Source organism: uncultured Vagococcus sp., assembly GCF_963518325.1.
Lineage (GTDB): Bacteria > Bacillota > Bacilli > Lactobacillales > Vagococcaceae > Vagococcus_D.
Map to the genome: position 1 here is coordinate 57,672 of NZ_CAUQJB010000009.1, position 57,671 is coordinate 115,342.

The 57,671-nt window shown below is 38.9% G+C and carries 52 protein-coding genes and 1 other annotated feature (2 of these 53 cut by a window edge); of the genes, 45 read left to right on the top strand and 7 right to left on the bottom strand.

Annotated elements, in window-relative coordinates; translation table 11 throughout:
- The 5 genes from RWN13_RS09625 to RWN13_RS09645 form a co-directional block, all read left to right on the top strand.
- Window positions 1–43 carry the final stretch of an NUDIX hydrolase gene (locus RWN13_RS09625; protein ID WP_314062712.1) on the top strand. 518 nt of this gene lie to the left of the window's left edge, so only the last 43 of its 561 coding nucleotides appear in the window; its start codon lies off the left edge, out of view; the stop codon is at window positions 41–43.
- A 44-nt stretch (window positions 44–87) separates the two neighbouring features.
- Window positions 88–375: a cell wall synthase accessory phosphoprotein MacP gene (gene macP, locus RWN13_RS09630; RefSeq protein WP_314062716.1), complete on the top strand. Its 288-nt coding sequence runs from the start codon at window positions 88–90 to the stop codon at window positions 373–375.
- A gap of 15 nt (window positions 376–390) precedes the next feature.
- Window positions 391–1,080: a 5'-methylthioadenosine/adenosylhomocysteine nucleosidase gene (locus RWN13_RS09635; RefSeq protein ID WP_314062718.1), complete on the top strand. Its 690-nt coding sequence runs from the start codon at window positions 391–393 to the stop codon at window positions 1,078–1,080.
- An 18-nt stretch (window positions 1,081–1,098) separates the two neighbouring features.
- Window positions 1,099–1,644, top strand: coding sequence for an isochorismatase family cysteine hydrolase (locus RWN13_RS09640; RefSeq protein ID WP_314062721.1), 546 nt, complete (start codon window positions 1,099–1,101; stop codon window positions 1,642–1,644).
- A gap of 235 nt (window positions 1,645–1,879) precedes the next feature.
- Window positions 1,880–2,638, top strand: a complete 759-nt coding sequence (locus RWN13_RS09645) for a hypothetical protein (protein ID WP_314062723.1) — start codon at window positions 1,880–1,882, stop codon at window positions 2,636–2,638.
- A gap of 29 nt (window positions 2,639–2,667) precedes the next feature.
- Here RWN13_RS09645 and RWN13_RS09650 read toward each other — a convergent pair whose 3' ends face one another.
- Window positions 2,668–3,417, bottom strand: coding sequence for a MurR/RpiR family transcriptional regulator (locus tag RWN13_RS09650; protein ID WP_314062725.1), 750 nt, complete (start codon window positions 3,415–3,417; stop codon window positions 2,668–2,670).
- 202 nt (window positions 3,418–3,619) lie between these two features.
- On the opposite strand from RWN13_RS09650, the gene RWN13_RS09655 reads away from it, so the two are divergent.
- On the top strand, window positions 3,620–4,993 hold the full coding sequence (locus RWN13_RS09655) for a PTS sugar transporter subunit IIC (RefSeq protein ID WP_314062727.1): 1,374 nt from the start codon (window positions 3,620–3,622) through the stop codon (window positions 4,991–4,993).
- A gap of 109 nt (window positions 4,994–5,102) precedes the next feature.
- Window positions 5,103–5,345 (top strand) — a binding site (T-box leader).
- A gap of 113 nt (window positions 5,346–5,458) precedes the next feature.
- Complete coding sequence (locus RWN13_RS09660) at window positions 5,459–6,487, top strand: 3-deoxy-7-phosphoheptulonate synthase (protein ID WP_314062729.1); 1,029 nt, start codon at window positions 5,459–5,461, stop codon at window positions 6,485–6,487.
- Between the two features lie 50 nt (window positions 6,488–6,537).
- Here RWN13_RS09660 and RWN13_RS09665 read toward each other — a convergent pair whose 3' ends face one another.
- Together RWN13_RS09665 and RWN13_RS09670 are read right to left on the bottom strand one after the other, a co-directional pair.
- The gene (locus RWN13_RS09665) at window positions 6,538–8,061 is read right to left on the bottom strand and encodes a helix-turn-helix domain-containing protein (protein ID WP_314062730.1); all 1,524 of its coding nucleotides are present in this window, start codon (window positions 8,059–8,061) and stop codon (window positions 6,538–6,540) included.
- 507 nt (window positions 8,062–8,568) lie between these two features.
- A complete protein-coding gene (locus tag RWN13_RS09670) occupies window positions 8,569–10,098 on the bottom strand; it encodes a helix-turn-helix domain-containing protein (protein ID WP_314062733.1) in 1,530 nt (509 codons plus the stop codon).
- 309 nt (window positions 10,099–10,407) lie between these two features.
- Between RWN13_RS09670 and RWN13_RS09675 the strand changes: the two genes are divergently transcribed.
- The 11 genes from RWN13_RS09675 (at window position 10,408) to RWN13_RS09725 (ending at window position 22,348) form a co-directional block, all read left to right on the top strand.
- Window positions 10,408–10,977, top strand: a complete 570-nt coding sequence (locus RWN13_RS09675; RefSeq protein WP_314062736.1) for a recombinase family protein — start codon at window positions 10,408–10,410, stop codon at window positions 10,975–10,977.
- A gap of 131 nt (window positions 10,978–11,108) precedes the next feature.
- Window positions 11,109–11,408, top strand: coding sequence for an LPXTG cell wall anchor domain-containing protein (locus RWN13_RS09680; protein WP_314062739.1), 300 nt, complete (start codon window positions 11,109–11,111; stop codon window positions 11,406–11,408).
- Window positions 11,405–12,100 carry a WxL domain-containing protein gene (locus RWN13_RS09685; RefSeq protein ID WP_314062742.1) on the top strand — a complete coding sequence of 232 codons (696 nt, stop codon included), beginning with the start codon at window positions 11,405–11,407 and terminating at the stop codon, window positions 12,098–12,100. The genes RWN13_RS09680 and RWN13_RS09685 overlap by 4 nt, the downstream gene beginning before the upstream one ends.
- Window positions 12,101–12,119: 19 nt before the next feature.
- On the top strand, window positions 12,120–12,893 hold the full coding sequence (locus RWN13_RS09690) for a WxL domain-containing protein (RefSeq protein ID WP_314062745.1): 774 nt from the start codon (window positions 12,120–12,122) through the stop codon (window positions 12,891–12,893).
- A gap of 46 nt (window positions 12,894–12,939) precedes the next feature.
- Complete coding sequence (locus RWN13_RS09695) at window positions 12,940–13,740, top strand: WxL domain-containing protein (RefSeq protein WP_314062748.1); 801 nt, start codon at window positions 12,940–12,942, stop codon at window positions 13,738–13,740.
- Window positions 13,741–13,750: 10 nt separating this feature from the next.
- The gene (locus RWN13_RS09700; protein WP_314062751.1) at window positions 13,751–14,563 is read left to right on the top strand and encodes a WxL domain-containing protein; all 813 of its coding nucleotides are present in this window, start codon (window positions 13,751–13,753) and stop codon (window positions 14,561–14,563) included.
- Window positions 14,564–14,591: 28 nt separating this feature from the next.
- Complete coding sequence (locus RWN13_RS09705) at window positions 14,592–15,401, top strand: WxL domain-containing protein (protein WP_314062753.1); 810 nt, start codon at window positions 14,592–14,594, stop codon at window positions 15,399–15,401.
- Between the two features lie 29 nt (window positions 15,402–15,430).
- Complete coding sequence (locus tag RWN13_RS09710; RefSeq protein WP_314062756.1) at window positions 15,431–16,222, top strand: WxL domain-containing protein; 792 nt, start codon at window positions 15,431–15,433, stop codon at window positions 16,220–16,222.
- Window positions 16,223–16,423: 201 nt separating this feature from the next.
- On the top strand, window positions 16,424–17,518 hold the full coding sequence (locus RWN13_RS09715) for a DUF916 and DUF3324 domain-containing protein (RefSeq protein ID WP_314062759.1): 1,095 nt from the start codon (window positions 16,424–16,426) through the stop codon (window positions 17,516–17,518).
- Between the two features lie 101 nt (window positions 17,519–17,619).
- Window positions 17,620–20,589, top strand: coding sequence for a MucBP domain-containing protein (locus RWN13_RS09720; RefSeq protein WP_314062762.1), 2,970 nt, complete (start codon window positions 17,620–17,622; stop codon window positions 20,587–20,589).
- Window positions 20,590–20,866: 277 nt separating this feature from the next.
- Window positions 20,867–22,348: a helix-turn-helix domain-containing protein gene (locus RWN13_RS09725; RefSeq protein WP_314062765.1), complete on the top strand. Its 1,482-nt coding sequence runs from the start codon at window positions 20,867–20,869 to the stop codon at window positions 22,346–22,348.
- A gap of 73 nt (window positions 22,349–22,421) precedes the next feature.
- Here the strand turns inward: RWN13_RS09725 and RWN13_RS09730 are convergent, their stop codons facing one another.
- Together RWN13_RS09730 and RWN13_RS09735 are read right to left on the bottom strand one after the other, a co-directional pair.
- On the bottom strand, window positions 22,422–22,988 hold the full coding sequence (locus tag RWN13_RS09730; protein WP_314062769.1) for a recombinase family protein: 567 nt from the start codon (window positions 22,986–22,988) through the stop codon (window positions 22,422–22,424).
- Window positions 22,989–23,110: 122 nt separating this feature from the next.
- Window positions 23,111–23,689 (bottom strand): recombinase family protein, encoded by a 579-nt coding sequence (locus RWN13_RS09735; RefSeq protein ID WP_314062772.1) that lies wholly within the window; start codon window positions 23,687–23,689, stop codon window positions 23,111–23,113.
- A gap of 570 nt (window positions 23,690–24,259) precedes the next feature.
- Here RWN13_RS09735 and RWN13_RS09740 point away from each other — a divergent pair.
- The 10 genes from RWN13_RS09740 (at window position 24,260) to RWN13_RS09785 (ending at window position 34,810) form a co-directional block, all read left to right on the top strand.
- Window positions 24,260–24,823: a recombinase family protein gene (locus RWN13_RS09740; RefSeq protein ID WP_314062774.1), complete on the top strand. Its 564-nt coding sequence runs from the start codon at window positions 24,260–24,262 to the stop codon at window positions 24,821–24,823.
- 170 nt (window positions 24,824–24,993) lie between these two features.
- Window positions 24,994–28,944, top strand: coding sequence for a pectate lyase-like adhesive domain-containing protein (locus RWN13_RS09745; protein WP_314062781.1), 3,951 nt, complete (start codon window positions 24,994–24,996; stop codon window positions 28,942–28,944).
- 21 nt (window positions 28,945–28,965) lie between these two features.
- Window positions 28,966–29,277 carry an LPXTG cell wall anchor domain-containing protein gene (locus RWN13_RS09750; RefSeq protein ID WP_314062783.1) on the top strand — a complete coding sequence of 104 codons (312 nt, stop codon included), beginning with the start codon at window positions 28,966–28,968 and terminating at the stop codon, window positions 29,275–29,277.
- Complete coding sequence (locus RWN13_RS09755) at window positions 29,267–30,046, top strand: WxL domain-containing protein (RefSeq protein WP_314062784.1); 780 nt, start codon at window positions 29,267–29,269, stop codon at window positions 30,044–30,046. Before RWN13_RS09750 ends, RWN13_RS09755 begins: the two co-directional genes overlap by 11 nt.
- Window positions 30,047–30,129: 83 nt before the next feature.
- Window positions 30,130–30,888 (top strand): WxL domain-containing protein, encoded by a 759-nt coding sequence (locus RWN13_RS09760; protein WP_314062787.1) that lies wholly within the window; start codon window positions 30,130–30,132, stop codon window positions 30,886–30,888.
- A gap of 129 nt (window positions 30,889–31,017) precedes the next feature.
- Window positions 31,018–32,115: a DUF916 and DUF3324 domain-containing protein gene (locus tag RWN13_RS09765; RefSeq protein ID WP_314062790.1), complete on the top strand. Its 1,098-nt coding sequence runs from the start codon at window positions 31,018–31,020 to the stop codon at window positions 32,113–32,115.
- Window positions 32,116–32,131: 16 nt separating this feature from the next.
- On the top strand, window positions 32,132–32,800 hold the full coding sequence (locus tag RWN13_RS09770; RefSeq protein WP_314062794.1) for a hypothetical protein: 669 nt from the start codon (window positions 32,132–32,134) through the stop codon (window positions 32,798–32,800).
- A 165-nt stretch (window positions 32,801–32,965) separates the two neighbouring features.
- Complete coding sequence (gene lepB, locus RWN13_RS09775; RefSeq protein ID WP_314062796.1) at window positions 32,966–33,502, top strand: signal peptidase I; 537 nt, start codon at window positions 32,966–32,968, stop codon at window positions 33,500–33,502.
- A 31-nt stretch (window positions 33,503–33,533) separates the two neighbouring features.
- Window positions 33,534–34,049 (top strand): hypothetical protein, encoded by a 516-nt coding sequence (locus RWN13_RS09780; RefSeq protein ID WP_314062799.1) that lies wholly within the window; start codon window positions 33,534–33,536, stop codon window positions 34,047–34,049.
- A gap of 98 nt (window positions 34,050–34,147) precedes the next feature.
- Window positions 34,148–34,810, top strand: coding sequence for a hypothetical protein (locus RWN13_RS09785; protein WP_314062802.1), 663 nt, complete (start codon window positions 34,148–34,150; stop codon window positions 34,808–34,810).
- A 174-nt stretch (window positions 34,811–34,984) separates the two neighbouring features.
- Here the strand turns inward: RWN13_RS09785 and fabI are convergent, their stop codons facing one another.
- Both fabI and RWN13_RS09795 read right to left on the bottom strand, forming a co-directional pair.
- Complete coding sequence (gene fabI / locus RWN13_RS09790) at window positions 34,985–35,743, bottom strand: enoyl-ACP reductase FabI (protein WP_314062804.1); 759 nt, start codon at window positions 35,741–35,743, stop codon at window positions 34,985–34,987.
- Between the two features lie 129 nt (window positions 35,744–35,872).
- Entirely contained in the window at window positions 35,873–36,649 is a 777-nt protein-coding gene (locus RWN13_RS09795) for an ABC transporter ATP-binding protein (RefSeq protein ID WP_314062809.1), read from the bottom strand.
- 1,783 nt (window positions 36,650–38,432) lie between these two features.
- Between RWN13_RS09795 and RWN13_RS09800 the strand changes: the two genes are divergently transcribed.
- The 17 genes from RWN13_RS09800 to RWN13_RS09880 form a co-directional block, all read left to right on the top strand.
- Window positions 38,433–41,078, top strand: a complete 2,646-nt coding sequence (locus tag RWN13_RS09800) for a pectate lyase-like adhesive domain-containing protein (RefSeq protein ID WP_314062812.1) — start codon at window positions 38,433–38,435, stop codon at window positions 41,076–41,078.
- A 16-nt stretch (window positions 41,079–41,094) separates the two neighbouring features.
- Window positions 41,095–41,409 carry an LPXTG cell wall anchor domain-containing protein gene (locus RWN13_RS09805; RefSeq protein ID WP_314062814.1) on the top strand — a complete coding sequence of 105 codons (315 nt, stop codon included), beginning with the start codon at window positions 41,095–41,097 and terminating at the stop codon, window positions 41,407–41,409.
- Complete coding sequence (locus RWN13_RS09810) at window positions 41,399–42,187, top strand: WxL domain-containing protein (protein WP_314062817.1); 789 nt, start codon at window positions 41,399–41,401, stop codon at window positions 42,185–42,187. The genes RWN13_RS09805 and RWN13_RS09810 overlap by 11 nt, the downstream gene beginning before the upstream one ends.
- 59 nt (window positions 42,188–42,246) lie before the next feature.
- On the top strand, window positions 42,247–42,987 hold the full coding sequence (locus tag RWN13_RS09815; protein WP_314062820.1) for a WxL domain-containing protein: 741 nt from the start codon (window positions 42,247–42,249) through the stop codon (window positions 42,985–42,987).
- 288 nt (window positions 42,988–43,275) lie between these two features.
- Window positions 43,276–44,334 (top strand): DUF916 and DUF3324 domain-containing protein, encoded by a 1,059-nt coding sequence (locus tag RWN13_RS09820; protein ID WP_314062821.1) that lies wholly within the window; start codon window positions 43,276–43,278, stop codon window positions 44,332–44,334.
- 15 nt (window positions 44,335–44,349) lie between these two features.
- Entirely contained in the window at window positions 44,350–45,015 is a 666-nt protein-coding gene (locus tag RWN13_RS09825) for a hypothetical protein (RefSeq protein WP_314062823.1), read from the top strand.
- Window positions 45,016–45,038: 23 nt separating this feature from the next.
- Complete coding sequence (gene lepB / locus RWN13_RS09830) at window positions 45,039–45,638, top strand: signal peptidase I (protein ID WP_314062824.1); 600 nt, start codon at window positions 45,039–45,041, stop codon at window positions 45,636–45,638.
- Between the two features lie 15 nt (window positions 45,639–45,653).
- Window positions 45,654–46,661, top strand: coding sequence for a WxL protein peptidoglycan domain-containing protein (locus RWN13_RS09835; protein ID WP_314062826.1), 1,008 nt, complete (start codon window positions 45,654–45,656; stop codon window positions 46,659–46,661).
- A gap of 19 nt (window positions 46,662–46,680) precedes the next feature.
- Window positions 46,681–47,196, top strand: coding sequence for a recombinase family protein (locus tag RWN13_RS09840; protein ID WP_314062829.1), 516 nt, complete (start codon window positions 46,681–46,683; stop codon window positions 47,194–47,196).
- Window positions 47,197–47,557: 361 nt separating this feature from the next.
- Entirely contained in the window at window positions 47,558–49,156 is a 1,599-nt protein-coding gene (locus tag RWN13_RS09845; RefSeq protein ID WP_314062830.1) for an immunoglobulin-like domain-containing protein, read from the top strand.
- A 1,697-nt stretch (window positions 49,157–50,853) separates the two neighbouring features.
- A complete protein-coding gene (locus RWN13_RS09850) occupies window positions 50,854–53,406 on the top strand; it encodes a MucBP domain-containing protein (protein WP_314062832.1) in 2,553 nt (850 codons plus the stop codon).
- Between the two features lie 148 nt (window positions 53,407–53,554).
- Complete coding sequence (locus RWN13_RS09855) at window positions 53,555–54,655, top strand: DUF916 and DUF3324 domain-containing protein (protein WP_314062834.1); 1,101 nt, start codon at window positions 53,555–53,557, stop codon at window positions 54,653–54,655.
- 152 nt (window positions 54,656–54,807) lie between these two features.
- Window positions 54,808–55,125 carry an LPXTG cell wall anchor domain-containing protein gene (locus RWN13_RS09860; protein ID WP_314062836.1) on the top strand — a complete coding sequence of 106 codons (318 nt, stop codon included), beginning with the start codon at window positions 54,808–54,810 and terminating at the stop codon, window positions 55,123–55,125.
- Window position 55,126: 1 nt separating this feature from the next.
- A complete protein-coding gene (locus tag RWN13_RS09865; RefSeq protein ID WP_314062838.1) occupies window positions 55,127–55,864 on the top strand; it encodes a WxL domain-containing protein in 738 nt (245 codons plus the stop codon).
- 33 nt (window positions 55,865–55,897) lie between these two features.
- A complete protein-coding gene (locus tag RWN13_RS09870; RefSeq protein ID WP_314062839.1) occupies window positions 55,898–56,677 on the top strand; it encodes a WxL domain-containing protein in 780 nt (259 codons plus the stop codon).
- 28 nt (window positions 56,678–56,705) lie between these two features.
- On the top strand, window positions 56,706–57,383 hold the full coding sequence (locus tag RWN13_RS09875) for a WxL domain-containing protein (RefSeq protein ID WP_314062841.1): 678 nt from the start codon (window positions 56,706–56,708) through the stop codon (window positions 57,381–57,383).
- 21 nt (window positions 57,384–57,404) lie between these two features.
- Window positions 57,405–57,671: the 5' portion of a WxL domain-containing protein gene (locus RWN13_RS09880; RefSeq protein WP_314062843.1), read on the top strand. Its footprint extends 450 nt past the window's final position; only the first 267 of its 717 coding nucleotides appear in the window; its start codon is at window positions 57,405–57,407; its stop codon lies off the right edge, out of view.

The window sequence follows — 57,671 nt, forward strand, 5'->3', positions numbered from 1 at the left end:
AGCTATTCAGTATTGGGAATTAATGCAATTACGCGGCAAGTAAGTTCAAGAGGGGTCATCTGGAAGTTTATATTGGGAGGTGCAGTCATGTCTAAGAAGGAACCGTTATTAACCCGTGCCAAGATTCGGGAACTGAAAGAGCAAGAAAGTAAGCTAAACAAACTCAAAGAGCTGGAATTACAAAAGCAATTCGAAGCTCAAGAGAAGAAGATTGGCAAACTCTTTTCTAAAGAAAAGAAAAAGGTCAAATCGGTTAAAGGCAGCCGTGCCGTTCAAACTGAAAAAATCCATGAACGCAGTAGTTTTTTAACCAAAGCAATTATTATTGTGGTGTTATTATTGGTAATGATGTTTTTAGCGGTCAAGTATTTATAGAGAGGAATTAAATCAGTGAAAATTGGAATTATTGGGGCAATGTCAGAAGAAATTCGTTTGTTGCGAGCAGTGATGAGTCAGCAAACGGAGTGGAGCGAAGCAGGAGCCACGTTTATTTCGGGAGAGATTGGTGAGCGTCAAGTAGTGGTAGTTGAGTCTGGGATCGGCAAAGTGCTAGCCGCCGTGACGACGACTTTGCTAATCAGCCATTATCAAGTAGATGTGGTGATTAACACAGGTTCAGCAGGCGGGATTGGGGAAGGCTTGGCAATTGGTGATGTGGTGATCTCCAATAAGCTAGCTTATTTCGATGCAGATGTGACGGCTTTTGGTTATGCCATGGGGCAGATGGCTGGTATGCCTCTTTATTACGAGGCAGATTCTAAATTAATTGCTCAAACGGAGCAAGCGGCTCAGGCAAATGGCTTAAAAACTCGCACCGGTTTAATTGTCACTGGGGATACCTTTGTTGATAAACAGGATAAAATTGATCTAATTAAAGGCTACTTCCCTGATGTACTGGCCAACGAAATGGAAGGGGCGGCGATTGCCCATGTTGCTCATCAATTCAAGGTGCCTTTTGTGGTGATTCGTGCCATGAGTGATGTAGGGGATGAATCAGCAAGTGTTAATTTTGATGAATTTATTGTGGAAGCAGGACGGAAATCGGCTGAGATGGTGATTGCTTTAGTGAAATCACTTTAGAAGAGAGAGGGGATTGTGATGAAAGCATTACTGTCAATTGATTATACAGAAGACTTTGTGGCGACTGATGGGGCTCTGACTACAGGAGAAGCAGGGCAGGGGATTGAAGAAGCCTTAGTTGAGATAACTCGAAACTTTATCGAGAACGGTGAGTTTGTGGCTTTTGCGATTGATGCTCATGATCCAAATGATCAGTATCATCCAGAAAATAAGCTCTTTCCACCTCATAACGTCATCGGAACGGATGGCCGCCATTTATATGGAAAATTGGCCCCATTATACGACGCTAATCGAGACAAAGAGACCGTTTATTGGTTTGATAAACGACACTATTCCGCCTTTAGTGGGACAGATTTGGATATTCGTCTTCGTGAGCGTGGGATAACAGAGGTGCATATAACAGGTGTTTGTACAGATATCTGTGTCTTGCATACTGCCGTTGACGCTTATAATTTAGGGTATCAGATTGTCATTCACGAAAAGGCTGTTCAAAGCTTTGATGCTCAGGGACATGAATGGGCGTTAAGACATTTTAAGAATACCTTAGGTGCGGTGATTGTTTAATGGCCATCCAGTAAATGAATAAACAACATGTATTTAGTCATAGAATAAGCTTTAGGGTAGCAAAAACGCCAAGAGAGTAGTCGCTCTCTTGGCGTTTTTTTCTGCCTGTGAACCGTGAAGCAGATCGCTGATCTTAAAGTTTCTGGTCATGCTCAATCATCTAATTCGTTCTGTTATCCTTATCAAACAAAAGGGTGCTATACTAAGCGTAACAAAGGAGAAATGAGGGGTTGAAATGGGTGAAAAAGGTGTGAGTTTAACAGGCGCGTATCCCTCCATTAATGGCTCATATGGTGGAAATCAGGAATGGTTTCGTGATGACGTCTTCAGTAACGGTGACTTGATTCGTTTTGGTGGCTGTGGGTTGATTAGCATGGCAGATACTCTGTTATATCTAGCCAGTCAGCACCAACTCTTGCAACCTTTGCCTGATTTGGTTCATGCTGATAAGTTGACAGCGTCAACTTATCAGTTGTTTGTAGAGTCCCTATTTTATCGATACTTACAGCCCTGGCGCAATCCTTTATTTAACCCAAAGCGTTATCGGCATGATGGCAATTTTGTTCTGGGCATTCAAGGCTGGCAATTGCGTCGTGGCTTTAATCGTTTTTTTCAGCAACAGCAGAGTAAGTTTTATTCGACTAAAGGCAAGGCGGACTTTCAGCAATTAATTCAGCAGCAGGTGATGAATAATCGTCCAGTTCCCTTAATGATTGGACCAACGTTGGAGATGTTGCCCAAAGGACTTCGTTTTTTGGGTCGCCATGACTCCTCCGTGACGTATCATATTTCTCATTTGAGTTCTAATTTACCACTGAAAGATGTGGCAGCTATCCCAACTATGATGAATGCTCACTGGGTGACAATCACTGGTTATTATGAAGAGGCAGGGAAAGCTTACGTGGTTATCTCTTCCTGGAGTGAGCCTTACTTAATGGATTTAACGGCCTATCTATCGGATCGTGACTGGATTGGTGGAATTATGATTATCTAAAAAAGCAAGTTGCCGAGGCAACTTGCTTTTTAATCTTTTAAATTTAGTTGTTTTCGCATCTCTTTGCCAATCAGCTCAAGGGTATAAAGAGCTGGTAGTTGAGAGGTAATATTGGCATCCTGGTATTGTTCTTTATTAATGTAATAAGGAATATTAGCGTCCGACAACTTGGCAATCGTTGACTTGGCACTGTTCGTAATGGAAACAATTTTCGCATTGTGAAGCTTTAGTTGATGAATGTTTTTAATGATTTCCTTGTTCTCACCGTCAACCGAGACGATGAAGAGGCAGAGTTTTTTTGAGACCTGATCGGACATGTAATACAGAGGATGATTAGCCAAATCGTCAATGTGAATAGACATTAAGAAGAGTGATGAAAAGTACAAAGAACCATACTGTGCCATTATTTTTGAGGCACCAACACCGACGAAGACCGTCAGTTCCGACTCTTCCAAAATATCACATACTTTCTGAATGGCTGCTTGAAACTCAGGCTGAGCCGTTCGGGTTAGAAAATCGATATAGGTGGTTTCATCTGTTCGATCGATATGAATCAATTGCTGGTCTTTGCGGAACATCCGTAGTTTAATCCGAAACTCTGAAAAACCATGACAGTCAAACTTACGACAAAAACGCAAAATGGTTGTGGTGCTGTAGTGAACCTCATCTGCCAGATCTCGTATTCGCATGTAAATCACCTTGTCAATATTACTAGTAATATAATTATAAATATCCATTTCAGTATCGTTCAACTCAACCATTTCATCTAAAAATAACATTTCTTTGCCTCCACTATCAAGGTGCCAAACACCATTTGTATTCTTATAAATTTTAACATGTAACAACTGGTTACGCAAAGGTAACAGCTACCTTTCAATAGTAACTCATTTCTTACGTGTCGTCATCACTAGGTTATTGCGGGGATAAACATTATAATGATTTAAGTGAAGCGCTTTACACTAAAAATATTGGAGGACGATTATGCAAGGGTTAATGAATTGGTTGGAGCGGCATATTATTCCAATCGCATCAAAAATAGGAAATGAGAAACATTTAGTTGCCTTAAGAGATGGCTTTATTGGGACCATGCCGGCCACGATGGCAGGTTCGATTGCTGTGTTATTGAATGCGTTTTTAAGAGATTTCCCGACTAACTGGGGATGGACTGGTTTTGTTGAAACGATGCAACCGGTCATTAGTGTGAATGGTTACATTTGGGCAGGTAGTCTGGCAATTGTGGCCGTGATTTTTTCCATTAGTTTAGGATATAATTTGGCAAAAGCTTACAATGTTGATCCACTTTCTGGAGCGGTTGTATCGATTGCTGCCTTTATTATGGGCTTAACTCAAAGCGCCACCACAAATCTAACGCTGTCAGAAAAACTACCCGGTAATGTGATTCAGTTAATTGAAGAGGCGGGAGGTAGTGTTACTGACGGTAATACGATTGTGGCAAAAGCATGGGGCTTCTTTAATTTTGATGCCCATATGGGAGGATCAGGCCTATTTACAGCGATTATTTTTGGCTTTGTTTCGGTTATTATATTCTCTAAGTTAATGCAAGCTAATTTAATCATTAAAATGCCTGATTCAGTGCCACCAGCTGTTTCAAAAGCCTTTGCGGCTATTATTCCAGCGTGTGTGGCCTTGTATACTTGTGGCATCATCAACTTTGCTTTTTCAAAGGTGACAGGCTTACCGATGATTGATTGGATTACGACGACAATTCAACAGCCTTTACTTCATTTGTCACAGGGATTTGGTTCTGTTTTATTGATTGTCTTTTTGATTCACTTACTGTGGTTCTTTGGTATCCATGGTGATAATGTAATGGCGCCAGTTTTGTCCACCATTTGGGGGAATGCCATGAACCAAAACATGAACGCTTTCCAAAAAGGGTTGGACATTCCTTATAAATGGGTATCTGGTACCTTTCAAGCCTTTGTGTGGCCAGGTGGCTCTGGGGCTACACTGATGTTAGTCTGTGCGATTTTAGTTTTTTCTAAACGGGCTGATTCCTTAACGGTTGCCAAGTTGAGCTTAGCGCCAGGCTTGTTTAATATCAATGAGCCTGTGATGTTTGGCATGCCAATCGTGCTAAACCCACTGTACATGATACCAGTTATTTTAGTTCCTTGTGTCACGGCAGGAATTACCTATTTTGCGACTATGACGGATTTAGTAAGACCAGTTGTCGTCAGTGTTATCTGGGTAATGCCACCTATTATTAATGGCTTTTTGGCAACAGGTGGCGATTGGCATTCTATTATTTTATCAGTGGTTAACTTATTGGTTGGTTTCCTGATTTGGACACCTTTTGTTTTTGCCGCTAATAAGGTTGAATTAGAGGGCTAGTTAGTCATTATTTCTATTTTAATCAAAGAAATTAACATTTATCACTCTTTTATTGATTTTTGTCATTGACAAGTTGTTAATTATTGCATACAATTACATCTAATAAACAATAAAAGTCTTGATAAGAACTAGTAAGATAATTCTGTTAAACAGAAAGTAGCCGGTAGCTGAGAGGCGCGCATACAGACCTATCTGAATTCCTCTTTGAACTTCGCACCGAATTAAGTAGGCTGCGACGGGTACAGCGCTGCCGTTATCATGCCAAGGTATCAACAGGTACCTATTAAGGTAGTTAATGAAAGTTAACTATAAACTAAGGTGGTAACACGGATTATATGGTCCCGTCCTTTTCAGCAATGGAAAGGGCGGGGCTTTTTTTATTGTTAACTACGGCAGACAAACTAAATTCGAATGTTGCGGTCAAGCTATTGTTTACAGATGAAAAAATGAAGGGAAGTTAGACACATGAGTTTTAAACAATTAAGTAAACCAATCGATTTTGAAGGGATCAATTCACTCTCCAAGTTAACTCCGGAGCAAGTTGCTAAAAAAGCAGCTCGCGACGAAGAGTTAAAACAAATTATTGAAGGCAAAGATGACCGTATTTTATTAGTCATTGGACCGTGTTCTGCTCATGAAGAAGAAGCGGTGATGGAGTATGTTCACCGTTTGGCTAAACTACAAGAAAAAGTGGCAGATAAAGTTTTTATGGTTCCTCGTGTTTACACCAATAAACCACGGACAAATGGGGATGGCTACAAAGGGTTATTGCATCAGCAAAACCCTGAAGGCGAAAGTAATTTAATCAAAGGCATAGCAGCTGTTCGTAGCTTACACAATCGGGTAATTAGCGAAACTGGCTTAACTACTGCTGATGAAATGTTGTATCCGGAAAATCTTGAGTTTGTTAATGACTTAGTTAGCTACATCGCAGTAGGGGCTCGTTCAGTTGAAGATCAGCAGCATCGTTTTGTAGCAAGTGGGATCGACCAGCCTACTGGGATGAAAAATCCCACTAGTGGTAACTTGAAAGTGTTGTTCAATTCTCTGTATGCAGCTCAGCAGAAACAGGAATTTATCTTTAATGGAGCTGAAGTTGAATCCAGCTCAAACCCATTAGCTCATGTGGTGTTACGTGGCGGATTAAATGAATGCGGTGAAATTATTCCTAACTATCATTATGAAGATCTGTTAAAAGTGGTGAATTTTTACAAGGAAGGCAACTTCCAAAATCCATTTATTATGGTGGATACGAATCATGATAATTCTGGTAAACAGCATCAGGAGCAAGTTAGAATTGTTAAAGAAACCTTAGAAAACCGTCATTGGAATGCCGACATGAAGACATGGGTTCGTGGCTTTATGATTGAAAGCTTTCTTGAAGGTGGCCGTCAGGAAGCGGATGGTCAAGTATTTGGTCAATCGATTACTGACCCTTGCCTAAGCTGGGACGACACTGAAGCACTGGTGATGTATATTGCTGAAAATGCCTAAGGAATAGATAGAGTAAGCCCGTCATTGTTCAACAATTGACGGGCTATTTTTTATTGCGCTAAACGACCCTCTAAGTTAACTTGGCGGACTAATTTTCTGTGGGTTTGTTGGACAATCGTCGTTAATAATTTCTCCCAGGAGGGGATGGAATGAATATCTGAGAAAAAAAAGACGGGAGTTTGTTCGCCATAAGAGATAAAACGGTCGGTGATTAATAGGTCGACTTTACTGTAGTCATCAACGAAATTAATGTGACTGTTGGAGAAATAATTAAGAATTTGTTTCTGAATGGAATATTCGCCAATCAAGTAGCCAAAGGTATCAATCATAATGTTATAGGTGGGCTGTTGATAAGAATAAACTAGGCTGTAGAGGATTTTTGTCACTAACTGCTCATAATCCTGCTTTGTTTCCTCTTTCCAACTGGGATAAACTTGACTCGAAGCAGAGACGAGTTCGTTAATTTTTTGTTCTAAAGAGGCCGGTTGATGGGGACCAAATCCCAGTAATTCCATATGAATGGATTGTTTAATATGTGTTTTAAAGTCAATTCCAAAGATATCCATATAAGCACCATAGAGGCTGATCAAATAAATTAATTCAAAGTATTGCTCATCATAACGAGCCAAAACATCAGCAAAAACTTGTTTGATAATGTCATTCGTCAACTGAACGGCATGATCGACAATGACATTTCCTTTTAAACGATACAGTGTTTCCCCAATCTTTACTCGTTGTTCGTAAGTATCAATATTGGGGATTAAAGAGCGGATAAAAAGATTGTAAAACTGGATAGCATCATCTTTGGTTGTTTCAAGAACGCCGCTTTGTCCGAAGATGTTGTTCTCGTTAAGTACGACCTGATAGATGTCTTTAATGTCTTTCCGCTTGATGATAATTGTCTCGAGATAATTTTTTCGTTGCTCATAGGTGTCAATGAACGAATGAAAGACATCTAAGTGTACCAGTGGAATCCGGTCAATTTGATCCAGATGAAAACGATCATTGAGGATAGCCAGTTGTTTTTGAGGGTTATGCTTTGGTTTATGTTCCAGATTGCGTACCATGTCACGTATTTGACAGATAAAAAAAATTCGGTGAGTTTCTGGTCCAGTAATGGAGATAAGAAAATTTTCGCTGATAATCTTAAGTTTAAAGGGAGTCAAATAATCATTGATCTTTTTTATTTTTGAGTAACAGTAACTTTGAGAAATATTGATTTGAGCGCAAAGGCTTAAGATGTTTAACTGGTTTTCAAAAATAATTCCTCTGAAGATTTGGTATTCAATAGAATTAACCAAGTAGCTGTAATAGAGTTTGTTGGTGGTCATTGCTTGAGAAACACCTTCTTTAGTTTTTAAAAAGAAAAATTGATTTTTTTCTTCAATCGAAACTTGATGATCGAAAAGTTGTTTAAGATCATCTTTCAGCGTCGAAATCATGCGACTCGTCGTTGTGGGTGGGGTTTCTAACAAAGTTTCTAACTCTTTTGCTATTACTTTATCATTAGCAAAAAAGATCGAGAGTAGTTTTAATTTAGTGATTTCGTTTTTCTTTAAAAAACTTAGCAACATCGCTAATTCCTTCTTTCTCAATAAAAGTGTTATTTAACGATCCCCGTAATTATGGAAAACAAGTATTCGTTTCTGTTTTAGTGGATCGGTATCAGTGGACTTTGGAGTTATTGTATCAGGTAATTATCCTGTTCGTTATTCCTTTTTGGTTAAATAACCCCAATAGTGATATTGTTCATTCGGGGTGGGGTTTCCGAATAAAAGGGAATACCAATGTTCAATTACGTCAGAAAAACCTAACGAATTTAATACTGATTTAGAATGAAATTCTTTTCAGAAAAGGAAAATAAGTTTGCTTCAGACGTTAATCAGGGCATTATTCGATGATGCTTAATGAACGTTATTTTTTGAATTTTAAGACATAAATAAGATGAGTTATGAAGGGAATGGGAATACAGTAAATTTTTAGTATGAGCCTTTTTTTTCCTGTTTTAAATTGAATAGTAGGTAAAAAAAAAACCTTGAAAGAAATAAGTTGTCAGTAGTCTGATTTCTTTCAAGGGGTTATTAAGTTAAGTTAAAGAGTGTATCGCTGCGACTTAGTTCGCTAACGGTTTTTCGATGTGTGTGTCGGATAATAGTCGTCAAGAGGTTTTCCCAAGAGGCTGTGCAGTGGATATCGTAAAGGAAAAAGACGGGCGTTTGATTCCCATAAGAGACAGAACGATCAGTAATCAATAAATCAACTTGACTATAGTCTTCAACAAAATTAATGTGATTGGTTGAAAAGTAAGACATAATTTGTTTTTGAATGGAGTATTCTCCTAGTAAGAAACAAAAAGTGTCGATCATGATATTGTAAGTTGGCTGTTGATAAGAATAAACCATACTATAAAGAACTTTTGAAATGATGGTGATGTAATCATGTTGAGTCTCTTTTTTCCAGTTAGGATAGACTTGACTGGATTGTGTCACAAGTTCTGTAATCTGAATCTCTAAGGGTGTAGCTTGATGTTGAACAAAATCAAGAATATGATCTTTAATGGGTTGCTTGACTCGTGATTTGAAGTCAATGCCTAAGATGTCAATATAAGAGGTATAAAGTGAGACTAAATAGATCATTTCATAATAACGTTCATCATGATGGGAAATCACATTGGAAAAAACCGTATCGACAATTTTATTGACGGTGGTTATAGCATTATCAACGATAGGATTATCTTTAAGACCAATAAAGTGTTGGCCTATGGCAACTCGCTGCTCACACGAATCAATATTGGGAATTATTGAGCGCATAAATAAATTGTAAAATAAAACAGCGTCATCATTTGTCGTGGCAGAATCATAATTACTGGCAAAAAAATCATTTTCAGTAATTACCAGATGATAGATAGCTCGAATATCTTCACGATTGATTTGGATAGTCTCCAGATATTTTTTTCGTTGTTCGTAGGTTTCTATAAATGAGCTGAAAGTGTCCAAGTGGGTAACCGGGATGCTGTTCACTTGTTCATAGGTGATGTTGTCTTTAGTTAAGGCAATTTTTTTTTCGTGATTATCCCAAGGTTGATTCTCCATATTGTGAATCATGTCATGAATTAGGAAGATGAAAAAGATAATATGTGTTTCTGGACCTTTTATAGAAATATTAAAGGCGTCGCTGACAATTCTTAGTTGAAAAGTTTTTAAATAAGAGTTGATTTTTTTTATTTTTGAATAACAATAACTTTGAGATATATTGACTTCGGCACACAGTTTTAAAATATGAATATTGTTCTCAAAGATGATGTGTTTAAATAGTTGATAATCTAGAGAGTCTTCCAGATAGTAATAATAGAGCTTGTTAGCCGCTTCGGTTCGTGAAATATCAGATGTTTTAGCTAAAGAAAAAAATTGATTTTTCTCTTTAATTTGAATGTGATCATCAAAGACAGCAACCAAATCTTCTTTTAATGTCGCAACCGTTCGGCTGGTTGTGGTAGAAGGAGCCTGAAGTAATTCTTCTAATTCTCTGCTGACCATCTTATCATTAACGAACAAAATGGAAAGTAGTTTTAGTTTGGTGATTTCATTTTTCTTTAAAAAGCTTAATAGCATGGGATATCCCCTTTCATCTTATATAAGGGTGAGTAAGTAAGTGAAAATCACTCTTTGTGGAAAGCTTATATTTTTTTTGGGTGTTTGGCAAGTAAAATGAGTTGAGGATGAAAAGAAGTTGAGGTAGCAGTAAGTCATTCTTCTTTTTTGGGGGAAATGCGCCATTTTGAATGTTGTTCATTTGGGAGAGAGATTCCGAAATAAAGTAAGCATGTGCGTTCAGATAACCTATACTTGTTTATGGGAAGAGCGCTAGAAGAATCTAGTTATAAGCCTTTCTACAACAAGTTAAATAGAGGGAGTGAGGAGATGGCAAGTTACGGTTACATTAAAAAAACCAGCGAAATGGCGAAAATTATTGAACAGGTTAACACCATTTCTCAATATGAAGTAGCCAATATCTTTATTGATGATGAGACTAGTTCAGTTGAGTTTCAAGTTCTATATGAGAGTTTGACGAAAGGTGATTCACTCGTTATTACAAGCTTGTCTGTCTTTGAGCAAACACTACGGCAACTTGAAGAATTTTTTCTCAAATTACAAGAGCTAAACATTCGGTTAATTATTGTTAATGAAGGGATTGATACGAATGAGAGTTGCTTTAGTCATTATTGCCGTATTATGTTAAGTCTGGTTCAGATGGAGAAAGAAGTCGCTAAGCAGCTAACGTTTAAACGGATGGCTAAGGCCAGAGAAAATGGCATTGTGGGGGGGCGGCCTAGTTTGGATCAAAAAGTGATTGACGAAATTATCTATTTGCGGAAGCAACATAAAAAGTCGATTCGCCAAATTGCTAATGAGTGTGATGTGTCTGTGGGGTCGGTTTATAAATATGTGACACAGAATGAAGAACTAAATGCTGTCATAGCAAAAAAGTAAGCCGTTGTGTTCGGTAAGTCGGGGCTTATTTAATAGGGAACAAATCGTTAGATTACGATGGCGCTACCATCGATTCTATAATGCAATAAAATTAGAGAATGGAGTGTGTGACCATTTAAAGGAGGGAAATAATGAGAATAAAAAAGAAGTTTGTCATGATTCAGCTAATCTTAGGTTGTTGGCTTCTTTTGGCTCCTGCAACTCTGGCAAGTGAGATGACCGTTGATGTGGGAGTTGAATTTGGAGATATACTAGTTGACAACCCACCCGCAAACGAACCAATTAAGACGGTCGTTGAAACACCGAAAAAAGTGATGACTTTACCACAAACAGGAGAGTCAATAAATCGTAGTATTCTTGGCCTGGGTGGGCTGATGTTAGCAGGTGTTACCTATGTGGTTGGGGTTCGCATGAAGGGGGGAAAAGAATGAAGTCTTCTACACTCTTTATTACAAGCGTAGCGACACTAATCTTAGCCTATGTGCCGCAAAGTGTCTTAGCGCAAGATGTCACAGGTGATGCATCTACTCGCTTTAAAGCAAACGAAGCAATACAAACACCAAAAGATCCTGAGGACGATGAAGAAATCGTTCCAATTTATCCACCAACAGCAGGCCCACTAAGTATTAACTATGCGTCAAGTGTTAACTTTGGTAAACAAGAAGTCAGCGGTTCAGAGCGAACGTTCTACGCTGCCTCAGATACAGTAATCAAAACCCAGACTGGTGAAACTCGTCAAACTCCTAATTTTGTTCAAGTGACTGATTTAAGAGGGACAGGAGCAGGCTGGACCTTAAGCGTTCGCCAAAATGGACCACTGACGAACGACAATAATGTGACTATTTCTGGAGCAAGGTTATCTATATCAGCTATCAGTGTCAAGCCCCAACATGGGGAAGCTGAAATGGTGACCGAAATGAACGAACAAACACTAGATGAAAATGGTAGCAAGCAGGCTATCTTGACATCGCCAGAAGGAAGCGGTATGGGGACTTGGAACGTCTATTTGGGCTCTGAAAATGATGCCACGAAGGCCATCAAGCTTGTTGTTCCAAAGAATCAACCAAAAGAGAAGGGAAACTATACAACTAGCTTGACCTGGTTGTTAGAAGATGTCCTCTAAAGAAAAGGGAGAAATAAAAATGAAAAAATTCAACACAGTTACAATTTTAAGTGCTTTGGCACTAAGTGCAGTAGTAGCGCCAATCACAGGTTCTGCAAATAATACAATCGGTAGCGATGCTAAAACAGAATTTAAAGCCAATGATACAACTGAAGTTAACCCGACAGATCCAGAAAAAGAAATTCCAACGCCTGTTAAACCTGGTGAACCTGGTGTCGACAAACCAATCGTTTACCCTGGTGGCGCATTACGCTTGAACCACATTCCAACCATTTCATTTGGTGTCAATAATTTAGCAAGTGGTCAAGCTGATTATTACGCTCAATTTGAAGAAGTGGAAGAAGTAGATGGCGGATTAATTTCTGATCGTGCAAGCTTCGTTGAAGTTGCTGATGAGCGAGGAACCTTTGCTGGCTGGACGTTGAATGTTGCTAGCGATGGTGTCTTCAAATCAGCAAAAGGTGATATTAATGGCACGATTACGTTAAACAGTGCTGTTCTACGTGGCTCTTTTGGGATGGACCCTCAATCAGATAAAGCACCTTCAATGACTAGCAGCGTAGTCGTAGGGAAAGATGCACCGACAGCTGAAGTGATGAATGCGGCAGAAGGGAAAGGGTATAACACTTGGCAAGTAGTTTACGGAAATTCAGCGACAACAGGCACTATTACAGGTGACGATGGTACGGTAAGAAATTCAGCGGTTAAGTTGACAGTCCCAGCTAATCAACAAGTGTATGCTGGTGAAGCATACACAGCAAAATTAGTTTGGACATTGCAATCAGCTAAATAAACTCGTCATTAGACACAGTGATGATTGCATTATAGGAGGAAATAGGATGAAGAAAATTATAGGTGGATTAGTAATCTGTGGTGCAGTCTTGGTTGTGAGTACCACTACTGTTTTAGCAGAAGAATTTAAGGCTACTACAGAAGGGTCAGTATCATTTACAACGGATAAGGATAAAACAGGAGTTATCACAAAACCGGAAGAACCAGGGGTTGTGATTGTACCGGAAGTAGATGAAGGAAATAAAACCGTTGGGGATTTACGTCTGCAGTTTGTTCCGAGTTTCAAATTTGGTATCAATGAATTGAAAGTTGGGGAGCAATTACTTAACCCAACCCTTATTAAGTATGAGCAAACTGTACCAGCAGAAACTGGTGACAAGTATATTCCTCATTTTATTCAAGTGACGGATGTTCGTGGAAAAAAACAAGGTTGGAACTTAAAAGTAAGTAGCACCACCTTTAAAACAAGTGCTGGCGACGAGTTACCGTATGCGAAAATCACTTTTAAACAAGCTAAATTATCAAATGATGTCTACAATGCAACAGAATTAGCTGATAAAGTTAAGACTTTTGCTGACGGTGGCAACACATTAGATATTCCAACAGAAGCATCACAAGCGGCTTTGGTAATGAGCACAAAAACAGCAGATGCAACCACAGATGGAACTGGAACAACAATTGTTTTAGACGATTCTTATGATAAAGATAAAGTGTATGCAGCTACAGAAAAAAATGCGCAAGTTGTCTTAACGAAAACAAATAAAGATATCCCAGTAATAGCAGAAACTGGACAACCAGAAAAAGTTTACAAAGCAACGATTACATGGACGTTAACAGACGCTTTTTAGGAGGAATGAAATGATGAAAAAAACAATTGCAATCACAAGCATAGTGACATTAGCAGCAGTTGCCGTACTAAGTCCAACAGCAAGTGCCGCACCAGTTGGAACACCCTTAACGACGGACGGAACAATCAAATTCGTTGACGGTCCCGTAGATGAGTCAGGTAAAATTGTTAAACCAAATGAAAATGATATCAATGGTGATAAAGAAGAAATTATCGATTTAGAAGATAAAGGTGCCTTTGGTACTGGGCCACTACGTATTCAATTTGTACCTAACTTCGTTTTTGGAACAAAAGCAGGTTTTACCTCAGATGCTCAAGAACAAAATGCGAAATTAATTGATTACAAAAAGGCTGATGGGACTGCAAGTGGCAAGAAAATTCCAGCATTTGTTCAAGTGACTAATAATACAGGAGATGCCAATTTGACTTGGAAACTTAGCGCAAAGTCATCTAAGTTCGAACAAGTGGATGCAAGTGGCAATAAGATTGCTGGGGGTCAAGTATTAGATGGTGCTTATATCTCTTTAGATGGTAGCACCTTAACCATGACTAAAGGTACGTCTGCCTCAGCAGCAACAGCAGCGTCGAAACAAGCTACTTCAAAAATTCCAACAGATGGCACATCATTAGTTGTCTTAAGTTCTAAAGCAGACACGAATGGTAAACAAATTTCAAACGTCTTCCATGACAATTACACAGAAGCTGGAACATACGCAACAGATGATTCTGCAGGTGTTAAATTTGTTAAACCTGCGGGACAAGCGGCATTGAAAGATGCAAACTATAAAGCAACGATTACTTGGACATTAGAGAACGGTTATTAAAAATCAGACAAAAAAGGGGAAATTAACAATGAAAAAATTAACAGGATTATGTAGTGTATGTGCTTTAGCATTATTAGTGGCACCAACGGCTTTAGCGGAAAATGTAGCAGACAATACGGAGATCAAAACCAATGGATCTATTAACTTTACCAAAGAAACAGACCCTGAGAAACAAGGTGTCATCAACCAACCAGATGAAACAGGTGGCGAAAACACAAAAGAAATCGAATTACCTGGACAAGGAAATAGTGGTAAAGGGTTATTACGTATTCAATTCGTTCCTAACTTTGAATTTGGTACACAAACGGGAATTACGGCGGCAAAAGTGGAAGCCAATGTTAACTTGTTAGACTACAATTTTAAAGGTGAAACATCGAAAAGCAAAATTGCACCATTTGTTCAAGTATCAGATGAGCGTGGGCTATCTGGTGCTGAGTCTGCTTGGCAACTACAAGTAAAAGCTTCTCCATTTAAAGGCACTAAAGATGGCGTTGAACACACACTATCAGGTGTTAAATTTGTTTTAGCAGAAAGCACCTTAACAATGGATTACAAAACTAGTGCTCAAGCAAGTAACTTTATTGCAGGACAAGCAACAGATGCCGTTATCGGAACAGACGCAGCGTCACCAAGTGTGAAAGTTTTAGAAACAAAAGCTGGTCAAAGTACTAGTGGTTTCCAAGCTTCAAACGTCTTTTATAATAACTATCAAAAGGATGTAGCACCATCTGGAACCAAAACAACTGGTGTTAAATTTGTTAAAGATGCTGGATCAGCACCAGTAGAGGGTGTTAACTATGTCTCTACACTTAGCTGGACATTAACTGACGCTAAATAAAAAATCACACAATGAACGGAGAAAATAGGATGAAAAAAACAAAATTAATCACAACATTAGCATTAGGTGGTTTCTTACTTTCAGTAGGTGCCTTGAATGCCGCAGCTGCAGATAACGAAGCATCAACTAACGGGACAGTTGAATTTAAAACACAAGATGAAACAAGTACAGGGGTGGTAACAAAGCCTGACACTGAAGGTGAAATAATTGAACCTGAAACAGGTGGCAAGACAAAAGGGCCTCTACGTTTAACTCACGTGCCAGCTTTTGACTTTGGTCAAGTAGACATCTCGTCTGATACAGTTTTTGCCAATGCCATCTTGGAAAAATATAACAATGTAGGTGAAACTGCCAAACATGATATCTCACACTTCATTCAAGTGGAAGACGTTCGTGGGACTAAATCTGGTTGGAAAGTTAGCGTGACGTCTTCTCAATTTTTACCGAGTGATACCACTAATAACAAACCGCTAGCTAATACACACATCGTATTGCAAGAAGGCCAATTATTTAACTCACGTATGGATGCGGCTGAATTGGCTACAACAGTTGAAGGCTTTACGAAAAAGACCGCTATTAAAAATGACGGCAGCGCCATTGATTTGTTAAATACAGTTGCAACTAAAAACACAGACAGCTCAAAAACATCATTGATCTTTAATGATGCCTATACAAGTGATGTGGCAAATGCTGGTAGCATTATTAAAGACGGTAAAGCAACTAACCCAGGGGTTCAATTGAAAGCTGTTGGGACGGATGAAAAAGCTAAAGATGAAACATATACTGCGACATTAACTTGGTCGATTGTCGACGCTAAGTAATAGGCGTACACAGAGTTAATTAGCCGAGGCTAATTAACTCGCATTAAAAGATTTTATGTCGCACATGCAGTAAGATTGTGGAAATAGATTGAAAGTATTAGGGTGACTTTTCCTTTTTCCAGAGGTTTACGACAAACATAAAGATCTGAATGTTTCATTCATTTGTTTTGTTGGCATTATAATAAATAAGGACGTGGAAAAATGAACAAAAAAACAATCAAACTAATTATGAGTATTCTCTTATTTCTAAGTATCGTAGGTGGTGTGTCGCAAACGGCCTTTGCAGATAGTACGCCCATCTCAGTCAAAGCAATCTTACCTGACAATCAACATGATAAAAATGTGTCTTATTACAACTTGATGATGAAAGCTGGAGCAACTCAAGAGATTGAACTACAATTGTTCAATTCATCCGATGAAGATGCTGTGGCAGAAGTTAGTTTAACTGCGGCCACAACTAATGATAATGGGTTAATCGATTATAATTTACCAGATAAAGAAATTGACAAAAGTTTGCTCTATCCGTTTAACAAGATCGCATCAACACCTAAAGAAGTCACGATTCCAGCTAAAAAAGATGTGATGACGAAAGTGACAATCGAGATGCCTGTTATGGAATTCGATGGCATGATCTTAGGTGGAATTAACGTCAAAGCTAAAAAAGTGGAAGCGGAAGAAAAAAGTGAATCTGGCGGTATGAAGATTGAAAACGAAATGAGCTACGCCATCGGAGTGGTCTTGCAAGAGAACGAAAATCCAGTTAAAACCGATATGTCTCTAGAGCGTGTTTTTGCCAGTGCGGTGATGGGGGCGAATACGACTAAAGCAACATTACAAAACCCAACCTCTGCCGTGATGGAAGATGTCTCGATTGAAGCGAAGGTTTATAAAAAAGGAAATGATACCGTTTTGTTTGAAACAAAAAAAGACGGTTACCGAATGGCTCCTAACTCAAGTTTTGACTTCGGCGTGGGCTTAGGAAATAAACCCTATGTCACAGGGGATTATGTTATGAAGGTTACGGCCACGAGTGATCCTAAAGATCCAAAAAATGGTGAGGAGCAGACCTGGAATTTAGAAAAAGAATTCAGTGTGACGGCGGCAGAAGCCAAAAAGCTTAACGATGCATCGGCAGTTGAACTAGAAAAAGATTACCTAATGTATATCATCATCGGAAGCGTCTCAGCGATTGTTCTAATTGGAGGGCTGACCACATTAGTGGTTCTTCGCAATAAGAAAAAACAAGCTGCCATTCAAGCCGCTAAAAAACGTAAGCGTAAATCAAGTAAAAAATAAGAACGACTCAGTTGCGGGTGCAATTAGCAGGCTGAGAGCCCATTTTGGATAAAAATGGGCTTTCAGTACATGATTGGCTACCATTGGAAGGAGTGAAATGAGTGAAGAAACAAACGAATATGCGCAAAATTGTTCTAGGGTTGTTAACAGTGACTATTTTGTTAGGTGGCTATATAGCCATGGATGAACCTATGACGAATCTCGTCGCACAAGAAGTAAGCAGTGAATCAACAGAAAAATTGTCTAGCTCAAGTCAAACTGAAACGACTGAAGAAAACACCGTGGAATCGGATATAGCAGAGGAAACAGCAATTACTGAGGGGCTGTCACCGTTAAAGGATCCAAGGTCTTTGCTTATGGCCAATAGCCGAGCGAGTGCGACGACCTTAGATGCACGAGAAGCAGAATTATTTGCCGACGGTTGGACAACGAGAGTAGGGTCTCAGAATACAGCACTTGAAATCCCGATCCCAGGTGATGACTTAGGTGGGAGGTTACGCTATTTCTTTGGTTCTACAGCTATGAGCGGCGCTAAATTACCATTAAGCACCATCAGCAATTGGGCAACTATTCGGATACCCAATGTACAATATATTTACAAAGGGACTAACGGCAATGATATCGTTGAAGACCATCTTTTTAGTATTCGCGCTAGCGATAGCTCTACAGATACGGAAGCAAAGGTAGCGCTTCAATTTGCGACACAGCAAGGGTTAATTGTGGCTAACGGTTCTGGAAGTTCTAGTGTTTTAACGTTAAAACCAGAGACAGCACGTATGTATGAGAAGACAGCTGGAGGTTTAACCTCGATCAAATTGATCTATGATGCGCGGTATTTTACAGCAAACTACAATCCGGAATTACTAGTTGAAACAACCATGACTCCCTTGCCAACAGGAAAAATCAAAATCAGCCAACAAGTCACAAATAAATCGGTAACCCCACAAGAGGGCTTTATGTTGGGTTATTCAGAGGATACTCAACTTGTTGGAGAGGATGATGTACCGATTTATTATGTAGGAGATAATCGAGGTGTGTATATTAAATCCGTAGGGAAAAGTAGTTCAGTAGACGCGAAATCTCTAAAATTAACGTATTTAATGTCACCGCTGGATATAGGAAATCAAGCACCTCAAAACTGGGTAGGCTATCAGTGGAACAGATTCCATACAGTCACCGGTACAATTAAAGGAGACAATTTCTTCAATTCTACATATACGACGTTTTCAAATGCTTATTCCACAGGTCAAGAAATAAAAAATGGTCTTAAAGATCAGCAAATTATGTCAAGTATAGATTCTGGCGTTCACATGAAGAACCAACCGATAACTTTCAAAACTGGTGAATCCACAGGGTTTAGCTGGACGTTGGGGATAGATGGAATGTCAGCAGGTCCTACGGTTAAGCTTGATAAAGAGCGTGAGGACCTTGAACCTAACTTTGGAACTTATAATGTTAAAGGGACTTGGAATGATAGCGAAGATAATCAAACAGAATTATTCTATCGTGTGAATGACGGCAGTTTTGTATCATTAGGGATAAAAAGCAACACCAATCTAGGATCATCTGTTGAGTTTCAAATTCCTTTGACTAGTAGTCAATTAAATACAGGTCAGAATACGGTAGAGGTGAAACTGAGAAACTCCGCTGGTAAAGAATCGACTGTTAAATCGATGACCATTAATGTCAAAACAAAAGTGGACATTAAGTATGTCAATAGCTCTAATGTAGCGATTACCCCACCAGCAGGATCACCAACAAGTTTAACCGGTCTAGTAGGTGAAGAGTTCACAATCGCCATCCCGACCATTGATAAGTACACATTCTCAATTAACAGTAGTAATGTGACTAAAAGTGGTAATAATTTGATTGGTAAGTATACAACTGCGACTCAAACAGTGACAGTCACTTATAAATTAACCCAAACACATGGTGTAGCAAATATTACCTATAAAGATTCAGAAGGCAATGTTATCACACCCCCTGCAGGTGTTAATGCACCAACAAGCGTTACCGGTTTAATCGGAGACACACTCAAGGTTGATACGCCTGATATGACACCAAAATATGAGATTTCTACAATTACTGGAACGTCGATTGTTTCAAGTGACAAGAAAAACTTTTCGGTGACATTTACAGAAGCGGCTATCAATATTGTGCTTACTTATAATATTAATGGTAAAGCCAACATCAACTATGTTGACGAAGGGCGTAATCCAATTACCCCACCAGCGGGTTCACCAACAGAACTTTGGGGGCAAGTGGACACCGCTAAACGGGAGGCAGTTCCAAACCTCTTACCGTTGTATGAAATCTCATCTGTTGAAGGTGCAACTCTTTCAGGTGATAAAAGTAGTTATCTATTGGTTGGTTTTACCAAAGCAGATCAAACAATAACTCTAGTTTACAAAGCTATTCCACAAACAGTTACCATGAGCGTGAAATACTTAATGACGGGCACGACGAATGGCGTGATTGATTTGGTTTCAAAGGATGCAGTGAAAGAAGTCAAGCGAACAGTGGTAATTGGTCAATCGATTGCTGGGTATTCTGATGGATATAAAAAGGACATTGATGGTTACAACTATAAATCTGTTACAGGGAATACGGGGAATGTCCCAGATAAAGATTTTGAGGTTGTTTACTATTATGAAGGTGTATTGAGTTTAGAAAATGTCCCAGATAAAGTTGATTTCCAAAATACTAATAGCTTGATTTCATTTGGTACGAAGGATATCTACCCTAGGACACCGATTCAAGTCGGTATTTTAGATACACGCGATATCAGTAACCAATCTTGGGAATTACAATTAAGTGTTGCAACGCCAATGCAGACGGCTTCTAGTCAGTTGCTAAAAGGCAACTTGAAAATTAATCAAGGCGGTAACGATTTGACATTATCCTCCACAAAACAAGTTGTGAGAAAACAAGGGACTAAAAGCCTTGGACGCGAAAACTTAACTTGGGGTGCCGCAAGTGATAAAGGGTTATACTTAGAGCAACAACCAGGTAATTTGAAAGACGTGACGTATGAAGGGAAACTTTCATGGCAGTTAACGGATGGTTTGTAAGAGTGATGCTTAAAACATAAAAATTAATGGGATGAACTAGAAAAAAAGCAGTCAGCAAGAGAGAGAATTTGCTAGCTGCTTTTTTTGTCACTAACTGCACATAATATCAAAGATAGCTACTCATTGGGAGAGTAGAGTTAGCCGCAGAGGTATTGTTACCTTTTTTGTTGCTTAAAATAAGTTCAGATCAAGGTGATTTTATCAAGCGATTATCTTGACGAACTAACGTAAATAAGTTAACAATAAAGCAATAGAACAACAAAAGGAGCGAGAGCTAATGGTGACATTTTTATCAAAAACAGAAGCGTCAAAGGTTCAATTGTTAAGGTATCTGGCCTTAAATAACTTAAGTGCTCCTGTCGATGATATTGCTGAACATTTTCATGTCTCAAATAGAACGATCTCACGACGCTTTAATGATCTGAAGAAAGACTGTCAGCAAGTATTTTTGGAAGAGGACTTACAATTCACAAAGAAAAACGGTAATTTTTCGATACAGTTAGAAGGAGACGTTCCGCTGAATTATGTGGTTGATTATTTACGTTTAACCTATATTCGCCAGTCAGTTGAGTTCGACATTCTTAACCGATTATTGACGCACAAGTATGAAAGTATCCAAGAATTAGCAGATGAACTGTTCTTAAGTCCTCCTAATTTATATCGGTATCTGTATACGTTAGAACCGCTGATTAAAAAATTTGATATGTCTTTTTTATTTATTGATAATCCATCTGATTTAAATTTGATTTACACAGAGCGACGGTTACGGTTATTTACTTATTATTTTTATTGGAATTTTTATAAAGGCTTGGAAATACCTGAAGCATTGAGGCAGCAAGAAGGTCAAAAACAGTTAATAAGACCGGTCATTGGTCACCATCTTTTGCCGACTAAACAAGCTCAAATTAGCTATATGGCGGGAATCAGTCGAACAAGAATTAAGCAAGGTCGGATTATCGATATGGAATCAGAGATCTTTCAAATTCTGACTATTTTCACCCAAACTAATGACGTGTCTCAGAGTTTTGCTTTTTTTAATGAACTGGGATGGAATGATTCAACTAAGGAGCGTCATTTTTTTAATTATTTAATGCGCTTAAAAATTGCGGAAGTCGATGATGATCAGCAAAAGCATGAGACGGTTACGAATTTATTGAAGCTGAACACGCCAATCATCAATGAGAGTCGAGCGCTAGTCGAAAAAAGCCTAGCTCATCTTGCTATTAGGCTTTCAGATAAAAATTTGATTCAATTTTATTATCACAGTGCGATTTTTTTTGTTTACGCTAATTATTTTAATATAGATTTGCCAGAAGAGTTTGGAGTTCTTCGCAAGGTCAATCTGTATGATCAAGAGGAGAGAAACACCGGGTTGATTAAACGAGTTTCTGATTTTTATCAGGAATTTAATGCTGACCACCGAATCCCAGAGGAATACGATGAAATGGTAAAAGGTGTTATTAGTTTTTCACTTCATGCTGAAGAGCAGAAAAAGCTGGTTATTGCCATCCAATTATCCAAAAATATTATGGCAGAACCTTTAGTGAAAGCCAAGTTAGGCAATATCTTTAATCCTAATGTCCTCAAATTCACTCAAAATGTATCGGAAGCAGATATCATTGTGTCGGATAGTTATGAAGGCTCTTTTCCCAACAAAGCTTATTTTTATATGACGAATTTAGAAGATAATTCACAGTATAAGCAGTTATTTCATTTTATTGAAAATGCCTTATTTGTAAAAGAATTTACCCCCGTCTAAAGAAAGTGGCCGAACTGCTAACCTCCGTAATCACTTATTGATTACAAAGGCAGCTTTGTGCCTAGGGTATGGACTATCTTCGCAAAGCCATACTGCGTTTAGCCAAATGACGATACAACGTTGGCGGGGTGATATCGCATTCTGTGACGATTTGACTGATTTCCTGATTCGTGTGTTCGTAAAGATAAAGTGCTCGTTCAATATTATGTGTTTTTGAAGGTCGACCTAGCTTAACCCCCTTTTGTTTTGCCACCTCAAGGCCGGCCATTACTCGCTCTCGAATAAGACAGGCCTCCATTTCTGCGAAGGCGCCCATGATGGTGAAAATTAACTTTCCCATGGGAGTTGAGGTGTCGATATGGTTGTCGATACTGACAAAGTTAATGTTATGAGTTTCAAAGAAATCTAAGAGCCTTAGTAAATGTTGAGTCCCCCTTGCTAGTCGATCTAATTTTAGAATTACTAGCGTATCGCCTGGGGCTAATTCTTTTAACAGTTGTTCTAAGACGGGGCGGTTCTTTTTACGGCCACTTTCATATTCCTTATAAATTGTATCAACGCCATATTCTTCAAAAGCCACCAGTTGTGTATCAAGTTTTTGATGTGTAGTACTAACCCGTGCATAACCAATTATCGCCATGTAAGAACCTCCTTTATTTGATACTTAATCATACATCAACTTTGTGAAGAAAAATTCTTGAGAGTTGTCATAAAATAGGACAAAAGTTTTAAATTGAACGTTTTTAAGAAAAGGGAATTCCTTTATTCTTTTTGTCTTCGCCGAAGAGGGAGATTTCCTTGTTTTAAATGATAGTACAAAGTTGGGACGGAAATAGCTGATAGTCTAGCGATTTCCGCAATAGGTAAGTCGGTTGTTAAATATAAATCAATGGCTTTCCCCACTTTGTTTTTTTCAGGAGGGCGTCCTAATTGTACGCCATTTTCTTTTGCTGCTTCAAGGCCAGCCATGACTCGTTCTCGAATGAGCTCGGCCTCCATTTCGGCAAAAGCACCCATAACGGTAAAAAAGAAGCGTCCCATGGCAGTGGAAGTGTCAATATTATTTTGGATACTCACAAATTGAATATCTTGATTATCAAACTGCTCTAATAGTAGCAAGAGTTGTTTAGTTGTTCGTGCTAAACGATCGAGTTTAAAGATAACGAAAGTATCACCAGGTTTCAAGGCGCTTAATGCTTTGTTCAATTCGGTGCGAGTGGTATTGCGACCACTTTCGTATTCCATAAATAGCTGATCCACACCATAACTCTCTAAGGCGGAAAGTTGAGAATCAAATTTTTGTTGATGGGTGCTAACACGCATATAACCTACTGTTGTCATAAGTTAGGGCTCCTTTTAGTTCATTTAATTTTCGTTTAATGTTTTTCGGTTGTTTGGTTAGTTATTGGTAGGAAAAAAATTATTCTGGTTTATCTTGTATAACTTGGGGTGTTTATAAAAGAAAGAGTAAAAAATAGTATGGAGGATCGGATTATGTCGAAAGCTGCTTTCCCTATGGAAAATAGCTTTTTCATCCTAACCTATGGAAATAAATTGAGAGTTCAATAAATAACTGTTATTTTTTTGTTGACATCCCTTTTGAATTATAATAAACTATAGTTTTTATTAATTCAGAATAACATACGTTTCTCCTGTCTTTTTATGTTTTAAAATGCCGATATATCGGTATTTTAAAAATGAAGCCAGGGGCTTTTTGGCGTTAAATTTGCTTTTATTAATATCTATAGTTTTTATTAATTCATGGAGGAGGCTTTTGTTCAGTATTTTTTATATAGAGGGGTTTAATGGACAGGTGACTTTTCCTGTTAAATAAAGTTTAGTTTTATAAACAGGTCAATCAGCATCGTAAAAGCGAGAAGCGACTAATAAATGGAGAAAGGAATGTAGCCGATGGTTTTATATGCCTATGTTAGAAAAGAGTACCCTGCCTCAACTCTGGAGCAGTTGAGGATGTTAAGTGATTATAAATGTGAAGAAGTATTTATAGAAGAAAATGATATTTCCAATGGTCATGAACTTGAGCGTTTAGTTGACTGTCTTCAAGAGGACGATCAGTTATTGGTGTATGACTTGCGAGCATTTGCAAAAGGGGCGAAGGACTTTAAACAACTATTGGAGCAGTTAACACGCCAAAATATTCGTTTGATCAGTTTACAAGATAAATTGGATACTGAAGTCTCACAACAATTTTACTCTGATGCCTTGTTAGTTCTAAATATGGAAGAGAAGTATCGGAAATACATGATACGAACTAGTTTGGAGCAAGCGAAGTTAGCAGGACGTGTAACGGGACGTCCTCGTGTTGAAGACGACGTGATCAGTAAAATCGTCTTTCTTTTTGAGAAAAAAGGGAAGTCCATGAGAGAAATCGCTGAAATATGTCAAGTTTCTTTAGGAACCGTTCATAAGTATATAAAAAAGAATATGGGAACAAAGGGCCCAGAGGTCTGTTAAGCACATTAAGTGCTAATTAAAGTGGTTTCGTTTAGTTGAATTAAGAAACAACTAATTGAAATAGATACTGTCACACAGACAGGGTATTTTGAGGCTGTTAATCAAAATATTGTGAACAGTGGTCAGACAAGGATGATGGCCACAGGATTTTTGAGGAAAGGAGGAAAAAGATGAAATTAAATAAAGATGGGGGAGTTAAATGCCTGATAATTGGTTTGGCCGTAGTGACCTTACTTGGGTTTTCCTTACAAGATGTCTCTGGCAGAACCAAACTGGTTGCAAAAGAAGCTATTAGCAGTGAGAGAATTATCGACACTTCTAGTAGTATCCTTGAAGAAACTAGTACTAGCACTGCTCTCAAATTAGACAATTCCAGTAAGTCTGAAAGAACGGAGGAATTGGTAACCGCAGATTCAACGACCTCAACGATGGAAGTGAGTCCGACACGGGTTAATTTACTTGATGTTGGAGTAGCTGAAGTGGGAACGTGGGAAGAATTTGCAGCTGCTTTGGGAGACGCGAGTATTACTACGATTTCGCTGAAAAATGATATTACGTTATCAGGCACTTTAAACAATGTCAATGGCATCTTTGATAAAGGGTCGGTGGATACAGATGGGAATTTAGTTTACTTTTTTGTTGAAAAAGCGGCCATTTCTAGAACTTTAGTCATTGATGGAGGTGGTTTTACCTTTGACTTTGGCAATTTAGCTATCGGTTTTTCCAACGGTAGTGTTAACGCAGCCAGTTATTGGAATATTACCCTACAAAATATGGACGTGAAAACAACTAACTTATATGCGCCTTTCTTTTATCCAAATGTTTACTTAGCTAATTCAAGTATTCCGAGTGAAAATAAGGGATTGACAGGTGCCAACGCGACGAATTCAAAATTGAAAGTAGCTGACAATGCCAGAACCATTTATTTGATTGATACTTTTGAAGAACTGGTGGGCGGTATTGGGATGATTAATATCACCGATATTCAGTTTGTTGATGATATTATTGCTGGCAGTTCGGTTAATCTAAGATTCCGCGTACCAACGTACAATAATGGGGTGGATTATGTCACCAATGCCCGAACCTACAATAATTCGTCAGGTGGTACCATTTGGATTTATATGAACGCTCAAGGGGTAGCACGTCATGTGGTAATTGAAGGGGATGGTTACACACTTGATGTTGGCGCAATCACTTTCTGTTTCTACGATGCGACGGTGCAAGCACCAACAAGTGGGGCTGTCAACTGGGATATTACTTGGCAAAACATGAATACTTACCATGGGAACTATTGGGGAATGGCTGAGTATTATGATATTGGTAATGCTGCTGAACCAAAACAAATGATGAGATACAATAACTTCACTAATAGAGGGGCTCAGTTAATAGAGTCACCTTTATCAAAAATGGAGTTTGCGGGGAATGTGGATGTTCGTCAGGAAGATTCCTATACGTCTAAACGCAAGGATGGCACCATGATTAGAACTTGGAATGTTAACAACAATAACAACCAAACGATTTCTGGCTCATCTGCGGTTTTTAAAAAAGGCGCTAAGGTTTATATTTCCTCTACAAGAGGGCCTGTTGTGCACCTTCAAAACGGCTTAGGTGCTAATAGCAACTTTGAAATTGAAGAAGGGGCGAATGTAGAACTTGTCCGATCAGGAATTGGAACCGCAGGACAAGGGGCAAACTCGGTGATTCAAATTGAAGAGGGGAGTTTACTTGTGGATGAGAGTGCTTATTTGAAGGCAACTTCTCTCGATACGACTAACCCCAATGTGCTGTACTTGCAAAATAACACCTCTAAACTAGTGGTTGATAAGGACGCTGTTGTTGATTTAGAAACGATTGGTCACACAGGCACCGACAACGGGACATTATCACGAAGAAATCCGATTTACATGGTTGGTGGTACGATTCAAGTCAACGGATCACTAAACTTAATAGGCACTCAGATGGGGAATTCTGGTACCCACTTGTTTTATGCCCAAAATAAAGTTGAGTTTATCGTGGGAAGACTAGGCTCATTGGACATTCAATCTGATAGTACCAATGGAGCACAAAGTTTGATGTATCTCAATAATGCGACGTCATCCTTTAAGTTTTCCGATGCAAAACGAGTTAACTTGCAGAAGACAACGGCAATGACGGGAACTGGTGGCTTAATTTACATGGCTAACGGTGGAATTCTGGATGTTTCTGTTCAGAACGTTTATCAATGGTTGGCTGGTAATATGGCTGGAGGCGAATCTTCGGCAGAAGCTGGTTTTACCTATGGCTATGAGCCGATGAGTAGTATGAAATTGACCTATAATGGCAGTGCCTTAAGAAGTAAAACCGGTAATTCCATGTTTACAGATACCAAAGATCGCTTTTTAGCGAACTTTACCACCCAAGGTCAACAACGAGTTTTATTTGAATATGTCCCAGCTCCGAGTGTTGAAATTCAAAGCATTTCTAATGATAACCCACAAGATCCAGGTGCTATTACGATTTTGGGTTATGCGCGACCTGGCACGTTTGTGCGACTTTGGGAAGATCCTAAAAATGGGACAACAGCGGCGTTAGTTAAAGGCACGGAAGACACGGTTAAAACACCGATTACATATCCGAGTTTTGATGTGACAGCACTTGATGGTGAAGGCAATAAGATGTACACCGATGATCCAACGAAAGACTTTACGGTTAAAGCTGATGGCGCTGGGGATTGGAGTTATACTATTGCTTCAAAAGATGTCAAGCACTTTACTGCCAATAATGTCATCAATGCCTTTGGGTTTAATAACTTGAAGTCGGAGCATGCAACCCAAATTGTTTTGGATAAAACGGCTCCAACGGGTACGCCTGTTAAGTATTATGCAGTAAAAGGCGATGCCATACCGCTTGCTGATGTTTTTGTTAAAGACGCTTCAGATACAAACCCGATTGCGGCTCAGGCAAAGGTTAACTATGCCTATAATTCAGCAATGGATATGACAAGCTTAATGGAGATTCCTTCGACAGACGAAGCTCCCCATAAAGTTCAAATCGATCTCTCTGACAGTGCACTGGATCCTGTAACCGGCAATGAGGCGGTGAATACCCGAACCATTGAAGCAGAGCTGGTAGTCCTTGACAAACCAGTGACTATCGATATGAATGCGTCTGAAGTGACGGTTGAGTATAAGGCTATTCGTGAGATGACAGATGCAGAATTAAAAGCTTGGATCATCAAAGAATCAGGCGCATCCGGTTATAAAATAGACCGTGGTGGTGTGGTTGATTTGAGCGATAAAATTATGGTTAGTGATTTAGGTGGTTTAAATAAGATCGATGCCATAGTGGCAGCCGATGGGAATATGCTTGTGTCCTTAACAATACCTGAATCAGCATCAGGCTTTGCCGATTATACAACTACGGTTAAAGTCAAGGTAATCAATTTATTGTCTACCTTAACGGTTCAGTTTGTTAATGAGAATGATGAACCGATGGCAGGTTATACACTGACCATTACTGAAAGAAATGGTGATAAGCTAGTGGTTAGCGATGAAGTTGATTTGACCGATTCCCAATACGGTGTGGCTGGGCAGTTAGCAGCTTTGGAGTTAGCTGGATTTGAAATAGTCAAACGTCCAGAGAAGGAAACCACTTTCTATTTGAATAATACAGAAGTTACAGCGACTTATAAAGTCACCGGCTTGGTTTATCTGTCCTCGGCACCAACCACGATTAATTTTGGGAACATCAGCTATGATGCCAAAGTGAAACGAGTTGACGATGGGACATACGAAGGTGATTTGGTCGTAAACGATACACGGGCAACTAAGTCGAAATGGTTGCTAGGTGCGAAGCTTCAATCGCAAATGACTAATACCGCTGACCAAGCGATAAAACTAGTGGATTCACTGCAATATATCAATGGTGATGACACAGTTATTCTAAATGATGGGATTCAAGGTATTTATCAGGAAAATGATAGTACGGAAAAAAGTCTGAAAGTCACGAACATTTCAGACACTTGGGGGAAAACCAAAGAATCAAACGGCATTAAACTAGTCGTTGATCCAACAAAAGCCAACGTATTAAAAGGAACATACACCGGTGTCATTGAATGGCAATTCATGGAGGCGACACCTTAAGGATGAACGGAGGTAACCGCGTTGAAAATCATTAACAAGAGTCTCACCTTCTGTTTAGTCGTCCTCATTTGTGGTATTTTGCCCCATAGCAGTGTGCTAGCTGCGGAGTCTGGTGGCGGGCAAGTTTCATCTAACAGTAAAATCACTTTTTATAGTGACGAGCCTAAAAAAGAAGAGCCTAAGCCGACACCAACACCTAAGCCAACACCTAAACCGGGAATCCTTCCGCAAACAGGTGAGGCGGTCAAAAACTTCTCCTTGGCAGGAATAACACTATTGAGCATCACTGTTATTCTATTCCTTAGGAAAAGGAGGAAAGAGTATGAAAAGTAATTTACTGTTGACTACCTTTCTAGCTCTCGTTCTTGCTTCACTTTGTCCATTGGTCGTCTCTGCCGAAGCAGGTTTTAGTACAAACGGTCATGCGACAGTCGAAGCAAGTAACAAGACGGATCCTCTTGATCCAGAAAATCCGTTACAACCAGTTGATCCAGGTGAGAGCCCATCAACGGTAGGCGATTTGAGAATTGATTTTGTCTCAGCAATCAATTTTGCTGAAACAAAAATCACAGAAACAAACCGTCGTTACTCCAGCTTGGCTCAGTTGTTTTTTGATGGGACACCCGCCAGAGGTTCTTACGTGCAAGTGACTGACTTGCGATCAGGAGCCCCAGGTTGGACGTTACAATTAAAACAAACAACCCAATTTAAGAATGGTGATAGTATCGAATTGAATGGTGCTAGATTATCATTTGATAAAGGATGGGCCAATTCTGGTGGAACTGGTACAGCACCTGCTGTTTTTCGTGACACGATTTCAATTGATGAAATTGGCAGTTCCTACCAAGTGGCTTCGGCTGCAACTGGGGCTGGCAATGGTACATGGTTGCTATCGTTTGGCGCTTCTGCTACCAATAAAGGGAGTCAGGAAACTAGTTTAACGGCATTAACAGGGAAAGATGGCAAGCCGATGATCGATAGCTTGTATCAAAAACAAGCCTATAGTAACTCAGCCATTACCTTATCAGTACCGGATAAAACCACGATTTTACCTGGGGACTACCAAACAGAATTAACATGGATTTTGCAGGCGACGCCATAAAAAACCTGCACAAAGATTTGATTGTTTCAGTCAATGTGACTGTTAATAATAAACTAATACAACTACCATAGGAGGAATATTTAATGAAAGCAAAATCATTATGCGCAGCAGCATTAGCAACACTATTTTTAGGAGGAACTGCCGTATCGGCAGCACCAATGGATCCAATGAGTACTAACGGCAAGGTAACCGTCGAAAACGGTAAAATTGATACAGAAGACGGCGTTACTGACCCTGAAAATCCAGATAAAAAATTACCAGAATTACCAGGGATCGTTCCAAATCCAAATCCAGACATGGGGCCTTTAGAAATCTCTGATGCACCAGCTTTAGAATTTGGTACCGTTAAAACAGCGACAAAAGAAGTGACAGCTACAGCAGCAGCAAATGAGTGGACTGACCCAGTGGATGGCGCTCAAAAACGTGGAGCTGTTTTACAATTTGGTGACTTACGTACAGACGCCAATGGCTACACAGTCTCTGCCAAATTAGCAACACAATTCACTCAAGGGACTAATGTATTGACTGGTTCAACGATTACATTTGCTAATCCGTGGACGAATACATCGACTGGTTCTACTGGTACGGCTCCAACATTTAAGGATACTTTTACATTATCTTTAGGTGATATCGAAACGGTTGCTTCTGCCAAAGATCTTGACAAAGCTGGTAAAGGTATGTGGACAGTTGAGTATGGTTCTTCTGATAAAGTTGGGGATCTAGCTGACACTACTGATAAATCAGTAACTTTAGCAATACCTGCTAATACAGCTTCTTCAATGGCTGGTGGCGATTATACAGCTGTTATTGAATGGTCTGTTTCAAGTACACCAGGCGTATAAACTCAATTAACAATTAAGGCTTAAGCTGATGAGGCATCTCATCAGCTTAGCTTTTCATAAAATTTTTTTAGTAGGCGTTCGAATTAAACGGGATATCCGAATGACTAACGATAGAGTGAGGAAGATAAGATGATAGTAAAAGGAATAAAAGGCTTACTAAAGATTTCCTGTGTCAGTATGGGCTTGCTTTTTTGTTTAATTGGGACAGAGGTCTTGGCAGCTGATGAGTCAGTTGGAAATGTGGTGGGCTTTAATTATAAAGTGGACTATCCAGACAATCAATTAGGGATGAATAAAGGTTATTTTGATCTGTTAATGGTTCCCGGCAAAGAGCAAACTGTGACGATTGCCTTAAGTAATCCGGGAAAAGAAAACATAACAGTGAATGTCTCACTTAATGGCACGAAAACCAATCCCAATGGTGTAGTTGAGTATGGGGTGACGGAAATTGAAAATGATCCTTCTTTAAAATTTCCCTTTGAAGAAGTCGTCAGTGGACCAGAGTCAGTTGAGTTGGCAGGAGGAGAAGTTAAAAACCTTGAACTAAAGGTTAAGATGCCTGAAACCAGCTTTGATGGTGAGATATTAGGTGGTATTCAAATGAAAAAAGCCAATCAAGAGACAGGTGAAGTGACAAAAGGAGCAACAGTCCGGAACGAGTATACCTATGTGGTAGCGATGGTATTAAAAAACAATGAAGCTCCAGTACTGCCAGAGGTTCAATTAAATAAGGCGACTGGCTCCCAACGGAATTACCGTAACTCAGTGGCGATTAATTTATCCAATGTGGCTGCCACTTTAGTGACTGGTAAGCTAGATGTTGAAGCACAAATCATGAAAAAAGGGTCTCAGGAAGTTCTTTATGAAAGAAAGCAGTCGGGCATGTCAATCGCACCAAATTCTTATATGGATCTATATGTTTCAATGAATGGGGAACAAATGATTCCAGGCGATTACAGCGCGAAAGTGTTAGCCACGATTGAGGATCAGAAATGGGAGAAGACACTTGATTTTACCATTACAAAAGAAGAAGCAGATAAATACAATAAACGGGATGTCGGACTGGTTCAGGATCGTGGTTTAGATTGGAAAATAGTCGGTCTAATCGTAGGCGGTATACTAGTCATTGTTATTATATTATTTGTGAGTGTCAGACTGATTCAAAAGAAAGGCAGCAAAAAATCTGGCGTGAAGTCTAGTAAACGTTCATCCAGTAAGAAGCGATAAGTAGGAGTAGATAGCAATGGATTTATTACAGTGGGCATTTATAGTTGGGGTATCCTTGGGGATTCTTTCACTGATTTTTACACTTTATTTCGTCTTCTCCCATACCTCACAAAGAAAAAAAATCAAACAGACGGCAACAACCCGCACAAAGAATAAGCGGAAAAAGAAAAAAATGCTGAATCAGTTAAGTGTCATGAAGAAAAATAGCCAAAAGACCTTTCGTTGTGTCCTGCTTTTTAGCTTATTAAGCGTGGCTTTCAGTGGTATGTCCTATTACGTGACCTATTATCAGGCAACGAATTTATCGGCAGAAGATACACAAAACATAACTGATGGTTTCTATTATTTGAGAGATCTTAAAGGAGAGCTAGAAGAGATTCAGGACGGTTCTGCTAACGAAGAAAGTAGCAAGCAGACCCTCGCATTTATTGTGACGTCTTTGGCAGGTTACAGTGTTAAAAAGGCAAATACATTAAACACAACAGAAGGACAGTCAGTGTTGAATCGTTATTATAACGCTATGTCTGAATTGGGAATAAATGTCAGCCGACGGGGTCCTCAGCTTGCTAATACTCCTGAAATTCTTAAAGAATCGTTAGACGATATTGATAAAGTTATGGGGTATCAGACCAAGGCTTTTACTTTTTTTAAAGTAGATGAGTCAGTGTTACAAGCAGAAAAATAACAAAGAGATGAATCGGGATTTGATGAGGTGAAAAAAAGTAAGAATCAAAAAAGATTAAAGATGACTGAGACAGTGTCAATGAAAAAAAGAAGGCGAAAGAGCCCAAAGAAACGACGGAAAAAAACAAAGAGCAGACAAAAACGGGGAGGAGGAAAGCCTGGGCGGGTGAGATTAGTCGGCGAAGTTAAATTGCTGTTAATGGTGCTGATATTGACATTGCTGATTTTTATCGGAATAGTTTCAGTCTTTTATTCCATTAAGTCCGTCAGCGGTTATGGCATGATGCCATCGTTGCGAGATCAGGATGTCTTGTTAATCAAGCGGAAAAGTGAGTTGAAACGATTTGACATAGTGCTGATTAATAATGGGATAGAGGGGGAATTTCGGCGAATTATTGGTCTTCCGGGAGAGCGAATCAGCTATCAAGAGGATACCCTATATGTGGATGGACAGCCGTTAGATGAGAAATTTATCGTTGGAAAAGTCAATGAGAGTCAGGCGAAAGGGAAAAATTTTACAGGAGATATGAGCTTGTTTAGTATAGGGCAAGCCAGTGAAATTCCTCAGGACTGTTATCTGGTTTTAGGTGATAACCGACCTTATACGACAGATAGTCGTGATTATGGTTTAGTAAGAAAACAAGCCATTGGCGGGAAAATAAAGGCGCGACTATGGCCATTAGAGATGGCTGAAACATTTTAATAAGTAAACTATCAGAAAGGATATGACCGTAATGAGAATTGGGATTATTAGTGAAGGGTATGGCGATGAAAGCATGGAATTGTTGTCAGATTGTGATGAAGTAGAGGTGTTAAAAGCGGGGGATGTGACAACAGATCAATTTCATCGGATCGTTACCAGTCATCTGGACGATGATTTGGTGATACCATCTGTAGCTGCTATTGGGTTACAACTTGTTCAACTGCTGCCTAGTTTTAAAGTGTTGGCTAACGAAAATAAAATCATTTATTTCATTCAAAAAGATAGATCAGCCTTATTATCTGATGAAATTTTTTTTGAGGAACTGTATCATTTAGCTCTTGTAGAAGAAATGATTATCAAAAGGCGAACAGTGGCTTCAATTCGTAAAGCCCAGGAAAAAGGAATCGTACTTGGTCGACCAAAGATTGATCGCCACTTGATTAAAAAAATTCAAAAGTTGCATTCCTTGGAAAAGAAAACCATTAGAGAAATCGCCACCATTTGTAATGTCTCCATTGGAACGGCATTTAAGTACGCCAAGGAATAAGCAACGGTCCTTTAGTTAGATAGCTGGTTGTTGCTGACTAGAAAAATAAAAGGGAGTGAAAAGCTATCAAAAATCAGAAAAATAGTCAAAGCGAGACAGTGGGACGGTTAATTCCTGATAAATCAAAGTCCGTAGAAAATGAACTGCGAGATAATTATCAGAGCTTAATGGAAGTGACTCGTTTGTTGTTAAAACAAGTTGATCAGTTAAGCCAGGCTTTTAAAGGGATGAGTATATCGTATCAAAGTGATGCGACTAAACAATCGTTGCAGAAAAAAATATCAGAAGCATTGGAAATATGTGATATTCTAAGGTCAGCCGCTGATTTAGGAAAATCCCCTGACGAAATGATTGGTTACTATCTTTTAGGGGCTAAACAACAGGCAGATAAATTGGTAAAAGCTAATGAGTATTTAGAAACTGATTCTACTGAGGAATTATCTTTCATAGAGATGGAGGGTAATCCTGAAAAACAAAAGGGGCTCGAGTTAAGTGCTGCGGCTCGCCAGTATGCTGGAAGCCAGCGAGAAGAAATGTCAAATCAACGTCGCTTAGTTGAAGGTACTTTGAAAAATGGAAGAAAAGAACTAATCCCCCTTGTGGTGACGAAAAGAACTGAATTGCAGGCGCTTGAAGAAACCATAAATAATCAAATGGATGCGTTACGTCATCAGTTCGATTTACAAGAAGAGAGCTTGGAAGAAGTCTTAAGTCCAGTTGAAACTGAAGTCGTGATTGAGTTATCTACGGATACTCAGTGACAAACCATACTAGTGAGAAGGCAGTCTCTTGTAGACGGTCTTTTTTGTCTGGTTATGGCAGTCTTTTATTTTAAACAAAAAAATTGTAGAACTAGCCTTAAAAGGCCGGTCCTACAACGTTTTATTTGTGAAAAATACTTTGATTATCAAAGTATTAGATTAAAAAAACAAAAATTATGATAAATGAGTGCCCTTGTCAACGTAAATCAAATCACCTGTTAAACCAGTGGATAAATCACTCATTAAGAAGGCAACGGTGTTACCAACTTCTTCAGTCGTGACTTGCTTGTTGGCAGGTGTACGTTCGGCTGCTTCGTCCAATAAATCTCTAAAGCCTTTAATTCCTGATGAAGCCAATGTTTTAATAGCACCAGATGAAACGGCATTGACACGGATATCTTGTTTAGCTAAGTCAACAGCTAAATAACGAACGGCTGCTTCTAGTGAAGCTTTGGCTAATCCCATGATGTTGTAATTGTTAACCGCACGGCTTGAACCGATATAAGTTAAAGTAGTGATGCTACCGCCTTCGTTCATATATTTACGTGCTTCACGAGCAACAGCGATTAATGAGAATGAACTCACATCGTGAGCGATTTTAAAGCTGTCTCTTGGTGCTTCTGTAATTTCACCTTCTAAAGCTTCTTTTGGTGCAAAAGCGATTGAATGAACAACACCATCAATACTGCCAACCTTTTCGTGAATTTCAGCAAATGTTGTGGCAACTTCTTCATCATTTGAGACATCACACTGAACAGTTAATTCAGTTGGATCGATTAATTTATCCAATTGTTTTTTGACACGATCATTTTGATAGGTGTAGATAATTTCAGCGCCACATTTTTTCATTGCAGTCGCACAACCCCAAGCAATGCTGGATTTGTTGACAACGCCCATCAAGACGATTTTCTTACCTTTTAATAATGTTTCCACGTATATCACGCTCCTTAAATGTAAAGCTATCTTCTATTATACCTTGTGAAAGCCAATTTTAGAAGAAAAAGCGACTAAGACAAGGAAAAAAGATTGCAAAAGGTTACTTTCACAATCTTGATATGAAGGTTAATTAGGGACAACTGTCACTCGATTATCTGCCATCGGGACTAGTTTGACAGGTTTGTCGTAAAAATTTTCCAACTTGTCCTTAGTTAATAAATCAACTGTTTGACCTTGTTCAAAAATCTTTCCTTCCATTAGTAACATCAGCTGATCGAAGCAAGGCAAAAGTTCTTCCGTATAATGGGTGACAAACAGTAAATTAGGGGCATCTGGCGTATTGGCAATGGCTTCAATTCGCTCCAGAAGTTGTTCCCGAGCAAAGAGGTCCAAGCCGTTACAAGGTTCGTCAAGAATCAAAAGAGGGGGCTTAGCCATGAGTGCCCGTGCAATAAGGGTAATCTGGCGTTGACCTTGAGACATAACGTCAAAGCGTTTGCCGATTAAATGCTGACCGCCGCAGGTTGCCAAAAGTTCTCTTGCGGCCTGTTGTTCCTCGGCCGTTACAATTTGATGAATGCCAATCGTGGCGAATTTTCCGCTTAAGACAATGTCTTCAGCTAAAAAATGACCTTTCATTTGATAACTAAGAGCAGAACTAACCCACCCGATTTGCTTACGCAAATCAGGAATTGAGGTTTGACCGAAACGCTGACCTAAGACAGTTAAGCCACCTTTTGTGGGCCAAAGATAGCCAGTGATAAGTTGCAGTAAGGTGGTTTTACCAGAGCCATTTAGGCCTAAAATCGCCCAGTTTTCCTTTGGCTTTACCTGCCAGTTGATAGTGTCTAAAATGACGTTATTACCTTCTCTAATAAATGAAACCTCTTCAAAATTTATCAAACACTATTCCTCCTTATCCAATGCTAGAACTCACTCAATTCGAGGGGCGTGAGTGCTTTAATATTATGCTACCATTAGTGGCTGAAGTTGTAAATAAAGGCGTGGTTATCATCGGTTAAAACTATTCTTTTAAGACCAAGAGATAGTGAACAACACACAGCTATCTGAGTTGTTCACTATCAGTGGTTTACCTTCTGACTCAACGCCGATAAAGTCATTTTCATTTTCATTAAAAGACGCTCCCTTTATTTAGTTATCAATTGAAAAATGAATGGAAGCTTCCGATTTAACAGGTGGCATCCTTTGGCAATAGTCATTCGTTGCCAGGTGCCATTTCGTTTTTAGTTTCGTTAGCGACAGAATAATAACAAGGTTTATTATCGAAATAAATTTCTTCAACATAATTAATTTGTTCTTTAGGCAAGTTCTCGATAATCATAGTTGGTACAAAGTAAGTTTCCATTGGTCGATAATAAGCAACTAAGCTCGTGGCACATTGGTGACAAAAGCCTCGCTGTGTCAGGGGGATAAATCAAAGGTTGAAAAAGCAACTGTTGAGGTAAAGTTGATGTCTTTATCAAAAGCTAAACTACCGAACCCCATAGATTCCGTTGACCTCCGACACATGGGACCGTGGCAGACGGTTAGCTCTAAATTTTTTATGGTTCCTTCAAATTGTACGGTGACGCAAAAACAAGAATAGGGGTCGGTTGACAAATAAATCACTCTCTTTATTATCAGTATAAAACAGGCGGTTCTTCGTGAATAGAGGAACGTAAGGTTAAAGGTGAGTAAGGAGGATAAGTTTAGATGGGAGCTTTTGTTGATTTTACTTACTATAGAAGAAAGTCGATTATTTTAGAAAGAACATCAGGGAATAATTTGTTTAGGATGATATTTTCAACTTTTTTTCATGAATTTAGATAAAAAAAGATTTTAAAATATGCTCAAAAAAAATTAAATAACAAAAAAGAGTGAAAAAAACTATTCTTATCCATCGTTAAGTGAAAGTTTGCTATTTTTACATGAGGCTGTTCGTTTAATATGTTTGCCTACAAAAATAATATTAATGTCATTAAAATATATTTACACTTAATTTCAAGTTGTATTATGTTTGATATTGATTGATAAATTGCTGATATCCTTCCTTAATACCAGAATTAACGAACGGAGTGTCTTGTAAAAACTGTTATTTAAAATATAAGGGAGGTATAAAACGATAATGTGAGTGAAAAACTTGTCAACTAAAATAAGCTAATAAACCCTCAATAATAATATATTAATAACCATTGACCAATGAGGTTATAACCGTGTATACTAGGTTTTGTGCTCAGGTAGAACGGTCGCTATTTTTTGAAACGTGTTATTTTAAAAGGCTGGTAATCAAAACTAAAAAAAACAATTAATGAAACTAGCTAACTGAAAGTGATGTGTCAATATAAGGCAGAATCACTTCAATCTTTAGTGTTTATGTTCGTAAATGATTGTTTAAAACAGTTGAGGTAACCAGTTGGAAAAGGGGCGATAAGCACAGGCTAGTTTAGAGGCTAGTCATTATTTTTACAAAACAGTTCGTAAATTGATTTTATACGAACGAAAGGTCGGAGGAACTTTGATTCTAACCTAAGAGTGCCACGCTAGTTTGTGGGTGGTTCTGGTTGTTACACTCTTAGGTTAGAAGGGTTAGTCATTCTTCTAGGACCGAGTAACTGTTAGTTTATGTTCATTAAAACGAATATAAGCTAACAGTTACAAAAATCAAACTAGAGGAAGGAGGAAAAAAATGAAAAATAAACCTATCCGTTTCATGATGAAGACATTGGTTTTAACAAGTCTGGTGGCAAGTGTCGTATTGCCTACTGTGATGGAAGTCAAGGCAGAAGGTCTTGAGAGTACTGAAAGCAGCCAAGTTGATCAAAGTACCGAATCAACTAGTCAATCCAGTCAGGAAGTAAGCCGATCGACGGAACTGGAGGAATCTTCTCAATCTGTTGAAAAAATCATAGATGAGCTTAATCCATTACCCAGACTGACAAAATCCACCGAAAAAGGTTATGTCCCCGCCGCTCCAGAAGAAATCAAAGCGGCTAATGAGGCCGCTAACGCCAAAATGGGCTTTAACCCTGAGGTGAAAGTGGTGGAAGTTGATAACTGGCTTGATTTTAGAGGGGCGTATAACGATGGCACGGTGACGAAGATTATCATCACAGGAAACATTAGTAATGCCAGTAATCAGGCTTTAAGTTTAAGACGGACATCAATTGAAATCGACGGTGGCGGTCATACGTTACATCTTAATCGACGAAGTTTGGAAATAAATAGTCCGACAGATGGGATTGGCTTTTTCCATATCCATGATATGGTCGCACAACAGCGGATTGATAATGGGTTAACGGGAGCTGGTTATTATGCCTTCGTTAATGGGACAAACTTTACGTCCAATGTGGCGGGCTGGACTTTTAGAAATGGAAATATCACAACGGTGCCAGAGAACGGCAATCGTGTTGGCCGCTTTATTAGGGCTTATCAGTCTCAAGTTCAAGTGTACGGTAAGATGAGTCTTCATACGACCGAAGAAAATTATTATGCCGGCAGTGTGATTATTGATGATAAGACGGATTGGAATGGTGAAGTCACCTACGCTAACTATTCAGCCGTTTGGTTCGTGGAAAATTCAAGCAACTCAGCATCAACAAGTAAGTCGCAAGAATTTACCATTGGAAAAAACAGCCGAGTAGTGTTGAAAAATTCATCATCTGGTACCTCATATCCGGCGGTTTATCATCATTATGCCAGTTTAACGGTAGGTGAGAACTCTATTTATAATGCTAATATGCAGGGGAATTCAGTTCGCTTTGATCAAAATGATGCGAAGATGACCATAAAAAATGGGGCAGTTGTCAATTTGTTAAGTCGAGGCAGTGGTGAAGTAGTCCAATACAGTGCTAATAATTCAGATTTAACCGTGGAACCAGGTGGAAGTCTCTACATAGTAGGGAATACGTCGGGCGGCGTGGTTAACCTCCAAGGCGCAGGTGGTCACACTATGACCCTTGATAATCCTGCAGGCTTTGATATTAGAAATAATCACAACAGTGGTAGAGCCTTGGCCATGAATAATGCAACGAATGTCTTTACGATTAAATCGTCAGATATTGATTTATGGAATGTCGGCAGTGCTATTTTAGGACCGTCACAGGAAACCTACGCCTTAGTTGATAATTTTAGTGTTAAAAATAGTGGTGGCACAGCGAATGTGACCACGTCTGAACCGAGTCTGAGTAATTTTACGGTTAATAAGTATCGACGGATTGCGGGAATGAATTCTAAGCCAGAAGTTCTGTGGGAGCCAGTGACAGATGCTGATAAGAGTTATAAGGCAAAGGTCTTAATAGGTTATACACCTGGAGACACTTACGATGAGTTTGGTAATGTTATTTTACAGCCCGTTTATGCCTCAGCTAATCAGGCAAAAGTTACATATACTGATACGTTTGGTGAGACACATGACGCCTTTTCAGGTAATGATGGATATGCTGTTTTTACTGATACTCGCTTTAATGAAGCGAATAAGGAAATTTCGGCTATGGCAGTTCGTGGGCCATGGGTCAGTGAAGAAGCGGTGAAAACAACTGTTATCGATATTACCCCACCAGAACCAGCTAAAGTAGCTAATGAAGATCGAGTTAGTCCAATTTCTAAAGAATTGGCAGGGACAGGTGAAGTCAATGCCACCGTTAGTTTTACTTTAAATGGTGTCGCTCAACCTAGCTTGACAACGGTAGTTGATAATGAAGGTAAATGGAAAATATCATTGCCAGATGGGTTGTTGAAACAAGACGATAAACTGCAAATCTTTTTACAAGATAAGGCTGGTAAAGCTGAGATAGCCAATCCACCAATAACTAACAGCGATGTTGGGAATATTAACCCAGCGACAGATCTTAAATACAGTGATGCCACTTTTAAAGCAGCAAAAATTGTTGCTGTGAATGGCATTTTGACGATGACGTCTGCCCCTGCGAACGTATCCTTTGGTTCTGTGAATATCCTGGACTTTACACAGTTAATCGGTGCTGATAAAGGAAATATCGATACGGAACTGATTGTCGAAGATACTCGAGGTGCTCGGGATAAGTGGGATTTAACTGCCCAAGTCATAGAGGAAATGACCAATGAGGGTGACGAATTAATTGGCGCGATGAAGTATTATTTTAACAATGACCTATTAACTCTAACCAAAAGTCCTCAAACCATCTATACAAATGGCGCTAATGATCCTAAGTTAACCTACAATATTACTGACGGTTGGGGGAAAGCGGACAACCAAAATGGCTTGAAATTTCAAGCGAAAGGCGATATTGTTCCAAAAACCAACGGTAGTTATACAGGGACGGTGAAATGGACGTTGCGTGATACGATTGAGTAAGGAAAGGATGAATATAGTGAGCAGAAACAGAATTATCATAATTGTACTGAGTCTTGTCTTTGTTTTATTCATGACTTTTCCATCAAACGTCCGCGCTAGTAGTGCTGGTAATCAAGGTGAAGTGGAGTTCTATTATGAAGACAGCAGTCTTGAACCTGAACCAGAAAAACCAAAACCAACAACACCAAGTCCCCCTTCAAAAGTGTTGAGTTTACCACAAACAGGGGAAAAGATGACGCCTTATTATCTAATTGGATTAGGCATGATAGTAATAGCGACAGTATGGTTTTGGAGACGACAACGGAGTAAGGAGGGGTTAGGTGAACATTAAACGTACCTCTTTCGTGTTAGTTGCATTTCTCGCTTTTGTCCCATTGATGAGAGTGACTGCTGAAACCCAAACAACGGGTAAAGGCACAGTCACATTTCACTCAAGCGACAGTGAGACACCACCGATTGATCCTGAAAAGCCGGGTGAAGTGGTAGAACCGAGCGGCCCGATTGTTAAAACAGAAGGACCGCTACGCTTGGATTTAGTTCCAAAATTTACTTTTGGTCCTCAAGCCATTTCAACCAAGGATCAAATGTACTACGCTGACGCCCAGCTTTTTAAAAGCGACACTCCAGCTCGAGCGAATTATGCGCAAGTGACGGATAATCGAGGCACAGTAGCTGGTTGGGAGTTAACGGTCAAGCAAGAAACTCAGTTTTCAAACAGTGCAGCTAAAAACAACGAATTAAAGGGGGCAGTTTTGTCCCTAGATAAACAGTGGGCAAATTCAACTATTGGCCAGCAATTTCAACCGACCATTATGAAAGACGCCATTGAAATTAATCAAATTGGTGCGTCTTATCCCATTGCAACAGCCGAACGCGGCAAAGGCAATGGTACCTGGGCCATTCAGTTTGGGTCATCAGGTGAAACAGATGGCAATGACAATACGTTAACCCCCATCTTAAATGCCGATGGTTCGGCTTTAACTGATCCTTTAACCAAGAAACCCATGTTTAAAAATCAAGCAATCTCATTGTTCGTGCCGGGAAAAACACTAAAAGATCCGGTCAAATACACAACGGTGTTAACTTGGACGATAGCCGAGTTGTCATAGCATTACCAAGCAGTACAAAAAAATAAAATATAGGTAAAATCCTAGGAGGAACTATTATTATGAAATTACAAAAATTAGCAGGTTCAGTATTATTAGCATCATTAGCATTAGGAATGGTAGCACCACAAGCTCTTGCAGCAGGTGAAGAATTAGTTGGTAAAGGAACTGTGACATTCTTAGAAGATAAGACTATTACAACACCAACTGACCCAGAAGAGCCAGGTAAAGAAGTAGTTGTCGATCCAGGTGAAGGTACAACGCAAACAGAGCAAGGACCTTTATCAGTTGATTTTGTTTCAGTTCTTAAATTTGGCGAACGTACGTTGACACCTTCAGCAAATGCTGGCGTTTATGAAGCAAAACCAACAACGGTTAAAAAAGATGGCGTTGACACAGAACGTGGTAACTTTGTGCAAGTAACCGACAAGCGTACAGGAGCAGCTAAACTAGGTTGGAAATTATCAGCAGCTATGACGAAGAAATTTACAAGTGCGACAACTCAAGATGAAATTGCAGCAGCAACGATTTCATTTGCGAACCCATTCTTAAATTCAACACAAGCGGATAAAGGTGATATCCATGCAGATGCTACCGTCTTATTAGAATCAGATGGATCATCAGCGCCAGTAGCCAATGCAGCAGCAGGCAAAGGCTGGGGAACGTATACTGTTGAATACGGAACATCTACAGATGCCAATATGGATAAATCAGTAGTTCTAACAGTACCAGCATCAACACCACTTTCAGTTGACGAAGAGTACACAGCAGATATCACTTGGACTATTGCTAATTTAGACTAAACAGATTATAATGAATGCAAACTGTTCGTTAAAACCTGTTATATCGTTCGAGAATAACTATTGTTGAACTATCCAGATGCCATTTTATTTATAAGGCAATGGCCTTAGTTAATTCGGGATGTTCGAAAAAAACAACTATGTCGAAAAATAGCTCAGTGGAGGAAACTCTGCTGAGACTATTGATTAGACGTTCTGCTTTGAGCAATGACGGACAACGGTGAGTTGTCGAAGTTGCTGAGAGCCTGGACGATATCAAACAATAAAAACGTATGTAAGGGAGACAGTTTTATGACTAAATTAAAAAACGTATTGACTGCATTAGCAGTTTTCACCGCTATTTTATTACCGACATGGGTACAAGCCGATGAGGTCGAGAATGCCGTTGAATCAACTGGCTATAGCTATAAAATTAATTATCCAGAAAACCAAATTACACCAGGTGGGGCATTAAAATTAAAGATGAATCCTAAACAAGAACAAGAAGTGACTGTTGAACTTGAGAATTACAGTGACGAAGAAATGACCATTGATTTATCCTTAAATGGCGCTCGTACTAATGGTAACGGCGTGTTAGAATATGGCCCAAGTAATTTTCAAAAAGATAAATCTATGCAGTATGACTTATCTGATCTAGTGACGATTCCAGACTCTGTAAAGGTTCCCGCGAAGGGCAAAACTGAGTTGGTTCTGGCGATAAAAATGCCAGAAGTTGCTTATGATGGCATTGTCACAGGTGGGATTGAAATGCAAAAAGCCGGTCAAGTGGAAGCATCAGGTGACAATAAAGGTGGGCAAACCATCGTTAATAAGGTGGCTTATCTTTTTGGCGTGACTCTTTCAATGACAGATAAGGACGTTAGTCCAGAGTTAGAGCTTCAAAAAGTTTACCCAGAGTTAGCAAACTATAAAAATGCGATTTTCCTTGATATTGCAAATACAACTGCGGTAAAAGTTGAAAACCTAACGTTGGATGCGGTGGTGACAAAAAAAGGCAGTGAAGAAGTTCTGTATGAAAGTAAAAAAGCCAATATGGCGATGGCACCTAATACCTTGATGTCTTATCCGATTAGTTTAGCAGGTGAAGAGATGGTTGCTGGTAAATACACAGCCAATGTCAAAGTCTCTAATGGTGAGAAGGAATGGACATGGACAGAAGAGTTTGACATTACAGATGAAGAGGCTGATAAATTTAACCAAGGTGATGTCAATATTGTGCAAGAGCGCGGTTTGAATTGGAAGATGATTGGGGCCATTGTTTTTGCTGGATTGTTCGTAATTGTGGGGATATTCTTCCTTCTACGTGTGATGAATAAGAAAAAAAACACATCTAAGAAACGTCAAAAATAAGCAGGAGGTTTGGTAATGATCAATTTAGACTGGGTAATAATCGGCGCCATCTCCTTAGGGATTATCTGCTTAATACTGATGATAGCGACGTTTGTGGCAGCTTTTCAGGCAGGTTCACAGCTTAAAGAGCTAGGAACAAAACCGAAGGCGAAGTCCTCAAAGAAAAGATGGCGCCGCCAAAGAAGCCGTTATGAAAAAGCTAAGCAACGGCATCTGAAAACTGGTTTGGCATTATTGGTGGTAACGCTCGTTGTTAGTGGGATTGGTGGGTACGCTAAATACTACCAAATGACCAACATGACGGCAGCAGATACGGAAAATATTGTGACGGGTTATTATTTAATTGATCAAATGACCGAGCAACTGACGACGATAGAGGGTAATGATAACGAAGAAAAAGTTAACGCTAATATTCATGCACTAGCGGTAAGGATGGCGAGTTTTGCGTCGAAAAAAGGCAGTGACCGTGGAACCAAAGAATCCCAGCTGTTGCTGAATCGGTATTATGCACGGATGGGCCAAGTTGGCATTAACTTAGCTTCCCAAAAAGCCAGTATTTTAATAGAAGACAAAGCGCTTTTGGAAAGCTATTTGCAAGACTTGAAGCGGGTTGAAGAAAGTCAAAACAAGGTGCTTTCCTTCTATAAAATAGATGAAAAATCCTTGTCGCAGAAACAATAAGCTGAAGGTGAGGTGCTTAGCTAATGGCAAAGAGAAGAAAAAAGAAAAGCACCTCATCGAAAAGGCATGGAAAAAGAAAGTCTCAAGTCAAAAGAGGCCGTCAATTAAAAGCATTAGTACTAGCTTTTTCAATGATGTTGGCTATTTTAATTGGCGCGGGTTTACTGACATTTTCTTTTGGCCGAATGAACGGTTATTCAATGATGCCAGAAGTGTCGGATGGGGATGTGTTACTTATTAGTAAGCAGCCACCAAAGCGTTTTGAATTGGTTTACTTGAAAACGCCAAATAAACCAAACGAACGATCTGTTCGGCGAGTGATCGGCTTGCCTGGGGATGAGCTTTATTATCAGGATGATCAACTGTTCGTTAATGGACAAGGGAAAAGTGAACGATACTTAAACAAACGTAAAAATGACTTGCTAGAAGGCGTTTTAACGCCAGATTTCACATTAGAGGAATTGACTGGTAAAGAGGTGGTACCTGCTGGACATTATTTTGTTTTAGGAGATAACCGACAAGGGGCGACAGATAGTCGAGACTATCAGTTTGTTAAGCAATCAGAGATTGTAGGTGTGGTGACCACAAGGGTTTTTCCGTTGGATGCGATTAAAACTTATTAGGCGAGGGGCAATATTATGAAGCATGTTATTCACATCCTATTAGGTGCTCTTGGATTTATGTCTTTATGTTTTGGCTTTGTCGGAACAGTAAAGGCCACTGAAAAAAAAGAAGAGACGGGCATGGGGTTCACTTATGTCAATAAAGTACCTGAAAATCAAGTTAAGGAAGGCAATTTCTTTGATTTGATGATGGTAAAAGGGCAAGAACAAGTGTTGGAAACAGACTTGACTAACTTGACAGATCAGGACATAACCATTAATGTTAGCGTCAGTAATGCAACAACAACAGAAGCTGGTGTTATTGATTATAGTCCAAGTCAATTGCTGAATACGGCTAATCTGACCTATGGTTTAACAGATGTGATTGAGGCGCCTGAACGCGTGACAATCCCTAAAAATGGCAAAACAACCTTAAAGTTGAGGCTTAAAATGCCGGCTGAGGAAATTCAAGGTGTTATTTTAGGTGGGATACAGTTGCAGCAAGCAATGCCGCAGAGTAAAACTTCTAAAGAGACGGTGTCTATTAACAACGAATATGCTTATGTTTATTCTGTTTCGTTGAGAGAGATGAAGGAAGAGTCGCCCTTTGATTTCAAATCAAATGCTACCAAGGTTAATGCTAAGGATCAATCAATCGTGAGTCTTAATTTTAGCAATGAAGCACCACGAATCATTAAAGGAATGACAGTGGAAACCCTTGTCACACCAAGAGACTCTGACGAAGTCTTGGAAGAGCGTCGCTTTGAAGAAATGAAAATGGCGCCTAACTCAGTCATCAGTATTCCTTTGGACGTGGCGTTGCCTAGCGGTGACTACCGAACAAAAACGACGGTTAAAGTGGAGGATGAAAGCTGGGAGTGGGTAGAAGAGTTTAGTGTTGGCGAAACTAAGCCTGTCCGACAAACAGTTGAAAGCAGCCCAGAATCGGCTGACAAATCGTTTAACTGGTTACCCCTTGTGATTATTGCCAGTGCCTTAGTTATTGGGACAGGCGTGTTATATATGGTTATTATCAAAAACTAAACAAGAGAGGATGAAATAGATGAAAGTTGGGTATACGACAGATTCAGTCGCAGCGATTAGCTTGCGAGAAGTTTGCCAGGAGGTGACATTGCTAAAGCCTGAAGAGAGTAATGCGGCGCGTTTTTTAGAGTTCGTCAGTAAGAATGAGCAAAATGAGATCGTTATTTTTTCATTAATCGACCTTAATTTACAATTGATTCAATTATTACCGGGATTACGACTCTTGCACGAACAACAGAAGACCGTTCATCTACTGAGACACGATGTTTTAGGTGAAATGAGTGACGAAAGTGCCACAGTGGCGTTGTATCAAATGGCTATTATGGAAGAAGAAATTATGCGCAGTCGGACGATGGAGGGGATTGAAAATGCCCGAAAGAAAGGGTTGATTGCTGGTAGACCGAAGATCGATACTAGAGTAGTTGAGAAGATACGTAAACTATATGAAACAAAACAAAAAACAATTCGAGAAATTGCGGATCTTTGTGGTGTGTCTGTGGGGACAGCGTACAAGTACGCTACGCAAGAAGGGTAACTGTTCGTAAAAGAGCGATAACTAAGGATAAGATAAGACATTTTTGTTAGTTTATATAATGTGTGTTAAATGTTTTTAAAACGGTTTTTATCGGTAACCCCCTTGCTTATCGTTCAAACTTAATTTTATATAGCTAAATGAAAAGTTTTAAAGTGTGTTTTTACTTGTTTTATTAACTATTTAATATGTTTTTTTTGATAATTAGTTTGTGAAGAGGCAAGAGGATGGTTGGTCGATGGGTGAATTAAACGGATTATTAGAATATACTTAGATTAATAAAATAACGTTCAAAAACATTTGCTTTTACGAAATGTTAGTGTTAATATATGTATATATTGAACATAGGAGGAATGAGAATAAAATGAAAACAAACATGACAAAAAACAAAGGCGTTAAGTATTTAGTGCTAGCGTCAATGTTAGCGAGCGCTGCTTTAGCAGTAGTTGCCCCAACACCAACAGAAGCAGCAGAATTAAGCCCAGAGGTGACTCAAGTACTGAGTGATCAAGTAACGTTGGCATCAGGTGTATCATATGTTGATACAACTGGTCAAAGAAAAGAAATTGCAATTCCAACATCTGCACCAGTTACATTAAGTGCATCATCTTCAACAATCTCAATCAAGTTTAACGGACAAACACACAAATTGACAAATGTTCGAGATGTTACATTTAAAAACATTACAGTGCCAAACTTAATTCCATTTTACGCTAATGGCGTAACTAAAGTTACTTTAGATGGTGTTAACTTCCAAAAGGGTGTTGACTTCTCAGGGATGAAAGATATCCAATCAATGATCGTTAAAAATTCAGTATTCGGTGCGACTGACTACTCATTTGCGATCCATTCAGCTCCAGCCTTAAAAACTCTTGTTATTGATGGTTCAAGCTTAAATGCTGATTTACGTATCTATTCAAACAAAACATTAACAAAAGCAACTGTTTCAAACTCTGTCTTAAAAGACGATGCTAAACAGTACAGCAATCAAAAAGGTTTCTCAACTGATTATGTGAACACTCGCATTGAGCGTCCTAAAGGTTTACGCGTTATCAGCTCTGGCGGTATGAGTGCTGCTGACATCTTCTACATGAATCCAAATGGTAGTGCTATTGGTGCATCTAAATTTGATATGACAAAACCAGGTCAAATCTTCTATTCAGGAGCTGACGGTGTTGTTAAAACAATCGACGTTCCAGCATATGCAGCAGTTACAACTGTTAACGATGTGAAAGATGCGATTACAATCAAATTATCAAATGGTTATTCAACTGTCTTGAACGGAACTAAAGAATTATACTTCCGTAACGTTGATATCCAAACACACGTTGCCTTTACTCAAAAAGGATTAAGATTAGAGAAATTACAATTCGTTAACAGCAGAACTCGTTTAATCGACGTTGCTTACAGCGAAACAATGCATTCATTTGAAATCCATGGTTCAGAAGTATCACAATCTTCTGGTTATGTAAGTGTTTATAACAATAAAGCAATGAAAAACTTCATTATGCAAGATTCACAAGTTAAAGGATCTTCAGGCTATATCTCAACTTACAACATGCCTACAATGGAAAAATATATCATGAATAATGATTATACTTATGGTTACCTTTCTACTTATAACCTAGGTGGCGTTGTTCTTCAATTGAGCAACTCTCAATATGATGATTATATTTCTTCAACTAACGTAATTGAAGGCGAAGCTGGGGTTCAACCAGTTGGTTACAAGCCTGAAATTAAAGGTGCGGCTAACGTTACTGTCAATAAGGGTGATTGGTACGATGCGACAGAAGATGTGATTGCATTTGATGTTGAAGATGGTGATTTAACGTCAGCGCTTGAAATTATTGGTGGAGATGATGTAGATACTAATACTGAAGGCAACTATGAAGTGACTTATAAAGTAGTAGATTCTGATGGGAATTTAACAGAGTTGACAATTGTTGTAACAGTTAATCCATAAGAACGATTAAAATTGAAAGCAGTGAGAGAATATTATCTCACTGCTTTTTTGATGTGTATGCGGCAGATTGAAAATCCGTTTTCTAAAGGTGACAAAACATCGAAAGCGAAAAAATTCGTTTGATGACTTTGATTTTACTGATAGTGCTATCTGGAAGTTCGTTTGAATAGGTTGAAGTAAACATGTATCGCATCCTCTGATTTCAATGGTGAAGCGGTTGTTAAAAGAGTCTCGAAGTTTTCCTATTCGTGAGGCCGATGAGTGTTAAACAAATCTGGATAATACGAAGAGGTTGTCCGCAATTCAGGTCCGAGTATATTGAGTTCTTTTAATAAAACTTCTGGTAACGTTGGAGATTCGTGTGATGTGCCTGTTTTTATGTCTTGGCGTACCTGAACTTGGACATCATTCGAATTCGGGTTTTATTAAGGAGGAGCTTTATCACCTAAACAAGGATTTAATAAGGCGAATTCATGTCACTGATTATGGTTGTTACCTTTTTTAGTTGCTAAAGAATAGCGAGAGAAATGGCGGCGCAAGGCCAATATTCGACGACCAGGTAGGGATCGTTAATCTTTAGCGTATCAGTATTCATATAAATGAAACTACTTCACCACACGTTTGACAAACTTAAACCCATCAGAGGAGGGGAGGGGTGTCGGCAGGTTCAAACACTTGTATCAAAGGGGATAAGTGAGGCTAGGGTACGACTAACGCACTTTTCTGATATAAAATGACGCCTAGTTAAATCGGTCATGGCGAGTCGCCTAATGCTACTTTCTGTAATTCTATTTTTGACAATTTACTCATCTTGTTTTGAGCAAGATGAGTAAATTGAATATCGTCTTAGAATGAGAGAGTAGTAAATTGATTATAACTGTTTCAAAGAGAATCAGGTGGAGAGTTACCAATTTTATGAGTGGTCTTCTGTATATGAAGAAAAGTCATCGCTCTTCTTGCCGATATAACTAGGCTAATTGCATCAAGTAAAGTGTTTTTGGAAAAGGCTGGATAATTAGTTTTGTAGGTTCCATGATCCTATTTCTATCAATTTGTTATAAATAGTCGTGTTATTGTAAATTTGTTTTTCAAATTAAACTAGATAAAATAGCTGCACCAACATATATCAAAATGGACTCTATTAGTGACTCACATTTTAGATATGTGATAATTTCTTTTTTTGAATTCGTTTCTGTGCCATTGATAAAAGAATTATCAGGTGTTTACATTTTTGTGAATTAGGTATTGATTAATCTTTTATCAGTGCCAGAAGTATGCTTCCAAAATAATTTAAATAAATTAAATAAATTAAAAAGAGCGGAGAGAATTGAATTATCTAAACGTTTTCATTCTGTACGTAATTAGTTTAGTTAGAAATTCGATAATTAGTCTGTACTTTTATTAATAAGGGTGGTAAAATATATTAGTGTAGTTATCAATTTGGGATGGAAAGATGAGTACACTTTTTTGTTCGGTAATCGTTATAATTGAACTATCTGTTTGTTTTTATCATACTTGAAATGGGTTAGGCAAGTTGTAATGATTTGTTCGTTTTATGTTCTTTAAAATGTGGGGGTGTGTTACGTTATTGTTCATAAACAATCGTTAAAAATGGTTGCCGATGAATGATAAAGTAATCAGAAAGGAGTTGTCTAAAATTAGATGTCTAAAATTATTTAATAGAGGGGGAGGATACTGTGACTAAAATAAAGAAGTTCTTAACTTTATTAATGATGCTAGTAGTAGGTTTTACGATAGTTAGCAGTCAAACAATAAAATTGAAAGCAGAAACTCCAAAAGCCACACCTAGAATATTGAGCCCGACTCCTTGGATTCTCGATAATGGAATACCAGGGACAGGAGAAAAATATGTTCAGGTTGGTAAATTAAGGTACGGTTTGTCTGATGGAACTGAAGTAGCAAGGAACACATTTACCGCCGTACCTAATGTGGAGTACATGGAAGATGAGACTACAAATATTAAGCATCTTTTTGATTATAAAATAGTCGAAAATCAAACGCCGACACCACGGTATAATTTGAGTTCGACACCTGCTTTTAATATTGTAGAAACTAATACAGAGTATATTGGAGTTACAACAAATAGAAATGGTGGTATGGCAGATTTTGATGATGTATCCAGAGTCGGTAACAAGATTCTTGCAACTGGTAAGAAATTAAGTAATGATGATTTTCTTTTAAGTGTGTCTATGGAAGCAAATGAAAATCAGACGGCGGTTAGACATGAATATAAAATTAAGAATACAAGCTTAACTGAAAAAACGATATATCCACTAAAAAAAGTAGATACGCAGTTAAATATGAATGACGAAGTTCCGATCTATTCTCGCGGAAAAAACAAAGGTGTTTATATAGAATCTCCGGAAGATGAAAAGAAACCTGAGGCTGTTAGGTATCGTCTAGATTACATAATGAATAATGATGAAAATAGCGAGGATTATGATCCTACAAGTCCTGAATTTTATGCAGGCAAACTTCATAGCTCACGATTTAATGTGGTTTTTGGTAATGATATGGATAATCAGAGCTCTAGCCAAATGGCGGAGGAAGCGGGAAAAGTGATACTTGAAAATCAAGATACTGGTATTTTTATGTCTTGGGGCAAAAAAACATTAATTCCTGGACAAGAAATCACCCTGAGTTATGAGGTTGGAATTAAACCCATGGAGTCGTTAGAAAAGACGAAAACGGCTAAAAACTTAACTCGTCCTGAATCAGGAGCTAAAAATCAAGTTGGCGACGAAATTGAATATACGATTTCAATAGCTTCTCCTAACTATGCATCTAAAGATCTAAGAATAACGGATGATTTATCATGGGCATTTGAAGATCCGACAGGGACAGTTGAAGTTACGGACGGTTTGGGAACCGTTACACAACTTCCAATGTCTCAAGTTTACAAGAAGAATTCTAGTCCAAGTGAAACATCCCCTTATGTGGGGGCATTCAATATACCAGGTGATGGGCACACCCCTTACGCACTTGCGAAGGGCGAGAAAATGACCATTAAGTTTAAAGCGAAACTTGCAGAACGAGCAGCAGGTATGAGCGTAGTAAATAAAGCTGGTGTTACAGGTACTACTGACCAGGAGACTAAAATTAAAGAGGAAGTAGAAACAGAAAATCCCCTTCCCGTTGAAAATGTTCGTCCAGTCATTGTTAAACATGTAGACATGGCAGGTAATCCATTAGTGCCAGCAGTCGCAGACCTTCCTATAACAGGATCATTAGGTGAAGTGAAACCAATTACGCCGCAACCTGTTAACGGATATACTTACAATCATGCGTCAATTTCAGATCCGTTACAAGTGACAATTACTACATCTGATCAAGAAGTCTTGCTTTACTATAAAGAAAATCGCTTTACGATTAAACAAGAAGTAGTGAAAGCTGATAATTCTTCTGCAACGAGTGTTAAAGTAGAAGATGCGCTGTCATATAAAATAACGGTTGAAAGTAAATTGGATGCTAGTGCAACCTACAAAGACTTTGTCATCAATGCCAAAATCACAGGTGAAATTGGTAACCTTGGTGAATGGAAGTTAGTATCTTCGCTTAACCCAACCGTTCCGTTAGATACACCGGACTATGATCCAATAACTGGGACAATCACAGCAACAGTGAAGCCTAGTGACAATGTACCAAGTAATGCGAATTTGATCTTAACCTACACAGGTAAAGTAAAAGCAGATGCTGAACCAGGCGATAAAATCACTGCTGAAGCAAGAGCTAACGGAGATTATTCAAATGGTATGATGGCAGCTGAAATAAAAGCGCCGAACTTTGTATCAAATGTAGATGCCGGTCAATTAATTTTTGAGTCAGCACCAGCTACGATGAATTTTGGTGAAAACCATGGTATTAAATTAACTGATCAAATATATCCACTAGTAACGAAAGATACACCACTAGCAGTAAAGGATTTACGAGGTAGCAGTAGTCAGTGGACGATGATGGCCACAGTTACAAAAGTGCTAACCAATGCTAGTAAAGGTAATCACACGTTACCGAATGCACTGAACTACCAATCAAATGGGGTTCCAACGGTCTTGACTAAAGATGATTCATTCCCAATTGCAAGTCATACAACCACTTCAACAGCGATTGTCGATATTTCTCAGTCATGGGAAACAGCCAACAATCGGCCATTTGTTAAAGTTAAAGGTGGCGAAGCAAAGAATGGTGCGTATGATGGGGAGATTACATGGACCTTGCGTGACGGCTTGTAATAAGTTCAAAAAAGATAATTAAGCGAACTGGTAATGTTAACACTGAGATAAAGAGTCAGTTTGTCCAGTCAGCACATAAAGAGACGGTAGTCTCAAATGAGTCAAAAGTCTAATAGTGTGGAGACTGAGGCAAGGAGGAAAAAGAAAGGTGCAACAATACGTAAAAAAAATAGTGATCATCACTGCAACTATATTGTGTTTAGTTCTGGCAGTTTCTGGACAAACGAGAGTATGGGCAGAGACATTTCCATTTGAAGTCCAGACAATCATTCCTGATAATCAAGTGGATAAATCAAAAACTTATTTTGATTTGAAGATGGAAAAAGGCCAGAAGCAAACTGTGGAAGTGCTTATTCGAAATGTTACTAAAAAGGATATAACGGTTGAAGTAGCATTTAGTAGGCTGACAACAAATTCTAATGGTGTTTTGGAATACAAGAAAGTCAAAGGGAAACCTGATGAGTCGCTAGTGATTGACATTGAAGAGTTGGCACAGGTTGTTGATGATGAAATTGCTGTTAAAGCCAATTCAGATGTTAAAGCTAAAATTACGATTGAAGCACCAAAAAATGATTTTTCTGGCATTTTGGCTGGTGGCTTAACGTTTAAACTAAAAACAACTGATGCCAAAAAAAATAGTGATAAAAATGATGATAAAATGGCTATTAAAAATCAATATAGTTATGATATTGCCCTAGTGTTACATGGTAATGTTCCTGTGGAGGAATTGCCGTCAGAATTAGTACTTTCAACTGTAGGAGTTATCAATACCAGTGGCCGTAATCTGATTTTTGCGAACTTGCAAAATCCGCAGCCTAAAAATCTAAAAGATGTAACAATTGATTCAAAAGTTATTGAAAAAGAATCATCGAAAGTCGTTTTAGAAAATAAGCGAGTCGACTTAGAAGTCGCGCCAAATTCTAATTTTGATTATGGAATTCCTTTAAATGGGACTATTTTAGATGCTGGTAACTATACATTGAAGTTAGCTATTGCTATTGGTTCTGAGACGTTAGAACTAGAAAAAGAGTTTACAATTAGTGGCATTGAGGCTGAAAAAATTATCGCAGAAGCAAAACCAGTTGTTCAAAAGAGTAATACGGTTTTGTATGTGTTAATTGGTCTGCTGATTATCATAGCAATGGCTGTTCCAGTGTTGCTGAAATATAACAGAACTCAAGGAACTTCCAGTAAAATGGTTCGGAAAAAAGCTATTAAAAGACGTAAAACGTCAGGTAATAGGCGATAAGACAGTGTTTAGAGAAAAGTTGTCATTTATACTATAGGTAAGTATCGGAAAACGGTAACGAACCTACGTTCGTAAAAGAATGTATTTTGAACATATTCAAGAAGGGCCGTCTTACTATAGATAAAAGAGTCGAGGAGAGGAGGAATCTTGGTTTGATAAAAACTATCAGAATGTTAGGGATGATGTTAATTTTATTAGTAACATTAGGAGTTCCTTTAAAGACAGGCGATGTCCTTGCAGACAGTGCCGGTAGTAAAGCGAATATCGAATTTACTGAAGCGTGGGATCCAAAGGACCCGGAACCTAAACCTGATCCAAAACCAGATCCAACACCTAACCCGCCCAAAAAAGTAATTACATTACCCCAAACTGGTGAAAACAGTTTGTGGCAATACTCAGCATTAGGGGTGCTTTTAATTGGTGCCGGAATGGTTATAAAATTTAGAATGAGAAAGTCGGAGGAATTTTAACATGAAAGCAAAATCAATTTTAGGTTTAGCATTAGCATCAAGTATCTTATTTTTACAAGGACCAGCAGCATTAGCAGCTACAACAAGCGAAGCAAGTAATAAAGCGGATGTCGAGTTTATTGAAAATAATGGACCAACTGACCCGAAAGATCCAATTGAACCAGATCCAGAAGAGAATTGGGAGCCAGAAGAAGAGGAAGAAATCACTGGAAATAAAGGCCCATTATCCATCGACTATATTTCAAATTTCCATTTCGGACAAGTGAAAATGTCGGGGAATGTTAATTCATTTTTCGCTGCTAACACGGTTAACAAAGATAAAGTGACAAAACGTCCTAACTTTGTACAAGTATCTGATCACCGTGGGACAGGTGCTGGATGGACCTTAACAGTTAAACAAGACGCACCATTTGCTGTTGCTGATGGCTCTGCTAAAATCGAAGGTACGACATTATCATTATTAAATGGTTATGTCAATTCAGTAAACAATACTGGTGTAGACGTTCGCCCAGTAGCGAATCAAAGTATTGTAATTAAACCAGGCGTAGCGGCACAAAAAGTATCGGGTGCAGCTAGTGATGGCACTAAAGGAATGGGTTCATGGACGACTGCTTTTGGTAGCACTGATGAGCAAGGGCTTGAAAGTGTTAAGTTAAGCATTCCTGCTAATACTAAGATTAATAAAGCCGCTTATTCAACAACATTAAGCTGGACATTAACAGACGATCCAAGTAACTAATAAAGTAAGCAATTATAGGGAGAGATAAAAAAGATGAAAAAAGCAAAAGTATTAGCAGTAGCGTTAGCAAGTTTTGGGGTACTGACATTAGCATCAACATCAGTATTCGCAGCGGAAGAATCAAAAGCAGATATCAAACTGAGAGATATGGGGCCTGACGATAAGGAAAACCCATTAATTGATCCAAATGATAAAGAAAAAGAAGACACAGTCTACCCAGGAGAAGAAGATAACGTTGTTCGTCCAAACGGCCCATTAGTGATTGATTATATTTCTCGTTATCACTTTGGGGAGGTCCCAATGTCAGGTAACAATGCGATATATAATGCTAACTTAGATACACTAAAAGACACACCAACATCAACTCCTTTTGAGGTTCCTAATTTTATTCAAGTTACAGATAACCGTGGAACGAATGCAGGTTGGTCATTAGGTGTTAGAATGTCTCAAGAATTTACAACGGCTAAAGGTGTGACGCTTGATAATACTAGCTTAACATTTAAAAATACTGAAATGTTTAAACGTAGCTCTAATGAATCAGCTGCACCTTCCGTTTTCAGTGCAGATAAAAAAGTAACGATTTCTCTAGCTAATACTGGTTTTACAACGATTGGTGCTGCTAAAGGAACTGGTAATGAAGGTGTTGGTTCATGGGCAGTGACTCACGGTCATGTCGTTGGCGATACTGCGGCTAATGCAGCTGAATCAGTTCAATTATTTGTTCCAGGGAAATCAACAAAAGTGAAAGGTGAAGCCTATACAGCTAAAGTTGAATGGTTGTTAACGGATGAGCCAGGAGCAGCTACACCATAACAAACTAAGGAAGGGTGGAGTTTAACTGATGAAACAAACAAAGTATATACTCCTTAGTGCCGCCGTGTTACTGTCAACCGTTAGTGGTATGACAGTAGCTTCAGCTGCGGAAGCTAAATCAGATGCATCAGTCACGCTGATTAAGGATGCTGATCCTCTGAGAATTGAAAAAACTCCTGTGATTCAGTTTGGTAAACAAACAATTTCAGGTTCAACTAAAACATACAAAGCTCGTTATATTGATAGTGAAAAAGAAACAATCAATGGTGTGACGGAATATCTAGCACCAAGCGTGCACATAGTAGATAATCGTGGGACGAATGAGGGATGGAAATTAGATGCGTCTATTACTTCTTTTAAAGCCAATGATTTGGTTAAAACTGAATTAGCAGGAGCTGTTCTAGCGTTAACACCAACTCGTTCAGTTAAGATTGAAAATGAACCGGCAGTCATTCCAACCACACAAGAGGCTGTTGAACTAGGGAGTTCAGCTAAAACAATTGTCACTGCTACAACAGGTTTCGGTGTAGGGAAATCGAACTATTTCTTTGGAAAAAATTCGGCAGATACGACACCAGAAGTTGTTGGAGAAACTGGAAATATTGGGAATGACAAAGTAACATTAACGGTTCCTGGTGATTCTGCAAAAATTCAGGATGCAACTTATGTAGCTGAATTAACGTGGACATTATCTAATACACCGTAGAGTAAAAGGATGAGGAGTGACATGATGAAAAAAGTAACCTTTTTAACAATTGTGACTTTAGTGACGTTAGGTGCAGCTACACCAGCGTTAGCGGCCACAGCTAAAAATTCAGATGCAGACATTACCTTGACAGAGGATAATCATCCAGACGGTCCTCTAAGAATTTCTAAGACGACTAATATTGAGTTTGGTGTCGATTCAATTTCAGGGTCAGATAAGTCATACTATGCTCATTATTTAGGGGATGCTGAAAAGAATGCGGATGACAAGTATCGCCCTAACTATATG

Coding starts and splice junctions, on each gene's coding strand:
- RWN13_RS09670 (WP_314062733.1), bottom strand. CDS start 10,098: ATGCTATTAAGCTTTTTAAAGAAAAATGAAATCACCAAACTAAAACTA.
- RWN13_RS09705 (WP_314062753.1), top strand. CDS start 14,592: ATGAAAAAATTAACAGGATTATGTAGTGTATGTGCTTTAGCATTATTA.
- RWN13_RS09770 (WP_314062794.1), top strand. CDS start 32,132: ATGGATTTATTACAGTGGGCATTTATAGTTGGGGTATCCTTGGGGATT.
- RWN13_RS09865 (WP_314062838.1), top strand. CDS start 55,127: ATGAAAGCAAAATCAATTTTAGGTTTAGCATTAGCATCAAGTATCTTA.
- RWN13_RS09725 (WP_314062765.1), top strand. CDS start 20,867: ATGGTGACATTTTTATCAAAAACAGAAGCGTCAAAGGTTCAATTGTTA.
- RWN13_RS09735 (WP_314062772.1), bottom strand. CDS start 23,689: ATGACAACAGTAGGTTATATGCGTGTTAGCACCCATCAACAAAAATTT.
- RWN13_RS09740 (WP_314062774.1), top strand. CDS start 24,260: ATGGTTTTATATGCCTATGTTAGAAAAGAGTACCCTGCCTCAACTCTG.
- RWN13_RS09685 (WP_314062742.1), top strand. CDS start 11,405: ATGAAGTCTTCTACACTCTTTATTACAAGCGTAGCGACACTAATCTTA.
- RWN13_RS09845 (WP_314062830.1), top strand. CDS start 47,558: ATGAAAACAAACATGACAAAAAACAAAGGCGTTAAGTATTTAGTGCTA.
- RWN13_RS09655 (WP_314062727.1), top strand. CDS start 3,620: ATGCAAGGGTTAATGAATTGGTTGGAGCGGCATATTATTCCAATCGCA.
- RWN13_RS09765 (WP_314062790.1), top strand. CDS start 31,018: ATGATAGTAAAAGGAATAAAAGGCTTACTAAAGATTTCCTGTGTCAGT.
- RWN13_RS09710 (WP_314062756.1), top strand. CDS start 15,431: ATGAAAAAAACAAAATTAATCACAACATTAGCATTAGGTGGTTTCTTA.
- RWN13_RS09650 (WP_314062725.1), bottom strand. CDS start 3,417: ATGTTATTTTTAGATGAAATGGTTGAGTTGAACGATACTGAAATGGAT.
- RWN13_RS09715 (WP_314062759.1), top strand. CDS start 16,424: ATGAACAAAAAAACAATCAAACTAATTATGAGTATTCTCTTATTTCTA.
- RWN13_RS09660 (WP_314062729.1), top strand. CDS start 5,459: ATGAGTTTTAAACAATTAAGTAAACCAATCGATTTTGAAGGGATCAAT.
- RWN13_RS09815 (WP_314062820.1), top strand. CDS start 42,247: ATGAAATTACAAAAATTAGCAGGTTCAGTATTATTAGCATCATTAGCA.
- RWN13_RS09695 (WP_314062748.1), top strand. CDS start 12,940: ATGAAGAAAATTATAGGTGGATTAGTAATCTGTGGTGCAGTCTTGGTT.
- RWN13_RS09780 (WP_314062799.1), top strand. CDS start 33,534: ATGAGAATTGGGATTATTAGTGAAGGGTATGGCGATGAAAGCATGGAA.
- RWN13_RS09870 (WP_314062839.1), top strand. CDS start 55,898: ATGAAAAAAGCAAAAGTATTAGCAGTAGCGTTAGCAAGTTTTGGGGTA.
- RWN13_RS09835 (WP_314062826.1), top strand. CDS start 45,654: ATGAAGCATGTTATTCACATCCTATTAGGTGCTCTTGGATTTATGTCT.
- RWN13_RS09680 (WP_314062739.1), top strand. CDS start 11,109: ATGAGAATAAAAAAGAAGTTTGTCATGATTCAGCTAATCTTAGGTTGT.
- RWN13_RS09645 (WP_314062723.1), top strand. CDS start 1,880: ATGGGTGAAAAAGGTGTGAGTTTAACAGGCGCGTATCCCTCCATTAAT.
- RWN13_RS09840 (WP_314062829.1), top strand. CDS start 46,681: ATGAAAGTTGGGTATACGACAGATTCAGTCGCAGCGATTAGCTTGCGA.
- RWN13_RS09745 (WP_314062781.1), top strand. CDS start 24,994: ATGAAATTAAATAAAGATGGGGGAGTTAAATGCCTGATAATTGGTTTG.
- lepB (WP_314062824.1), top strand. CDS start 45,039: ATGGCAAAGAGAAGAAAAAAGAAAAGCACCTCATCGAAAAGGCATGGA.
- RWN13_RS09755 (WP_314062784.1), top strand. CDS start 29,267: ATGAAAAGTAATTTACTGTTGACTACCTTTCTAGCTCTCGTTCTTGCT.
- RWN13_RS09690 (WP_314062745.1), top strand. CDS start 12,120: ATGAAAAAATTCAACACAGTTACAATTTTAAGTGCTTTGGCACTAAGT.
- macP (WP_314062716.1), top strand. CDS start 88: ATGTCTAAGAAGGAACCGTTATTAACCCGTGCCAAGATTCGGGAACTG.
- RWN13_RS09675 (WP_314062736.1), top strand. CDS start 10,408: ATGGCAAGTTACGGTTACATTAAAAAAACCAGCGAAATGGCGAAAATT.
- RWN13_RS09875 (WP_314062841.1), top strand. CDS start 56,706: ATGAAACAAACAAAGTATATACTCCTTAGTGCCGCCGTGTTACTGTCA.
- RWN13_RS09730 (WP_314062769.1), bottom strand. CDS start 22,988: ATGGCGATAATTGGTTATGCACGGGTTAGTACTACACATCAAAAACTT.
- RWN13_RS09800 (WP_314062812.1), top strand. CDS start 38,433: ATGAAAAATAAACCTATCCGTTTCATGATGAAGACATTGGTTTTAACA.
- RWN13_RS09820 (WP_314062821.1), top strand. CDS start 43,276: ATGACTAAATTAAAAAACGTATTGACTGCATTAGCAGTTTTCACCGCT.
- RWN13_RS09700 (WP_314062751.1), top strand. CDS start 13,751: ATGATGAAAAAAACAATTGCAATCACAAGCATAGTGACATTAGCAGCA.
- RWN13_RS09760 (WP_314062787.1), top strand. CDS start 30,130: ATGAAAGCAAAATCATTATGCGCAGCAGCATTAGCAACACTATTTTTA.
- RWN13_RS09640 (WP_314062721.1), top strand. CDS start 1,099: ATGAAAGCATTACTGTCAATTGATTATACAGAAGACTTTGTGGCGACT.
- RWN13_RS09825 (WP_314062823.1), top strand. CDS start 44,350: ATGATCAATTTAGACTGGGTAATAATCGGCGCCATCTCCTTAGGGATT.
- RWN13_RS09665 (WP_314062730.1), bottom strand. CDS start 8,061: ATGTTGCTAAGTTTTTTAAAGAAAAACGAAATCACTAAATTAAAACTA.